55 protein-coding genes, 1 pseudogene and 1 riboswitch are annotated in these 53,928 nt (G+C 53.5%); of the genes and pseudogenes, 48 read left to right on the forward strand and 8 right to left on the reverse strand.

Going from position 1 to position 53,928, the window contains the following annotated elements:
• The first annotated feature begins 200 nt into the window (after positions 1-200).
• Both ACI1P2_RS28230 and ACI1P2_RS28235 read left to right on the forward strand, forming a co-directional pair.
• Complete coding sequence (locus ACI1P2_RS28230) at positions 201-1,481, forward strand: ArsB/NhaD family transporter (protein WP_355326273.1); 1,281 nt, start codon at positions 201-203, stop codon at positions 1,479-1,481.
• A 272-nt stretch (positions 1,482-1,753) separates the two neighbouring features.
• Positions 1,754-3,142: pseudogene (locus tag ACI1P2_RS28235) on the forward strand (PTS fructose transporter subunit IIC); the annotation flags it as partial.
• A 130-nt stretch (positions 3,143-3,272) separates the two neighbouring features.
• Here the strand turns inward: ACI1P2_RS28235 and ACI1P2_RS28240 are convergent.
• A complete protein-coding gene (locus ACI1P2_RS28240) occupies positions 3,273-4,451 on the reverse strand; it encodes an MFS transporter (protein WP_355326278.1) in 1,179 nt (392 codons plus the stop codon).
• Positions 4,452-4,753: 302 nt separating this feature from the next.
• Between ACI1P2_RS28240 and mobA the strand changes: the two genes are divergently transcribed.
• A complete protein-coding gene (gene mobA / locus ACI1P2_RS28245; RefSeq protein ID WP_355326281.1) occupies positions 4,754-5,413 on the forward strand; it encodes a molybdenum cofactor guanylyltransferase in 660 nt (219 codons plus the stop codon).
• On the opposite strand, the gene ACI1P2_RS28250 is transcribed toward mobA, so the two are convergent.
• Positions 5,401-6,873, reverse strand: a complete 1,473-nt coding sequence (locus ACI1P2_RS28250) for an aminotransferase-like domain-containing protein (protein WP_355326283.1) — start codon at positions 6,871-6,873, stop codon at positions 5,401-5,403. The genes mobA and ACI1P2_RS28250 overlap by 13 nt on opposite strands.
• Before the next feature lie 265 nt (positions 6,874-7,138).
• Here ACI1P2_RS28250 and ACI1P2_RS28255 point away from each other — a divergent pair, with 265 nt between their 5' ends.
• Complete coding sequence (locus ACI1P2_RS28255) at positions 7,139-7,747, forward strand: LysE/ArgO family amino acid transporter (protein ID WP_355326286.1); 609 nt, start codon at positions 7,139-7,141, stop codon at positions 7,745-7,747.
• A gap of 64 nt (positions 7,748-7,811) precedes the next feature.
• Here ACI1P2_RS28255 and ACI1P2_RS28260 read toward each other — a convergent pair whose 3' ends face one another.
• Positions 7,812-8,642: a methyl-accepting chemotaxis protein gene (locus ACI1P2_RS28260; protein ID WP_355326289.1), complete on the reverse strand. Its 831-nt coding sequence runs from the start codon at positions 8,640-8,642 to the stop codon at positions 7,812-7,814.
• 237 nt (positions 8,643-8,879) lie between these two features.
• On the opposite strand from ACI1P2_RS28260, the gene ACI1P2_RS28265 reads away from it, so the two are divergent.
• Positions 8,880-9,248 (forward strand): sigma-70 RNA polymerase sigma factor region 4 domain-containing protein, encoded by a 369-nt coding sequence (locus ACI1P2_RS28265; RefSeq protein ID WP_355326292.1) that lies wholly within the window; start codon positions 8,880-8,882, stop codon positions 9,246-9,248.
• Entirely contained in the window at positions 9,200-9,460 is a 261-nt protein-coding gene (locus ACI1P2_RS28270; RefSeq protein ID WP_355326295.1) for a hypothetical protein, read from the forward strand. Before ACI1P2_RS28265 ends, ACI1P2_RS28270 begins: the two co-directional genes overlap by 49 nt.
• A 6-nt stretch (positions 9,461-9,466) precedes the next feature.
• Here the strand turns inward: ACI1P2_RS28270 and ACI1P2_RS28275 are convergent, their stop codons facing one another.
• From ACI1P2_RS28275 to ACI1P2_RS28290, 4 genes are all read right to left on the reverse strand, one after another.
• The gene (locus tag ACI1P2_RS28275) at positions 9,467-10,354 is read right to left on the reverse strand and encodes a 1-phosphofructokinase family hexose kinase (RefSeq protein WP_408976369.1); all 888 of its coding nucleotides are present in this window, start codon (positions 10,352-10,354) and stop codon (positions 9,467-9,469) included.
• Between the two features lie 83 nt (positions 10,355-10,437).
• The gene (locus ACI1P2_RS28280) at positions 10,438-10,752 is read right to left on the reverse strand and encodes a DMT family transporter (protein ID WP_355326301.1); all 315 of its coding nucleotides are present in this window, start codon (positions 10,750-10,752) and stop codon (positions 10,438-10,440) included.
• Entirely contained in the window at positions 10,752-11,093 is a 342-nt protein-coding gene (locus tag ACI1P2_RS28285) for a DMT family transporter (RefSeq protein WP_355326304.1), read from the reverse strand. Before ACI1P2_RS28285 ends, ACI1P2_RS28280 begins: the two co-directional genes overlap by 1 nt.
• Positions 11,090-11,671, reverse strand: a complete 582-nt coding sequence (locus ACI1P2_RS28290; protein ID WP_355326306.1) for a TetR/AcrR family transcriptional regulator — start codon at positions 11,669-11,671, stop codon at positions 11,090-11,092. Before ACI1P2_RS28290 ends, ACI1P2_RS28285 begins: the two co-directional genes overlap by 4 nt.
• 243 nt (positions 11,672-11,914) lie before the next feature.
• Here ACI1P2_RS28290 and fni point away from each other — a divergent pair, with 243 nt between their 5' ends.
• Positions 11,915-13,006, forward strand: coding sequence for a type 2 isopentenyl-diphosphate Delta-isomerase (gene fni / locus ACI1P2_RS28295; protein ID WP_355326309.1), 1,092 nt, complete (start codon positions 11,915-11,917; stop codon positions 13,004-13,006).
• Positions 13,007-13,137: 131 nt separating this feature from the next.
• Here fni and ACI1P2_RS28300 read toward each other — a convergent pair whose 3' ends face one another.
• Positions 13,138-13,488: a DUF2512 family protein gene (locus tag ACI1P2_RS28300; RefSeq protein WP_355326312.1), complete on the reverse strand. Its 351-nt coding sequence runs from the start codon at positions 13,486-13,488 to the stop codon at positions 13,138-13,140.
• Positions 13,489-13,651: 163 nt separating this feature from the next.
• Between ACI1P2_RS28300 and ACI1P2_RS28305 the strand changes: the two genes are divergently transcribed.
• The 41 genes from ACI1P2_RS28305 (at position 13,652) to ACI1P2_RS28505 (ending at position 53,719) form a co-directional block, all read left to right on the forward strand.
• The gene (locus ACI1P2_RS28305) at positions 13,652-14,128 is read left to right on the forward strand and encodes a GNAT family N-acetyltransferase (RefSeq protein ID WP_408976368.1); all 477 of its coding nucleotides are present in this window, start codon (positions 13,652-13,654) and stop codon (positions 14,126-14,128) included.
• A gap of 121 nt (positions 14,129-14,249) precedes the next feature.
• Positions 14,250-15,350 carry a redox-regulated ATPase YchF gene (gene ychF / locus ACI1P2_RS28310; protein ID WP_355326318.1) on the forward strand — a complete coding sequence of 367 codons (1,101 nt, stop codon included), beginning with the start codon at positions 14,250-14,252 and terminating at the stop codon, positions 15,348-15,350.
• Positions 15,351-15,608: 258 nt separating this feature from the next.
• The gene (gene prfA / locus ACI1P2_RS28315) at positions 15,609-16,676 is read left to right on the forward strand and encodes a peptide chain release factor 1 (RefSeq protein ID WP_355326321.1); all 1,068 of its coding nucleotides are present in this window, start codon (positions 15,609-15,611) and stop codon (positions 16,674-16,676) included.
• Between the two features lie 25 nt (positions 16,677-16,701).
• Positions 16,702-17,565: a peptide chain release factor N(5)-glutamine methyltransferase gene (prmC, locus tag ACI1P2_RS28320; protein ID WP_355326427.1), complete on the forward strand. Its 864-nt coding sequence runs from the start codon at positions 16,702-16,704 to the stop codon at positions 17,563-17,565.
• Positions 17,566-17,664: 99 nt separating this feature from the next.
• Positions 17,665-18,852, forward strand: coding sequence for an FtsW/RodA/SpoVE family cell cycle protein (locus ACI1P2_RS28325; protein WP_355326324.1), 1,188 nt, complete (start codon positions 17,665-17,667; stop codon positions 18,850-18,852).
• A 137-nt stretch (positions 18,853-18,989) separates the two neighbouring features.
• On the forward strand, positions 18,990-19,646 hold the full coding sequence (gene spoIIR, locus ACI1P2_RS28330) for a stage II sporulation protein R (protein ID WP_355326326.1): 657 nt from the start codon (positions 18,990-18,992) through the stop codon (positions 19,644-19,646).
• 112 nt (positions 19,647-19,758) lie between these two features.
• Positions 19,759-20,961, forward strand: a complete 1,203-nt coding sequence (locus ACI1P2_RS28335) for an L-threonylcarbamoyladenylate synthase (RefSeq protein ID WP_355326329.1) — start codon at positions 19,759-19,761, stop codon at positions 20,959-20,961.
• Between the two features lie 128 nt (positions 20,962-21,089).
• The gene (locus ACI1P2_RS28340; protein ID WP_355326332.1) at positions 21,090-21,650 is read left to right on the forward strand and encodes a manganese efflux pump MntP; all 561 of its coding nucleotides are present in this window, start codon (positions 21,090-21,092) and stop codon (positions 21,648-21,650) included.
• A gap of 39 nt (positions 21,651-21,689) precedes the next feature.
• A complete protein-coding gene (locus ACI1P2_RS28345; RefSeq protein ID WP_355326335.1) occupies positions 21,690-22,271 on the forward strand; it encodes a low molecular weight protein arginine phosphatase in 582 nt (193 codons plus the stop codon).
• A 79-nt stretch (positions 22,272-22,350) separates the two neighbouring features.
• Positions 22,351-22,433: riboswitch (ZMP/ZTP riboswitch) on the forward strand.
• 158 nt (positions 22,434-22,591) lie between these two features.
• Positions 22,592-23,167: a TIGR01440 family protein gene (locus tag ACI1P2_RS28350; protein WP_355326338.1), complete on the forward strand. Its 576-nt coding sequence runs from the start codon at positions 22,592-22,594 to the stop codon at positions 23,165-23,167.
• 77 nt (positions 23,168-23,244) lie between these two features.
• A complete protein-coding gene (locus ACI1P2_RS28355) occupies positions 23,245-24,495 on the forward strand; it encodes a serine hydroxymethyltransferase (protein ID WP_355326341.1) in 1,251 nt (416 codons plus the stop codon).
• A gap of 184 nt (positions 24,496-24,679) precedes the next feature.
• A complete protein-coding gene (locus ACI1P2_RS28360) occupies positions 24,680-25,561 on the forward strand; it encodes a carbohydrate ABC transporter permease (RefSeq protein WP_355326344.1) in 882 nt (293 codons plus the stop codon).
• Positions 25,561-26,397: a carbohydrate ABC transporter permease gene (locus tag ACI1P2_RS28365; protein ID WP_355326347.1), complete on the forward strand. Its 837-nt coding sequence runs from the start codon at positions 25,561-25,563 to the stop codon at positions 26,395-26,397. Before ACI1P2_RS28360 ends, ACI1P2_RS28365 begins: the two co-directional genes overlap by 1 nt.
• Positions 26,398-26,416: 19 nt before the next feature.
• Positions 26,417-27,682, forward strand: a complete 1,266-nt coding sequence (locus tag ACI1P2_RS28370; protein WP_355326350.1) for an ABC transporter substrate-binding protein — start codon at positions 26,417-26,419, stop codon at positions 27,680-27,682.
• Positions 27,683-27,891: 209 nt separating this feature from the next.
• On the forward strand, positions 27,892-28,521 hold the full coding sequence (gene upp / locus ACI1P2_RS28375) for a uracil phosphoribosyltransferase (protein WP_355326353.1): 630 nt from the start codon (positions 27,892-27,894) through the stop codon (positions 28,519-28,521).
• Positions 28,522-28,555: 34 nt separating this feature from the next.
• Entirely contained in the window at positions 28,556-29,710 is a 1,155-nt protein-coding gene (gene wecB, locus ACI1P2_RS28380) for a non-hydrolyzing UDP-N-acetylglucosamine 2-epimerase (protein ID WP_355326355.1), read from the forward strand.
• A gap of 187 nt (positions 29,711-29,897) precedes the next feature.
• Positions 29,898-30,152: an AtpZ/AtpI family protein gene (locus tag ACI1P2_RS28385; RefSeq protein ID WP_355326358.1), complete on the forward strand. Its 255-nt coding sequence runs from the start codon at positions 29,898-29,900 to the stop codon at positions 30,150-30,152.
• Entirely contained in the window at positions 30,145-30,537 is a 393-nt protein-coding gene (locus ACI1P2_RS28390; RefSeq protein WP_355326361.1) for an ATP synthase subunit I, read from the forward strand. Before ACI1P2_RS28385 ends, ACI1P2_RS28390 begins: the two co-directional genes overlap by 8 nt.
• Before the next feature lie 17 nt (positions 30,538-30,554).
• Complete coding sequence (atpB, locus tag ACI1P2_RS28395) at positions 30,555-31,373, forward strand: F0F1 ATP synthase subunit A (RefSeq protein ID WP_355326364.1); 819 nt, start codon at positions 30,555-30,557, stop codon at positions 31,371-31,373.
• A 91-nt stretch (positions 31,374-31,464) separates the two neighbouring features.
• A complete protein-coding gene (atpE, locus tag ACI1P2_RS28400; RefSeq protein WP_355326366.1) occupies positions 31,465-31,689 on the forward strand; it encodes a F0F1 ATP synthase subunit C in 225 nt (74 codons plus the stop codon).
• A 111-nt stretch (positions 31,690-31,800) separates the two neighbouring features.
• Positions 31,801-32,289 carry a F0F1 ATP synthase subunit B gene (atpF, locus tag ACI1P2_RS28405; protein WP_355326371.1) on the forward strand — a complete coding sequence of 163 codons (489 nt, stop codon included), beginning with the start codon at positions 31,801-31,803 and terminating at the stop codon, positions 32,287-32,289.
• The gene (locus ACI1P2_RS28410; RefSeq protein ID WP_355326376.1) at positions 32,286-32,831 is read left to right on the forward strand and encodes a F0F1 ATP synthase subunit delta; all 546 of its coding nucleotides are present in this window, start codon (positions 32,286-32,288) and stop codon (positions 32,829-32,831) included. Before atpF ends, ACI1P2_RS28410 begins: the two co-directional genes overlap by 4 nt.
• A 19-nt stretch (positions 32,832-32,850) precedes the next feature.
• Positions 32,851-34,365 (forward strand): F0F1 ATP synthase subunit alpha, encoded by a 1,515-nt coding sequence (gene atpA, locus ACI1P2_RS28415; RefSeq protein WP_355326379.1) that lies wholly within the window; start codon positions 32,851-32,853, stop codon positions 34,363-34,365.
• A 175-nt stretch (positions 34,366-34,540) separates the two neighbouring features.
• A complete protein-coding gene (gene atpG / locus ACI1P2_RS28420; RefSeq protein ID WP_355326382.1) occupies positions 34,541-35,407 on the forward strand; it encodes an ATP synthase F1 subunit gamma in 867 nt (288 codons plus the stop codon).
• 93 nt (positions 35,408-35,500) lie between these two features.
• Positions 35,501-36,901 (forward strand): F0F1 ATP synthase subunit beta, encoded by a 1,401-nt coding sequence (gene atpD / locus ACI1P2_RS28425; protein ID WP_355326384.1) that lies wholly within the window; start codon positions 35,501-35,503, stop codon positions 36,899-36,901.
• Positions 36,902-36,969: 68 nt separating this feature from the next.
• Positions 36,970-37,368: a F0F1 ATP synthase subunit epsilon gene (locus ACI1P2_RS28430; RefSeq protein WP_355326387.1), complete on the forward strand. Its 399-nt coding sequence runs from the start codon at positions 36,970-36,972 to the stop codon at positions 37,366-37,368.
• A gap of 445 nt (positions 37,369-37,813) precedes the next feature.
• A complete protein-coding gene (locus ACI1P2_RS28435; protein WP_355326430.1) occupies positions 37,814-38,029 on the forward strand; it encodes a DUF1146 family protein in 216 nt (71 codons plus the stop codon).
• Between the two features lie 381 nt (positions 38,030-38,410).
• Complete coding sequence (gene murA / locus ACI1P2_RS28440; protein WP_355326390.1) at positions 38,411-39,757, forward strand: UDP-N-acetylglucosamine 1-carboxyvinyltransferase; 1,347 nt, start codon at positions 38,411-38,413, stop codon at positions 39,755-39,757.
• A 214-nt stretch (positions 39,758-39,971) separates the two neighbouring features.
• Positions 39,972-41,231: a stage II sporulation protein D gene (spoIID, locus tag ACI1P2_RS28445; RefSeq protein WP_355326393.1), complete on the forward strand. Its 1,260-nt coding sequence runs from the start codon at positions 39,972-39,974 to the stop codon at positions 41,229-41,231.
• 90 nt (positions 41,232-41,321) lie between these two features.
• Complete coding sequence (locus tag ACI1P2_RS28450; RefSeq protein WP_355326396.1) at positions 41,322-42,053, forward strand: M23 family metallopeptidase; 732 nt, start codon at positions 41,322-41,324, stop codon at positions 42,051-42,053.
• Between the two features lie 184 nt (positions 42,054-42,237).
• The gene (gene spoIIID / locus ACI1P2_RS28455) at positions 42,238-42,525 is read left to right on the forward strand and encodes a sporulation transcriptional regulator SpoIIID (protein WP_355326399.1); all 288 of its coding nucleotides are present in this window, start codon (positions 42,238-42,240) and stop codon (positions 42,523-42,525) included.
• Positions 42,526-42,690: 165 nt separating this feature from the next.
• Positions 42,691-43,689: a rod shape-determining protein gene (mreB, locus tag ACI1P2_RS28460; RefSeq protein WP_355326402.1), complete on the forward strand. Its 999-nt coding sequence runs from the start codon at positions 42,691-42,693 to the stop codon at positions 43,687-43,689.
• Between the two features lie 100 nt (positions 43,690-43,789).
• Entirely contained in the window at positions 43,790-44,671 is an 882-nt protein-coding gene (locus ACI1P2_RS28465; protein WP_355326433.1) for a flagellar hook-basal body protein, read from the forward strand.
• Positions 44,672-44,684: 13 nt separating this feature from the next.
• On the forward strand, positions 44,685-45,506 hold the full coding sequence (locus ACI1P2_RS28470; protein WP_355326405.1) for a flagellar hook-basal body protein: 822 nt from the start codon (positions 44,685-44,687) through the stop codon (positions 45,504-45,506).
• 11 nt (positions 45,507-45,517) lie between these two features.
• The gene (locus ACI1P2_RS28475) at positions 45,518-45,718 is read left to right on the forward strand and encodes a DNA-directed RNA polymerase subunit beta (RefSeq protein ID WP_355326409.1); all 201 of its coding nucleotides are present in this window, start codon (positions 45,518-45,520) and stop codon (positions 45,716-45,718) included.
• Positions 45,719-46,076: 358 nt separating this feature from the next.
• Positions 46,077-46,511, forward strand: coding sequence for a 3-hydroxyacyl-ACP dehydratase FabZ (fabZ, locus tag ACI1P2_RS28480; protein WP_355326412.1), 435 nt, complete (start codon positions 46,077-46,079; stop codon positions 46,509-46,511).
• A 102-nt stretch (positions 46,512-46,613) separates the two neighbouring features.
• On the forward strand, positions 46,614-48,332 hold the full coding sequence (locus tag ACI1P2_RS28485; protein ID WP_355326415.1) for a phospho-sugar mutase: 1,719 nt from the start codon (positions 46,614-46,616) through the stop codon (positions 48,330-48,332).
• A gap of 203 nt (positions 48,333-48,535) precedes the next feature.
• Positions 48,536-50,554, forward strand: a complete 2,019-nt coding sequence (locus ACI1P2_RS28490) for a DUF5693 family protein (protein WP_355326418.1) — start codon at positions 48,536-48,538, stop codon at positions 50,552-50,554.
• Positions 50,527-51,657 (forward strand): polysaccharide pyruvyl transferase CsaB, encoded by a 1,131-nt coding sequence (gene csaB, locus ACI1P2_RS28495; protein WP_355326421.1) that lies wholly within the window; start codon positions 50,527-50,529, stop codon positions 51,655-51,657. The genes ACI1P2_RS28490 and csaB overlap by 28 nt, the downstream gene beginning before the upstream one ends.
• 9 nt (positions 51,658-51,666) lie before the next feature.
• Complete coding sequence (locus ACI1P2_RS28500) at positions 51,667-52,425, forward strand: WecB/TagA/CpsF family glycosyltransferase (protein ID WP_355326436.1); 759 nt, start codon at positions 51,667-51,669, stop codon at positions 52,423-52,425.
• Positions 52,426-52,591: 166 nt separating this feature from the next.
• Positions 52,592-53,719, forward strand: coding sequence for a glycosyltransferase family 4 protein (locus ACI1P2_RS28505; RefSeq protein ID WP_355326424.1), 1,128 nt, complete (start codon positions 52,592-52,594; stop codon positions 53,717-53,719).
• The last annotated feature ends 209 nt before the right edge of the window (positions 53,720-53,928 follow it).

Consider the following 53,928-nt stretch of genomic DNA (forward strand, 5'->3'; position numbering starts at 1 on the left):
AATTCGAGTAGACTTCATAGTAAGCGCCTCCTGATAGGTTTTCTAAGGGCTTTTGACCCGTCACACCCCTATCATACGAGGCGCTCCTGTTTTTTTCAAAGACGAAATCTTAGCATACACAGGAATGTTTAGAATCGTTTGTGGTTAGAAATGTATCTTTGTCAGATTTGTTGCAACGCTATTGGTTCGAAGGAGGAACTATGGATCAGCAAGCTGTGTGGGCCATTATTATTTTTCTGGTTGTATACGCATTAATTATCTCGGAAAAGGTTCATCGTACGATTCTCGCCATGCTGGGCGCCATCCTGCTCATTGCCACAGGCATTACGGACCAGGAAACGGCGCTTGAGCATATCGATTTCAACACCTTGGGGCTGCTTGTCGGCATGATGATCATCGTCAGCGTAACGGCAGAAACGGGGCTGTTTAATTATTTGGCAGTAAAGGCGGCTAAACTGGCCAAAGGGGAACCGCTGCGCATTCTGGCGGTGCTCGCTGTCTTGACTGCTTTCGGTTCGGCTTTTCTGGATAATGTGACCACAGTGCTGCTGACCGTACCCGTTACATTCAGTATAACAAGGCAGCTGCGGGTAAACCCGATGCCGTATCTGATTACGCAAATTTTCGCCTCCAATATAGGGGGCACTGCGACGCTGATCGGCGACCCGCCGAACATTATGATCGGCAGTGCGGTCAAGGAGCTGACGTTCATGGCTTTTATCCAGAACCTGACCCCTGTTGTGGTGATCATTATGGTTGTGCTGATCCCCTTGTTCATGCTTATCTTCCGCAAGCAGCTTCGTACAACGGATGAGTTGAAGCGGGGAATTATGGAGATGAACGAAGCCGAAATGCTGGGTGACCGCCGGATGCTGGTTAAAAGCACAAGCATGCTGCTGCTGACGGTGGCGGGCTTCTTCCTTCACCAGCCGCTTCATCTGGAGACGGCGACGGTCGCGCTGGCCGGGGCGTTCATCCTGCTGCTCCTTACCGGTGAGTCCATGATGGAGCAGGCTTTTACGCGTGTGGAATGGACAACCCTCTTTTTTTTCATCGGACTTTTCGTGCTGGTCTCGGGGCTGGTGGAAACCGGGGTGATTTCGGCATTGGCCTCCAAGGCCGTTGAGCTTACAGGCGGAGACCTTACGGCGGCCTCCATGCTGATTCTGTGGATGAGCGCGATAGCTTCCGCTTTTCTGGATAACATTCCGTTTGTGGCCACCATGATCCCGCTCATTCAGGACATGGGGACGATGGGGGTCACCAATCTTGAGCCGTTATGGTGGAGCCTGGCTCTGGGCGCCTGTCTGGGCGGCAACGGCACGTTGATCGGCGCGAGCGCCAATCTGATCGTGGCGGGTCTTGCGGGAAAAGAGGGCCACCCGATTACTTTTCTGAAATACTTGAAATATGGCCTGCCGCTCATGCTACTGACTATAGTCATATCGACCATATATATTTATGTGCGTTATCTCCTGTAGCTGCCGTGTGATGCGAGCAACGATCACCTGCAGCCTGAACGCGACGAAGGGGGGTGTCCCAAAAGTCATTAAAAATGGCTTAGGGACTGCCATCTTTAAAATTTGCTGTATAAAAGTTCCGGAAATTCCGGAACTTTTTGTGCATATTGGGGACTCTGTGGGCTGTAAGATACAAGTATACAGATTGAATACCAGATGACTTGCCGGATGAAAGCAACAATAGACCTCGTGTATGTTAGTGTCCATGAATGTTGATAGGGGAGGAAGGATCGATGAAATTGGTAGCGGTTACATCGTGTCCGACGGGGATTGCCCACACCTACATTGCCGCGGAAAAGCTCATGAAAGCGGGACAGGAAACCGGTGTGGAGGTCAAGGTGGAGACCCAGGGCTCTGCAGGCACGGAAAATGAGTTGACAGAACAGAATATTATCGATGCGGACGGTGTTATTATTGCGGCTGATAAAGGAGTGGATAAGTCCCGGTTCGCAGGCAAGCCGTTGTATGAATGCGGAACGATGGAAGCGATCAAAGACCCGGCGGCGATCATCCGTTTGTTCCAGGAAGGCAAGGTGGCGGCTGCCCGGCCGGCCGCAGGCGGGCTGAAGAGGATTGAGGAGGCCAAGAGCGAGCAAAAAGCGAGACAGACCCCTGTTTACCGTCATCTGATGAGCGGTGTATCATTCATGATTCCCTTTGTGGTCATCGGCGGTCTGCTGATTGCCGTTTCGCTGGCGATCGGAGGCGTGCCGACCCCATCTGGCCTAGCGATTCCAGAAGGCTCATTCTGGCAGAGAATCAGTGATATCGGTGCGACCGGTTTTATGTTCATGGTGCCGATTCTGGCGGCCTACATTGCATTCAGCATCGCAGATCGTCCGGGAATTGCGCCTGGAATGATTGCGGGATATATTGCGGCAAACGGCAGCTTCTACGACAGTGAAGCAGGCGCCGGATTTATCGGGGGAATCATTGCCGGCTTCCTGGCCGGTTATGTGGCTTTATGGGTGAAAAAGTGGAAGGTGCCACGTATGATTCAGCCGATTATGCCGATTCTGGTTATTCCGATTGTCGCGTCGCTGGTGACGGCGAGCGCGTTCATTTGGCTGCTGGGCCGTCCGATCGCCGTCATGATGGGCGGGCTTACCGGGATGCTTAACGGCATGCAGGGCGGCAGCGCGATACTGTTGGCCTTGATTCTGGGGGCGATGATTGCTTTTGACATGGGCGGCCCCTTCAACAAAGTGGCATTTCTCTTCGGGGCGTCGCTGATCGGAGAAGGCAACACAGCCATTATGGGGGCGATTGCGGCCGCGATTTGTACGCCTCCGCTGGGCATGGGCATTGCTTCTCTGGTCGCGAAGAAGCTGTACAGCAAGGAGGAGCAGGAGGCCGGAAAGGCAGCCCTGGCTATGGGACTGTTCGGCATCACGGAGGGAGCCATCCCGTTTGCAGCCAGTGACCCGCTGCGGGTGATCCCAAGCCTGATCATCGGCTCCATGGCTGCTTCCGCCCTGGCCATGATGGGCGGGGTCGGCGACAGTGTGCCGCACGGCGGGCCTATTGTAGCGGTGGTGGGAGCGATTGATAACATCGGCATGTTTGCCCTGGCGATCATCGTCGGAACGGGAGTTACCGCGCTGCTGGTCAATTTGCTGAAGGCGCGCCGCTCCGCAAAGCTGAACCGGCAGAAGCAGACTTCTTCGGAAACGGCGAAATATTGAGGCTTCCGGAACTGAATGACAGCACCGGAGATCCTGCGCGGAATCTCCGGTGCCTCATTTTTCCGCGTTAAATGCCATTCTGTGGAACCTGTTTTTTTTCAGCCAGCGGCGGACGATAACCGTACTTGTACAGCATATACCACATTACTCCAAACCCAGCCGCTCCAAGCAAGGTCAGCATTACCCCCGCTTTATACATCATTTCACCGCCGAAGCTCTGGAAGAGCCAACCCCCGGCAAAGCCAGCCACAATCCCGGAGATGCCGCTCCAAGTAAGCGTGTACAACGCCTGGCCGGAGGAACGGTATTCCGCGGGAATGAACAGCATGGTCAGCTGTGTACCAACGTAGAAATAACCGCCGAATGTAATGCAGTGCAGCGCCTGTATGAGCACGACATCGAGCGGACTCGAGGCGGCCGCCATAAGCTGCCAGCGCAGGGCGAACAACAGGCTGACAAGGGCGAGACAGGCCGTAAGGACCGTCATTTTCCGTTTGAGCCAGCGGTCGAACAGGAGAAAAACGATGACCTCAAAAATGGAGGACATGAATACCGAGAAGCCGACCATGCTTTTCGAGCCGCCAAGCTCCGTGATATAAAGGGAGACGAAGGCGCTGTTCATGGCGTTGGGGGTCGACACCAGCACACCGAGAATGATAAAGCTCATAAAATATCCGTTATTAATGACCCTGCCGAAGCCGCCCAGGCTGATCGGAGGGGAGTCCGGCGCACTGTGGAGCGACGGCAGAACCGCGGCTGCGCCTGCGGCAGCCAGCAGCAGAATGCTGAAAACGGCCGCAATGCTGCCTGTGCCAAAATAATCGATGACCGAGCCGGAGGCTGCGGCGATCAGCGCCCAGCCGAGCGAGCCCCATAACCGGAAGGACCCGAATTTTCGGTCGGTGCCTTCGATGTAGCTGAGAATCATGCTATTGGTCTGGGCAAAGAGCGGGCTTTGGAAAAAGAAAAACAAAACCATGGCTATGTAAATCATGGTGTACGTGTTCACAAGAAATACAGCTTGCAGCAGGAGCAGCGTTCCTGCCATCATTAGAAACAGGGTGCGCCGGATGTTCTGCGTCCGGTCGCTCATATATCCCCAAAAAGGATTGGCAAACACGGATACAAATGGGCCAATGGCCATCAGGCTGCCGATTTCGATCTTATCCATCCCGACTTCCTGCAAATATAACGGGAAGAAGCTTGAGAAAATCGCGATGGCCCCGTAAATGAAAAAATTGTACATTTTCAGGGAGTAGAGTGGAGGACTGCTTTTCCTCAAGCGCATACATTCCTTTCTTCAACAGCTGTTAAGGACTCAAGCAGTTTATCGGAAAAAAGAAAGAGAATCTTTAAACAATGTAGCATTGATTGAAAGGGTTAACAATTACTCATTAAGCATATTTCATGAGAAAAATAAGAAAAACGTCTATCGACGTACATTCAAAGAAGACAGACCGCGTTTAGCGGTAGTTTTTCTTGCGATTTCAGGAAGCTTATACCAAGAAGTCTATACTTTCTGAAATCTTCAGAAAAGGGGCGAAGAAGTTGGAGGTAACGGGCATTGTATTGGCGGGAGGAAAATCGTCGCGTATGGGAACGGACAAGTCGCGGCTGGAACTGGAGGGAATGACTGTCCTTGAAAAAATCGCCGGGGAGCTGCAGCAGGCTGCCGGACGGGTGGTTGCGGCAGGCTGCAAAAACGGCGGCGTACCGGCAGGCCTGGAAACAGTTCCCGATCATTATCCCGGTCAGGGGCCTCTCGCGGGTCTGCATGCGGGACTTCAGGCATCGGAAACCGAGTGGAACATCGTATGCGCCTGTGATATGCCGCTTGTGAACGCGGAGACGCTGCTGGCTCTGCGGGCGGAGGTGGCGAAGCGATGGATTAAAGAGCGGCAGCTGACGGCAAGGGATGAGGCCTGCGACGCGGTGATTCCGGTTATTGGCGGCAGAAGGCAGCCGCTGCTGGCCGCCTATCACCGCCGGGTGCTTCCCGGTCTGGAGGAACGGCTGCAGACCGGCCGGCTGCGGATGCAGGATTGGCTGGATACGATCAATGCAGCGTATGTGGAAGGGAAAGCCCTGGCCGCCCCTGGCCCCCTGTCAGCGGACAAGGTGTTCTTCAATATGAACGAGCCGGACGATTACCGCCGTGTGTGCGAATGGATCCGGCAGGAAAAAGGCATCGGGGGTCAGGACTCCTGACGTTCAGCCTTTGCCAGCCTGCGCACGATCGCGGATAGGGCTGGTACAGCGCCGTTCATCTCGGCAGCGGAAGCGTAAGCATAGGATAAACGCAGATGCTTCCGGTCGTGCCGGTCATAGATATCCCCCGGATTCAGCAAAATCCCCTTGGCAAGGGCGGCATCGAACAAAGCCCGCAGCGGAACGGTTACGGTAAGCTTGATCCATATATAAAAACCCCCGGAAGGCTTGTCCCATTCCGCGATATCGCGGAAGAAGCGGTGCAGCAGCTCAAGCAGATGATCGCGGCGTTCGCGCAGCCTGGAACGGACATGCACCATATGGGCCTCATGGCGGCCGGAAGATAGCCATAATGCGGCGGCTTCCTGGGACAGCATGCTGGAGCCGTAATCCATCTGCATTTTGATATCGGCAAGCCGCCCAATCACCGGCTCCGGCCCGATCACCCAACCAATCCGCAGCCCTGGGCTGAAGGATTTGGACAACGTGCCAGTGTAAAGGACCCTTCCTTCCGAATCGAGGGATTTCAGAGCTGAAGGAGGCTCAAGGTCAATCCAGAGCTCGTTGTAGGCTCCATCCTCAATGATGGACAGTCCGGATGCGCGTGCCTGCTCAAGCAGCTGCATGCGTCTTTCCAGGCTCATAGTCCGGCCTGTCGGATTGTGAAAGGTCGGATTTGTGTAGAGAAGGCTTGCGGAATAAGCCGCTGCTGCATCGGCCAGCTTGCCTGTCTGCAGTCCTTCATTGTCCATAGGCAGCCCGATGAGCTTCATGCCCGCAGATTGAAAGGCGTGAATGGAGTAGAGATAGGACGGCTTTTCCGTCAGGATGGCCGCTCCCCGGGGCAGCAGGCCCACGGAGATTAGGTGCAGAGCCTGCAGCGAACCAGACACAATCAGTACGGAAGCCGCGCTCGCCCGAATCCCGTCTGCGGCCGCATGACGGGCAATTGCCTCCCGGAGCTGGGGCCAGCCCTGCGGCTCGGGATAGCTCAGCCTGCGGCGACAGCTTGACAGCTCGGCAAGCAACTGATTGTAGCTGTCATGGGGCAGCAGATCGGGAGATAGCTCCCCGGTTCCGAGCCTGATGACGCCAGAAGCGGCTTCCATGCGGTTAATCGTCTGAATGACAGGCAGGTTGGGATAGTGGATGCCCTCGTCAGCCGCATTCATCCAAATTGGAGCCTTCGCGGCGGATGTTGATGGCTCCAGCGGCCCGGAACGTATCATGGTTCCCCCGCCGCGGTTGCCTTCCAGCAGGCCGGATGCGGACAGCAGATTGAGGGCGGCCGTCACTGTGCTGCGGTTGACCCCGAACAGCATGGACAATGCCCGTTGTGATGGGAGGCGGGTTCCAGGCGGCCATTCGCCATGCAGAACCTTTTCACGGATATATTGTTCAATCTGTTTATATACCGGGAGCGGGGATGAAGCATCAGGCTTCCAGTCTGGAATCAGCATGATGGGATTTCCTTTCACCGAGAGTGCTCTAACCAGTTAGTCATAACTGATGACTAAGTTCAATATTACTCCCTCTTGAGTAAGGATGCGAATAGAGCCTTTGATCGTAGTAAGTATTTAGGCGGCGATAGTTTTATAACAAACTGGAAGGAGTCCAAATGATTTGGCTGGCTCCGCTGCGGGAATTTGGTTGGTGACAAGCTAACATTAACGCATTAGAGTAATGTACATAAATCAGTTTGACACCAGAGAGGATTTTAATCGGATGGAAGCTGCTGTACATGCGTTCCTGCTCGCCATCGGGCTCATTTTGCCCCTTGGGGTTCAGAACGTATTCATATTCAATCAGGGGGCCAGCCAGACCAGCCTCAGAAAGGCACTCCCAGCGGTAATTACGGCCGGTGTCTGCGATACGCTGCTCATCTTCCTTGCGGTTGGGGGCGTTTCGCTGCTCATGCTGCAGTGGAGCTGGCTGACGGATATTTTATATGGGGCAGGCTGTCTGTTTCTGCTGTATATGGCCTGGAGTATCTGGCGTTCGGGACCGTCGCGGGCCGGGACGTCTTCTCCCCTTTCTGCCACGCGTCAGGCGGCTTTCGCCGCCTCGGTGTCCTTGCTGAACCCGCATGCCATTCTGGATACAGTGGGGGTTATCGGCACAAGCTCGCTGCAGTATGAAGGAGGGGAGCGCTGGGTCTTCGCGTTGACCGCAGCCCTGGTATCCTGGTTATGGTTTGCGGGGCTGGCGGCAGCTGGCCGGGGACTGGGGCGGATCGATCCGGTTGGCGGAATCGGCGGGAAGCTGAACAGGTTGTCTGCGCTCGTGATTTTCGGATTAGCTGTATATATGGCGGTTAATCTGTTGATGAAGTAATGTCCATTGTGCCACCAAAAAATAGCCGTCTTCCGTTAAGAGCATGGAAGACGGCTGTTTTTGTTTATTTGTCGGTGCCGACAAGCGACCTTATAAATACGGACAGCTCTCCGCTGACCGAATTCAACTGGTCAACGACTCTGCTGAATTCGGTAACCAGCTCTGCCTGGGCGTTGGCGGAAGCTGCAATGGATTCGATTTCCCCTTCCATCCGTTTGATGGCGTGTTGAACATCCTTCAGGGACACCTCGATATGTTCCGTTGCCTCTTTGGTATGAGCCGAGAGCTTGCGGACCTCGGAGGCCACGACTCCGAATCCGGCCCCCAGTTCACCGACCCGGGCAGCTTCGATGGCGGCATTGAGGCCGAGCAGATTGGTCTGATCGGAAATTTCACGGATAAGACCGGCCACTTTGTTAACCTCCCGGGAATCTGTGACAGCTTGGCGGCTGTTATCAAGAATCTGGGTCGAGGCGGCGGACAGCTGCTGCGCCTGAGCGGCTACGCTCTGGATCATATCGACCAGTTGGTTCGTGATCCCATCAATGCTGGAGGTAAGCTGCTCCATTTTTTCTTCATCTTTCAGTGTGTAGGCTACTGCCAGGGCTCCGGCAATACTGCCGTCCGTATCATAGACGGGAACAGCTGCGGAAATAATCGGGAAGCCGTACAGCTCAGCGGGCAGCCGGTTTACGGTAGCACGGCCTTTCAGCGCGTTGGAGAGTGACGGGTCTTCCGGAGGCACAGGATCACCTTTTTTTAGCTTGAAATCAATGTCCTGAGATCCTGTGTAATAATGAAAAACTTGGTGATCCGTAATTCCTACCATGATGTCTTCCTTGGTCAGACTCTTGAAATATGGCGCGGCAAGCACCAGCGCGTCGATGATGTTCATGGATTCAGCCTCCAGTGATGTCTTGCTAGGGGTTATGTATCTATCATCGTCAGGACGCAGTGTGGAATGAATGGCACCTTGGAGGCTTTGCAAAATATTTTTTCATGGAGCTTATTCCGGCGATAGAACTCCGCATCTTCTTCTTTTTGCCGACGCTGCCCGCAGGGAAATCGTTTATTTTTTATATAAGAACATGTGTTTCTGTATGAAAATGGAGATTTGCGAGGAGGGAATCCAATGTGCAGAACGTCTTATGATATGCCGGACGAACAAATGCCAATCGTCAATCTGTACAGAGCCGAGCTGCGGAAAATCGTCTGGCGGCTCCAGTATCGGGCGCGGGTGGAGCGGAAGAGGGAGATGGCTGTGGCAGTGGAACGCTTGCCGTCAGGCAATTGTCCACATGCTGAGGTGGAAGAACGCATCTGGTTGGATCAGGTGCTTGATGGACTGCCATCGTCCACCGGTAAAAGAATCATGTGCGGTATCTATGTGGAGGGACAGACCGAAAGACAGATTGCAGCCGAGCTGCATATGTCACAGCAGGGGGTGAGCCGATGGAAGCAGCGGATGTTGGACCATTTGCGTCGGACCGGGAATTTCTAGAGCTGCTGCATCGTGCCAGACAGAAGGAAACGGGGGCAATGCTGGAGCTGCTGCGCCGGTTCGAGCCGGAAGCCGCAGACCTGGTCCGGCACATCCCGATGGCGAGGGAGGATGCGATGCAGAGCCTGCGGCTGGCCATGCTGGAGCTGTTTACACGAGCGGAGCAGCCCTCGGCTGCGGCTGATCTCAAGTCCGGAGTCGTGAAGCCGTGACGCGGGCTACAGCCGCTCCACACGGATGTCCCGCTCCAGGCGCAGGACATCCGCGGGTGTGACACGGCCGGCCATCGCATGCAGCGCGGCCGCCGTGCCGCAGGCCGCCCCCCGCCGCAGCATGGCGGGCAGGCCGAGGCCCGCCAGGTCGCCGGTCACCAGCCCGGCGACCATGGCGTCTCCGCTGCCGAGCGGGCTGACGATGTCAGCCGCGGGCAGCGTCACGCGGTAGCTGGCGGCGGCGGTGGCCGCCAGCGCGCCGTCCGCGCCAAGCGAGACGACGGCCAGGCCGGCTCCGGCCTGCACGAGCTTGGCGGCAGCCCCGTGCATCGCGTCCGGTCCACCGCCGGGTGCGATGCCCGCGAAGCGGGCGGCTTCCTCCTCGTTCGGCTTCACCAGGTCGGGCCGCCCGCGCAGCCCTTCCCGGAGCGCATCGCCGCTAGCGTCGAGCGCCACCCGGGCCCCTTGCGCCTTCGCCAGCTCGCAGAGCTCGGCGTACAGCCCCTGCGGGCAGCCGGCAGGCAGGCTGCCGGACAATACGACCCAGGCGGAATCCGCCGCCAGAAGCCGTACCTTGTCCCGGATCGCAGCCAGCTCGTCCTGCCCGATATTTGGGCCGCCCTCGATAAGCTCCGTCTGTGTGCCGGCAGCCGGGTCCAGCACCGTGATGGCCACCCGGGTTTCGCCGTGGGCTGCGGTCACGAAATCGGCCGTTACCCCTTCCTGCCGCAGCCCCTCGATGAGCATACGGCCGGTATGGCCTGCCGCAAAGCCGGTCGCCCTTACTGGTACGCCCAGCGTATGTATAACCCGGGCGGCATTGACTCCTTTGCCCCCGGGTACGGTCACACTTTCCGTAATCCGGTGCACCTGGTCAGGGCGGAAGCCGGGCACAGTGTAGATTTTATCAACGGCAGCATTCAGTGTTACGGTTGTGATCAAGGTTTCTTTCCCCCTGTTTCTGCGGCTGCCGGAGGTTAGGATATCAGCTTCAATCCGGCGGCGGCAGCCAAAATCATCGCGATAAACAGTATTCTCTTCCAGTCTCTGTCCTCTCCATACAGAAGCATGCCGACTACGGTGCTGCCGACGGTGCCGATCCCTGTCCATACGGCGTAAGCCGTACCCATCGGAAGATACTGCATCGCATAGCTGAGCAGCGAAAAGCTGAACAGGAACGAGAGGCCCATCAAGGCGAAGGAGCGCCACCCTTTGCCCATGGTAATGCCCTTCATGCCGATAACGCCCAGTACTTCAGAGCTGCCGGCAAGGATTAATGCGAACCAGGCCATCAGGCGTTCCCCCTTTCCCGTGCCCCTGAGTCGGTCACAAGCTTCAGGCCGACCACCCCGGCAAGCAACACTGCAGTCAGGAGCACCTTCAACCAGTTAAAGGGCTCGCCGAACACCAGCATTTCGGCTGCAACCGTTCCGGCGGTGCCGAGTCCCGTAAAGACGGCATATACCGTGCCTACTGGCAGGCGTCTGGCCGCCTGTATAATCAGATAAAAGCTGGCTCCAATAGCCAGTACGGTGATGATCCATTCTATCGGTGTGGCGGCATGCTTGAGACCGGACACCCATACGACCTCTATGATACCTCCCAAAATAACGTACAACCAGCTGCGGTTCATTTTGTCTCCTTCTCCTTTAAGCAATTCATGCCCTGCCAGAATATAGGCCAGGCGGCATTGACACGTCTGCGGTATTTATCCGGGCCGACGAATAGCAGCTCCACGGCCGTGCCGTCAACGAGCGTAATGTAAGCCAGTGCAGCGTTGTCCGCCTCTGCGGTGCCACGATGCTCCGTCCGGCGCAGCATCCGTGCCAGCATCCGCTCCAGCCGCTCCAGAAATGGGCATACGATATCCATCACTTCATCACACAGCGCCGGCGGCGGGAAAAAGCACATCCGCAGCACCAGCTTCGCCGTGCTGCTGCTCTCGTACTCCTTCTCCAACCAGTCAAAAAAATCTCTAAGCAGCGCCTCGGTGCCTGCATTACGGCAGTCGGCAAAATAGCCAAAAATTCTGCGCGACTCCAGATGGAACGCGTGGACAACCACCTTCAGAAACAGATCCTCCTTGCTCTTGAAATGCGCATACAGCGAAGGCTTACGGATGCCTACCTCTTCAGCGATGCTGCCGAGAGAGGCGCCTTCGTAGCCATACTTTGCAAAATGGGACAGGGCTACATCCCTTATATGTTCCATACGCACTGCATTTATTCACCTACCTAACGGTCGTTAGTTTATATTCTCACAGCTCATGTTATATGTCAAAGGGCGGAAGCAGCCTGCTATTTTTTTCTCGAAGGATAGGAAGCGGCGGCATGTTCATATAAATCCAGTCGGTATATTTTGGTTTGTAAATACGGTCCGATGTTATACTATCTAAATAGGGAAATTCAAAATAGAGAAAAATGAGTACCGATAAATGAGACAAGGGAGCTTTACATGAGTGATCAAACCAATGAAAACCGGCGCGAAGATAAGGAAGGCGACTCGCTGCTGCCCGCAGGGCGGACCGGGGAACGCAAAATTGAGCATGTGCGCCTCTGTCTGGAAGAGGACGTGGCTGGACGGGGTATCACAAGCGGCCTGGAACGGTATGCGTTCAAGCATAACCCGCTGCCTGAGCTTGATTTTGCGTCCATTCATCTGGGTAGCACCTTCCTTGGCCGGGCTGTGCGGACACCGCTGCTGATCAGCTCGATGACAGGGGGCAGCACGGAAACGGGGAGAATTAATGAGCGGCTTGCGTCCGCCGCTGAAGCCAGAGGCTGGACACTCGGCGTCGGATCGGTGCGTGCGGCCGTGGAAAAAGAGGAACTGGCCGCAACCTTTAATGTCCGCCGCTACGCCCCCAATATCACGGTGATCGCCAACCTTGGGGCTGTGCAGCTCAATTATGGATACGATGAAGAAGTATGCCGCCGCGCAGTGGACATTGCGGGGGCAGATATGCTTGTTCTTCATCTGAACGGAATCCAGGAAGTGTTTCAGCCTGAGGGGGATACGAATTTCTCCGGGCTGCTGAAGCGGATAGAGCGCGTATGCCGCAATCTCTCCGTGCCTGTGGGGGTTAAAGAAGTCGGCTGGGGAATTGACGGCGAGACGGCTTCGAGGCTGTACTCGGCCGGTGCGGCGTTCATCGACGTGGCCGGCTCGGGCGGGACAAGCTGGAGCCAGGTCGAGAAATACCGCAATCCCGATCCGGTCAAACGGGCGGCGGCCGAGGCCTTCGCGGACTGGGGCAACCCGACTGCGGAATGTATTGCTGAGGTAAGCGCGCTTGAAAGCAAGGGAGCCATCATCGGCAGCGGCGGGCTGCAGAGCGGTGTGGATGCCGCCAAGGCGATTGCGCTGGGAGCGGATTTGGCGGGCTTTGGGCGCTCCTTGCTCGGGGCGGCCGTTGCGTCTGAGCAGGCGCTTCACGGCAGGCTGGCCCAGGTGGAGCTGGAGCTGCGGACGGTCATGTTCGGAATTGGAGCAGGTGATGTAAAGGCGCTGCGGAACACTACGCGGCTGCGCAGAAAATCATTTTGACGCTTGAGCGCTCCCTCACTTTATGTTTAGCTTCAAATGAAATAGAGGATAAAAAAACAGCGGCATCCTGATTATGCGGGTTGCCGCTGTTTCTGCGCCGGGCTTCAGGTTCGCTGTTTTTGCGCCAAGCTTCAAGCTCGCTGTTTTTTAACCGAACGATCATCACGCAGCAGCCAGATGTGAAAGAAGTACTCAAAAATGGCTGCCAGCACCGTAATCAACAGCATATCGGTGAATGACAGGGTCCAACCCGCAGCGCCGCTGATCAGCCACAGCATCAGAAATACCAGACCGGCATCGGCAACGGTCGCTACTGTATTACCCAAACTCGGCAAAATCAGCAAGTCACCGATCGCATAAGCGGTAATCCAGATTCCGAGCGCGGTAAACAGGGCTCCGACCAAAGAAGCATTAGACAGCAATACAAGCAGTGAGGTAATCATGATACCGTGCACTGCCAATTTGGCGAGCAGCTTGTCCATTCTTTTCCCTCCTTTCCTATATTGTGTATGTTAATGTCAGGAGTATGCACTTCAGGTGGTGTATTTGAGTGGCATTCGTATTATACTCAAAGGTATACTCAAAGGATTCGAGAAGGGCGTCCATGTGGCCTTCATAAATCCGATACTGAAGGGGATGGGGCCAATGATCTCGCTTAAGCCAATGAATGCTGAACAATACGGGCGTTTTGAACAACGAACAATTAAAGATTTCGCGGAGGATAAGATAAAGTCAGGGGACTGGACGGCAGAAGAAGCGCTGCAGCGTTCCCAAGAGAGTGTGCGTAAATTTTTGCCTACGGGACTGGATACGCCGGATGCTTATTTGTATGCCATCGTACTTGATGAAGACGGACAAGAACTGGAGATCGGGGACATCTGGTTTAATATAATGCAGCACCCCTGGGGCACCGAGGCGTTCCTGCTGGACATTCTCATCTATGAGGAATACCAGGGGAAGAGCTACGGCAGGCTGACCATGGCGGCATTGCAAGAAGAGGCACGCAAGGCGGGGGCAACCCGAATCGGTCTGCACGTGTTCGGACACAATGATAGGGCGCTGCACCTGTACAAAAGCGTTGGGTACACCGTTACGGATATCCAGATGAGCAAAGAGATTTAACGGCCTGAACAGTCCGCTTCTCCGGTTGCCGCCTGCACAGGTTGTCATATATAATGTAGGTTGGTGTATCCAAAATGGTGTTTACATTTTTTATTTCATATAAACGGGAGTTGTTCTTACTATGGCTTTAAAAGCTGGAATTGTCGGGCTGCCGAACGTCGGGAAATCGACGCTGTTCAACGCGATCACACAGGCTGGCGCCGAGTCCGCCAATTATCCTTTCTGCACGATTGATCCGAATGTCGGCGTAGTTGAGGTTCCGGACGAGCGTCTTGATAAATTGACGGAGATGGTTGTGCCGAATAAAACGGTGCCGACCGCCTTCGAATTCGTGGATATTGCCGGTCTGGTGCGCGGCGCGAGCAAGGGCGAAGGCCTTGGCAACAAGTTTCTGGCCCATATTCGCGAGGTGGACGCCATTGTGCATGTCGTCCGCTGCTTCGAGGATGAGAATATTACGCATGTCGACGGCAAAGTGGACCCGGTCAGCGATATTCAGACGATTAATCTGGAGCTGATTCTTGCCGACCTGGAGAGCGTGGACAAGCGGATTGAACGTGCCCGCAAGAACACGAAGGGCGGCAACAAGGCTGCCCTGCAGGAAGTGGAACTACTGGAGCGTCTCAAGGAGACGCTGTACAACGACAAGCCCGCGCGCAGCCTGGAGCTGACGGATGACGAGAAGCTGCTGATCCGCGATCTGCACCTGCTCACCATGAAGCCGGTACTGTATGCGGCGAATGTCAGCGAGGACGGCGTGACGGATGCGGACAGCAATCCATATGTTCAGCAGGTTCGCGAGTTTGCGGCAGGAGAGAACGCCGAGGTCGTGCCGATCAGCGCCAAAGTGGAAGCTGAAATCGCTGAGCTGGAGGGCGAGGACAAGGCCATGTTCCTGGAGGAGCTGGGACTGGAAGAGTCGGGGCTCAACCGTCTCATCAAGGCGGCATACCGTCTGCTCGGGCTGTACACTTACTTCACGGCCGGGGTGCAGGAGGTTCGTGCGTGGACGATCCGCAAAGGCACGAAGGCTCCGGGTGCGGCAGGTGTAATCCACACCGATTTCGAGCGCGGTTTCATTCGTGCAGAAGTGGTGTCTTATGACGATCTGGTGGCGGCGGGTTCCATGAACGGGGCCAAAGAACGCGGCCAGCTGCGTCTGGAAGGCAAGGATTACGTCGTACAGGACGGCGATATCATGCACTTCCGCTTCAACGTTTAATTTAAACTATACAGGCGGGCGAAGTTCCATGTCCCTTGCCTTCTGGCGGCCGCAGCCGGGCAGTGAGCCCAGGGCGGCCGCTTTTTTGCCGTATGATTCCGATGAGGGGCATGATTGAACCATCCTGCATAATTTTTTGGAAACGCGGATTTGCCAGTAGTTATTCACTTGTTAAGATGGTATAATAAAGTGTTGAAAAGATAGTAATTGTATAAAAACATAGATATGAAACTTTGATGAATAAAGAGGTGAATTCCCTTGTTGGATCGACTGCAATCTTTAGTGGACCGCTATGAGAAGTTGAGCGAGCTGCTTTGTGATCCGGATGTGGCTAACGACAGCAAGAAGCTGAGGGATTATTCCAAAGAACAATCTGATCTGCAGCCCGCCTACGAGGCTTATACCGAATATAAAAGTGTGACGGAAGAGCTGGATGCCGCCAAAGCGATGCTGGCCGAAAAGCTTGATGACGACATGCGCGATATGGTCAAAATGGAAATCGAGGAGCTTTCCGCCCGCAAGCAGGAGCTGGAAGAGAAAATCCGCGTGCTGCTGCTGCCCAAGGACCCGAATGACGACAAGAACGTGATCGTGGAAATCCGCGGCGCTGCCGGCGGGGATGAAGCGGCCCTGTTCGCGGCTGATCTCTATCGCATGTATACCCGTTACGCGGATACCCAGGGCTGGCGCGTGGAACTGATGGATGCGAACATGAACGATCTCGGCGGCTTCAAAGAGGTCACGTTCATGGTCAACGGCCGTGGCGCATACAGCAAGCTTAAATTCGAAAGCGGCGCACACCGGGTGCAGCGGATTCCGGCTACGGAGTCGGGCGGCCGCATCCACACGTCCACGTCTACGGTAGCGGTAATGCCGGAGGCGGAAGAAGTGGATATTGAAATTCTTGACAAGGATATCCGTGTCGACACCTTCTGCTCCAGCGGTGCCGGCGGCCAGTCGGTTAACACAACCAAATCCGCCGTGCGTGTAACCCATGTTCCTACCGGCATTGTGGCGACCTGCCAGGACGGCAAATCACAGAACTCGAACAAAGAGAAGGCGTTGCAGGTGCTGCGCGCCCGTATCTACGACATGATGCGCCAGGAAGAGGAAGCCAAGTATGCCGGTGAACGCAAGAGCAAGGTAGGGACGGGCGACCGCAGTGAACGGATTCGCACATATAACTTCCCGCAGAGCCGTGTAACCGACCACCGGATTGGTCTGACGCTGCATAAGCTTGACCATGTCATGAACGGCGAAATCGAAGAGATCGTATCGGCGCTGACCATTGCGGAGCAGTCCGATTTGATGGCACAAGAGGTATAAAGCTTTGGAACGCGCGACTTATCGGATGTCACCGGGCCGAAGCATCAGAGAAGCCTTATCTGGGGCTTCTTCTTTTTTGGCGGCTGCCGGGGTGATGGAGCCGCAGCATAACGCGCGGCTGTTGCTGGAGCATGTGCTTGGACTGGAGGGGACGGCTTTCTACGCAGAGCTGGGCCAGCCTTTTCCGGCGGAGCGTGCGGCTGATTGGGAGGCTGTGGTGAACCGCAAAGCGGCGGGAGAGCCCGCGCAGTACATTATCGGCTCCCAGGAATTTTACGGCCGTCCCTTCAGCGTAACTCCGGCGGTGCTGATTCCCCGTCCGGAGACGGAGCTGCTTGTGGAGGCCATCATGCAGCACGGAGACCGGCTGTGGCCGGGAGGCACGCCGCATGTGCTGGACATTGGCGCCGGCAGCGGCGCAATCTCCGTGACGCTGGCGGCTGAAAGACCCCGCTGGCGGGTGTCGGCAGGGGATATTTCAGCGGCTGCGCTGACGGTGGCAGCACGGAACGCGGAGACGAATGGTGCCTCCGTGGAGCTGCGCCAAGGCGATCTGTTAATGCCCTTCGCCGGGGAGACGGTGGACATTCTGGTGTCCAACCCGCCATATATTCCCGCTGCCGACATTAAAGGCTTGCAGCCGGAGGTGCGCGATCATGAGCCGCACACGGCGCTGGATGGCGGACTGGATGGCCTTGATCCGTTCCGGTCAATGGTGAGCCAGCTGCCAGTGCTGGCTGCACCGCCTCGCCTGATCGGCTTCGAGCTGGGCATGGGGCAGGCGCGTGAGGTGGCTCGTCTACTGCAAGAGGCAGGCCATTGGAGCCGCATTGTCATTGTGCCTGATCTGGCGGGCATTGAACGGCATGTCCTGGGAATAGCGGACTGAGCCCGCATTTTATTTTTGACGGCCGATCCTTTACAATGAAGAAAGCTGAATGGTTGGAGTTGTTGGATCAATGTTCAGAATTCGCTTCAGGGGGAAACTATGCTTCAGAAATTTAAAAGAATCGACGGCCCCATAATTACCATTTTGCTCTTGTTGATGGGGATCAGTGTTGTTGCCGTATATAGTGCAGGCCGCTATTGGGCTGGGCATCAGAACGATTATATCAGTATTATTGCCAACTATGCGATTGGTTTTGTGGCGTTGGCCGGTATGACACTGCTTGATTTCCGCATCTTTATCAAATATGCGAGATATATCTATCTGGGTGGCCTGCTGGTGCTGATGCTGGTGTTCTTTTTCGGGGAAAACCTGAACAACGCGCAAGGATGGCTGAAGATTGGTCGCCTCAGTATCCAGCCAGCCGAGCTTTTCAAGCTTGCGCTGATCATCAGTCTGGCCTACATGCTGATGATCAGACGGCAGAGCGAGCTTCGTTTTGTCCGTGATGTGCTTCTGATCGGTCTGATAACGTTCGTCCCTTTTGCTATCGTAATGGCTCAGAATGATTTGGGGAATGCGCTCGCTTATATTGTCATTCTTATAGGTATGCTGTGGATCGGTAACGTGAAAGCATCTCATGCGCTTATTGGTCTTATTATATTCTCGGTAGCGGTAGTTGGCGGAATCAAGGCCTATACTACCTTTCACGAAGAGATATACACCTTTATGAAAGATATAGGCCGGCAGCATTGGACAGACCGCCTCGATCCATGGCTAATGCCGGATGAAGCCAGCGCAGCAGCCAAGTGGCATACGGAGAACGCCAAGCTGGCGATCGCGTCCGGCGGTATGACCGGCGAAGGCTTTTTACAGGGTTCTTCGGTCCAATCCGGCCGTGTGCCGTACACATACTCGGACTCCATATTTGTAGTGATTGCTGAGGAATTCGGCTTTGTGGGTTCATCAGCACTGCTGCTGCTCTATTTTATCCTGATTCACCGCATGATTTTGATCGCGCTGGAATGCAGGGACAGGACAGGACCGTATATTGTGGTCGGCATTGTGTCCATGCTGCTGTACCAGATATTTGAGAATATTGGCGCCTTTATCGGCATCATGCCGTTGACAGGCATTACGCTGCCGTTTATCAGCTATGGCGGCACCTCGCTCCTGATTAACATGGCGAGCATGGGGTTGATCATGAGCATCCGTGTCCATGGGCAGGAAATAGACGATGATCTGCCTGATCCGGCCCGGTCCCGGACGATCAAGCAGGCGCAGCTTTAATACAGGTATGTTCGCGGGGGTTCTTTCTCTTGAGGGAGAGGGGCCCCTGTTTTTTGTAAATTTGATAGATTGCTAGGTTTATCCCCCCGGCAGGTGGACATACTGGTAGACATAAAGACGACCGGGGGGAAACGGGAATGAAGACGGTATTCAAACAAACGGTAATTATTCTAGTATGTTTATTTATATTAGTGATGTCCTGGGAGGGGCAAAAAGTAGATGCAGCCGTACCTGGTTGGGTGCAGCAGGCCGCGGTAATTCCACATGATTCGATCCGGCTCCGTATTCTTGCCAATTCCGATCTGCCGGCGGATCAGCTAGTTAAATTACAAGTCCGGGATGCAGTGGTAGCCGAGATGAATACCTGGATTGATGAAATGGAGCAGCCGCGGAGTCTGGAGGATGCACGAAGCATCGTACGGACACGGCTGCCGGAAATCCGGGAAACGGTAGGCCATGAGCTTGCCCGCCAAGGACTGACGTATACGTATAACGTAGAGCTGGGACAGGTTCCATTTCCGACTAAAATTTACGGCAGCAGGGTGTACCCGGCCGGACAATACGAGGCCGTCCGCATTACGCTGGGAGAGGGCGCGGGCAAGAACTGGTGGTGTGTGCTGTTTCCTCCCCTGTGCTTCGTCGGGGCGGACAACTCCCCGGGAGCCGACAAGGCCGCTGCAGCCGGTGAAAATGACGGACAAGGTGAGAATAAAGAAGAACAGGTTGAGGTACGCTTCTATCTGGTGGATAAAGCGGTTGATTTTTGGAATTGGGTCAGCGGACTGTTTTCTTAGCAAGTGCGTCGATAAACGTTTTTCTTACTATGTTATAATGGAGAAACGAAAGCAATTTTCTGAACAATATGGACAGTTTGAACCCAATCAAGAAAGTATAGGATGAACAATTATGAATGATGATGAAAAGCTGCAGACTGAAGCTGCTGGTGGCGGGCCGCAAGCCGGGCGGCGTCCAACGTACTGGTGGAACGTGAAAAATCTGGAGGAAACCGTGACAGACGGTACTATTGAACTGGGAGGGAGCTCGTATACAGGGCATCCCTCCCAGTTTGCGGCGTTAGCCTTGCGGGAAGCTGCTGCGTTGCTGCGCGCGGGTGATACGGTCGCATTCCCGACGGAAACCGTATACGGCCTCGGTGCCGATGCCCGCAATACCGCTGCTGTGGAGGCGGTTTTTGCCGCGAAGGGCAGGCCTTCGGACAATCCGCTCATCGTGCATATTGCGCGGCGCGGCCAGCTCGATGAGCTGGTGCAGCAGGTGAACGGCACGGCCGAAGCCCTGATCAAGGCGTTCTGGCCGGGGCCGCTCACGCTGGTGCTTCCGGTCAAGCCGGGCGTGCTGTCTCCACGCGTAACGGCCGGGCTGGACACGGTCGCCGTCCGGATGCCTGACCACCCGGTGGCGCTGCGGCTGATTGCCGAGGCGGGCTGCCCTGTGGCGGGGCCAAGCGCAAACCGCTCCGGCCGCCCGAGTCCGACGACTGCCGAGCATGTGCGCGAGGACCTGCAGGGCCGGATCGGCGGCATCGTCGATGGCGGCCCTACTGGCGTGGGGCTGGAGTCGACCGTGGTGCAGGCCGGCGACGACGGCACCGTGACGATCCTGCGCCCCGGCGGCATCACTGCGGAGCAGCTCGCCGCCGTCTGCCCGGCCGTCACGACCGACCCGGGCCTGGCGGGCGACGCAGGCCCCGACACCCCGGCTCCGCGCTCGCCGGGGGTAAAGTACACGCATTACGCGCCCCTCGGGCGCTTAAGCGTGGTGGAAGGCCCGTCCCCGGCAGCGGTAACGGGCCTGATCCGGCGCGAGCTGGCCGTGGCGGAGGCCAGCGGAGAGCGTACGGCCGTGCTCGCTTTCGACGAGCATGCGGCCGATTATATCGGGCAGCGTGTATACTCGCTTGGCAGTCTCGCCACGCTGCAGGAGGCGGGGCAGCGCCTGTACGGGGTGCTGCGCCGCTGTGACGAGGATGGCATTACCTTCATCCTCGCGGAGGCTTGCCCTCCGCACGGGCTGGGCGCGGCCGTCATGAACCGGCTGTTGAAGGCGGCCGGACACCGGGTGATCCGCGCAGAAGAAGCCCGCGGGTAGCCGGCAGCGTCCGGGATTGTTCCGGGCTTCCATGCGACCCAGAGCCTTTTCCATGAACACAGCATGTACTAGTTTCCTCCTTGTCCGCATATCGTGTACAGATTGAAAATGTACATGGAGGAATGAACATGCTTGAAGCCACTTCCCATATGGGACAACTTCTGACCGTTCTGATCATGGCCTTTGCGCTCGGGATGGATGCCTTTTCGCTCGGAATCGGTGTAGGGATGAAGGGCATTCGGCTGAACGATATCCTCCGAATCAGTGCGGTCGTTGCCTTGTTCCACATGGTGATGCCGCTGCTGGGCATATTAACGGGGCAATTCATGAGTGAAGTGCTCGGGCATGTAGCGACATTTGCGGCTGGTGGCCTGCTCATTTTGCTTGGCTGTCATATGATTTATAATTCGATATATGGGGGAAGCGTTCCGATGCTGGATTACCGCTCTTCCGTCGGAGTGATCCTGTACTCGCTTGGCGTGAGCATGGACTCCTTTTCGGTGGGGGTTTCCCTTGGTATGTTCCGGAGTAATCTGCTGCTGACGGTTGCCGCCTTCGGCGGCGCCGGCGGTTTGATGTCAGTCCTTGGTCTTCTGTTGGGAAGACGCGTCAGCCGCAATCTGGGTGAATACGGAGAGGCGATCGGCGGGGCCATTTTATTTGCCTTTGGAATGATGTTTATTTTTTAATTTACAATTAGCAGCATGGAGAGCTGGAGGTGGGAATTCATGAAAAATATTATGTTTGTATGCACAGGCAATACATGCCGGAGCCCCATGGCTGCAGCGATGCTGCGCAAGCTGGCCGTTGAACGGCAGCTTGGGCTGGAGGTGCGTTCGGCAGGAGTAGCCGCAATGGATGGCACGTCCCTTTCCCGCCATGCCGAGGCCGTGCTGCGCGATCACGGAATCAGCGAGCCTTTCCGTTCCACATCGCTGCACCGGGAGCTGGTGGAATGGTCGGATCTGATCCTGACTCTTACGCAGAGCCATAAGCGGCAGGTGATTCAGCGTTTTCCTGCAGCAGCCGGGAAGACGTACACACTGAAGGAATACGTGGAGAATGACCCTGCTGTGCTGAACGATCTGCAGGAGCTGGACAGTCTGTACGCCTCCCAGGAAATAATGGCCTCCCTCGGCCAGGAGCTTTCTGGAGAAGAAAGGGAGCGCATGATTGAAATCCGGCAGCGGATTCCGAGCTTTGATATCTCCGATCCTTTCGGCGGATCGAGGGAGGATTATGATATCGCAGCGGCGGAAATCCGTACTGCGCTGCACCGCCTGGCGGATAAGCTGGAAAACCGGAAATAATAACGCCGGCGGGCGATTTTTGGTGCAGATTGCTGTTGATTTCCCTGCTTTGATAAATTAAGATAAGGGTACATGAACGAGAATCCGGTGTGACTGGCGACGAGAGTGGGTTAAACCACGGTGGAGCATCGGATCATACGGCCGGTCGCCTGGGCAAAAGAGCAATTCCGCGAGCAGTCGCGGACTGCTCTTTTTTCGTTTAGCAGGGCTTCTTCTGTTTCAATTCGGCAGCGGCCCGTTTTTGTCGAATCAAAGGCGGGCATAATCAGCTATAATGAAAGCTGAAACTATGCTGGACAGCGGAACAAGGGGGGCTTGAGATGGAGCATGCGGAGACGGCAGCCGGCCTGCGCGCCATATTAAGGGAGCTGGCAGCGGCCGCGGATTTGAAGCCGGGCAGGCTGCTGGTGATTGGTGCAAGCACCAGCGAGGTGGCCGGGCGGCGTATCGGCACGTCCGGCGCGCTGGAGGTAGCCGAGCAGCTGCTGGCGGGCGTTAGGGAGGTGCAGCAGGAATACGGCTTTGATGCTGTCTTCCAATGCTGCGAGCATTTGAACAGGGCGCTTGTCCTGGAAAGATCCGTCCTCGAAAGGCTAGGATTGAAGGAAGTGGCAGCCGTGCCGGTGCCGAAGGCTGGCGGTTCCATGGCTGCGGCAGCCTTCAGGTCGATGAAGGAGCCATGCCTGGCCGAAACGATTGAAGCGCATGCCGGTCTCGATATCGGCGAGACGCTGATCGGCATGCATTTGCGCAGGGTGGCCGTTCCTTTCCGGCCGAGCCTCCGTTATATCGGGGAAGCGCGGGTCAATGCGGCCTTTACCCGTCCCCCTCTGATCGGTGGGGAGCGGGCGGTGTATCGGCTGGAGCAGGAGGAAGGCGGGGCCGGCTGCAGTTGAGTCGTCCATGGGCTGCGCCGCACAGAGAGTAAGCATAAGAACACAAACAAGCAATTATCGCGGGGAGGAACTTTATCATGATGGAAAATTTGCGCAAGAATGATCCGGCTGTATTGGAAGCGATGGGGCTTGAACTCAAGCGCCAGCGGAACAACATTGAGCTGATCGCATCCGAGAATATCGTGAGCGAAGCGGTGATCGAGGCGATGGGCTCCGTTCTGACGAACAAATATGCGGAAGGATATCCCGGCAAGCGTTACTATGGCGGCTGCGAGCATGTCGATATTGTGGAAAATATCGCGCGCGACCGGGCAAAGGAGCTGTTCGGGGCTGAGCATGCCAACGTGCAGCCCCACTCCGGAGCACAGGCCAACCTGGCGGTGTACCTGACGGCGTTGAATACCGGCGATACGGTGCTCGGCATGAATCTTGCGCATGGTGGTCACTTGACACATGGCAGCCCTGTGAATGCATCCGGCCTGTTGTACAATTTTGTGGCTTACGGTGTGCGTGAAGATAACTTTCTGATCGATTATGACGAAGTGCGCAAAGCGGCCTTCAAGCACCGCCCGCGCCTCATTGTAGCCGGCGCCAGCGCATATCCCCGCACGATCGATTTCGAAGCCTTCGCTTCCATTGCGAACGATGTAGGCGCGCTGTTCATGGTGGACATGGCGCATATCGCAGGTCTGGTCGCTGCAGGCATCCATCCGAATCCGGTGCCTCACGCCCATTTTGTGACCACCACGACGCACAAAACGCTGCGCGGACCGCGCGGCGGCATGATCCTGACACGCAAGGCCTGGGCGCAGGCTATCGATAAAGCGGTATTCCCGGGCACGCAGGGCGGACCGCTCATGCACGTCATTGCTTCCAAAGCCGTAGCTTTGGGAGAGGCGCTTCAGCCTTCCTTTACCGAATATGCGAAGCAGGTGGTGCGCAACGCCCAGGTGCTGGCGGAAACGCTCATCAGCGAAGGTGTCAATATCGTGTCCGGCGGTACGGACAATCACCTCATGCTGATTGATACGCGCAATCTGAACATTACGGGGAAAGACGCGGAGCATGTGCTTGACTCCATCGGCATCACGGTGAACAAGAATGCCATTCCGTTTGATCCGACCAGCCCGTTTGTGACCAGCGGTATACGTATCGGCACGCCTGCGGCTACTTCACGCGGCATGGATGAGAACGCCATGACCGAAATCGGTCAGATTATTGCCAAAACACTGAAAAATCCGAAGGATGAAACGATTCTCTCGGAGCTGCGCGGCCGTGTTACCCAATTGACCGACCAATTCCCGATTTACCCTGAGATTCAATATTAAGCGTCTGCCCGGGCGATAGCCTGGTATAAGAAACCGTCCGTATCCTAAGGGATGCGGGCGGTTTCTTTGTGTTGATATGCGCATTTTCGGGTAATAGCAAATTAGACAGCGGCGGAAAGCCTGAATTAGAAAACGGAAACTGTCCTGACAGAGAAAATTCAGATCACAGCAAAGGAGCGAAAATATGAACTCAAGCAAATCCGCACGCCTTGTGCAGCAGCTTATATTTGTCGGACCGTTGACTCTGTTTTTCGTCCTGATTATGATTGTTCCGTTTTTCCTGGGGCTGTACTATTCCATGACGAACTGGGACGGGGTTACCGCCCATGTGGCCTGGATCGGTCTGGACAATTATTTGCATATTTTCCGGCAGGACCCCGATTTCCGCAATGCCTTCTGGTTTACCGTCAAGTTTACCGTCTGTGGTGTGCTGTTTACGAACCTCCTGGGCTTTTTCCTCGCTTATTTTCTGACCAGGCCGCTGCGTACGAGGAGTATTCTGCGGACGGTGTTTTTCATGCCGAACATGATCGGCGGTCTGCTGCTCGGTTTTATTTGGCAGTTCATTTTTGTAAGGGGGTTCGCTGCTGTCGGTGAAGCGACGGGTCTTTCTTTTTTTACGATGCCCTGGCTGGGTAACGGGCCGACCGCCTTCTGGGGCACGGTCATTGTATTTGTCTGGCAGTATGCCGGATATCTGATGGTGATCTACATATCCTCCCTGAGCAATGTTCCCAAATCGCTGCTGGAATCCGCGCAGATCGACGGTGCCGACCGGTGGCAGATTTTGCGCAGTATTGTTTTTCCGCTCATTATGCCTGCGGTGACTGTATGCCTGTTTCTGGCGATTTCCTGGTCGTTCAAGGTGTTTGAGCTCAATCTGGCGCTAACGCAGGGCGGGCCGTTCAAATCCACGGAATCCGTGGCGCTGGACATTTATAACGAGGCGTTCACGAACAACCGGCTGGGTCTCGGCACGGCGAAAGCGATGATATTCTTTGTAATCGTGGCCATCATTACGGGCATCCAGGTTCGTCTGACGAAGAAGAGGGAGGTCGAAATGTAATGCCAAAAACATCCGGTTACAGAACAGGCACGCTGCTCGTTGAAGCCCTTCTCATTGTGATCGGTCTTTTTTTTCTCGTACCGTTCTATTTTCTGCTGGTGAATTCAGTCAAGCCCTTCGGCGAGATTTTGACCCATTCGGCGGCTCTGCCGTCGGCGCTTCATTTCTCCAACTATGCTGAGGCCTGGAAATCCATCGATTTTCCTTCAGCCTTTGGCAATTCGCTGCTTGTCACCATCGCCAGCAACGTGCTGCTGCTGATGATCAACTCGATGGCGGCTTACCAGATGGTCCGGAACAACTCGCTGTTTAACCGCGTTTTGTTCGGCCTGCTTGTGTCGGCCATGGTCATTCCGTTCCAGTCCATTATGCTGCCGCTGATGGAGATTTCGAACATGCTCAGCCTGAACAACAGCATTCCTGGGCTCATTTTGTGTTATCTGGGGTTTGGCGCGCCGCTGTCCGTCTTCCTGTTTCATGGCTTTATCAAAACGGTGCCGATTGAGATCGAACAGGCGGCCCGTGTGGACGGCTCGAACCGTTACGGCGTATTTTTTCGGGTAGTGCTGCCTTTGCTTCAGCCGATGATTATTACGGTGCTCATTCTGAATACGCTCTGGATCTGGAACGATTATTTGCTGCCGTCGCTGATCCTGACCGATCCGGACAAGCGTACGATTCCGATTGCGACCTATACGCTGTTCGGCCAGTACACCAAGCAATGGGATCTGGCCTTGCCCGCGCTGGTGCTCGGCATTCTGCCGATCGTGATCTTTTTTCTGGCACTGCAGAAATACGTCGTATCCGGGATCGCGGCCGGTGCGGTAAAAGGTTGAACAGGGAGGGGATGAACCGATGAGGAGACCGCTGCTGCTTGTCCTTGCACTGTGTACGGCCATGACGATGATTTTATCCGGCTGCGGAAACGCCGCGCGGATGGATGGCAATGTGAAGACGATTCATATTTTCCAGTTCAAGGTGGAGCTGCTGGAGCCGATGCAGGAGCTGAAGGCGGAGTATGAACGGACGCATCCCGGTATTAAGCTGGACATTCAGTCCGTGGGCGGCGGGGCCGATTATGCTTCTGCGTTGAAAGCGAGATTCGCGTCCGGCGATCAGCCTGATATTTTTACGAACGAGGGTTATGAGGACCGGGAAACGTGGTTTGAATATATGGAGGACCTGTCAGACCAGCCGTGGGTGAAGGATCTCGACGATTTTGCCCGTGAGCCGATGACCGTGAACGGGAAAATCTACGGTCAGCCCATGAATCTGGAAGGCTTCGGAATTATCTATAATAAAGATCTGTTTAATAAAGCGGGGATTACCAAGCTTCCGCGCACATTGAATGAACTGGAGGAGACGGCCGGACGTCTCAAGAAAGCCGGAATTACGCCTTTCGCCAACGGCTTTGCGGAGTTTTGGATTCTCGGCAACCATCTGGGCAACATTCCTTTCGCCCAACAGGACGATCCGGCGGGCTTTATCGCAGGCCTTAATGACGGAGCCATGCAGATCCCCGGCAACCCTGTTTTTGAAAAATGGCTTGATTTGCTCGATCTGATGGTGAAATACGGAAACCCTTATCCTTTGACCACGGATTATAACGCACAGGTTACCATGTTCGCGGACGGGCAGGCCGCCATGATGCATCAGGGCAACTGGACGCAGCCGCAGATCGACGGGATCAATCCGGATCTGAATTTGGGCATTCTGCCTGCCCCGATCGATAATGATCCTTCACATGGCGATAAAATCGCTGTCGGGGTGGCCGCCAATTGGGTGGTGAACAAAAACTCGCCGGTGAAAGAGGAAGCGAAGGAGTTTCTGAACTGGCTTGCTACTTCGGAAACAGGCAAGAAATTTATTACGGAGAAATTCCAGTTCGTCCCTGCATTCAAGACGATGGAGGCCAATCCGGAGGTCACAGGCGATCTTGGCATGGTTGTATCCGAGCATGCAAAATCAGGCAGGATTTGGACATGGAACTTTCCGAGGTTTCCGAAGGGGTACAACCATGATAACAGCAGCAGTATGCAGGCCTATATTGCCGGCGTTATTACGAGGAAGGAATTGCTGCAGCAATTACAGGACAGCTGGGATAACCTGAAGTTCAGATGAGTGGAAAATGGATGTTATCCTCTGAGTCACGGGCTCCGTCAGGCGTAGATGCCTGGCGGAGTTCTTGCGTTTTCAGAGATTTGGATGGAAACAAGGAAAACCGGGTCGCGACAGGTGTTAAATCATGCTTGGGAATGATATAATAGACGGGATTTGTGGCAGGATGTATGTACAGGTATTTTATTGAGTGAACACCGGAGGGACTTTTTATGGGCAAATTGGTGATATGCGATCACCCTTTAATTCAGCACAAGTTGACTTTTATTCGAGATGTACGTACCAATACTAAAGACTTTCGTGAATTGGTGGATGAAGTGGCCACTTTGATGGCTTATGAGATTACGCGTGATATACCGCTTGAAGGCATCCGGGTACAAACGCCGGTAGCCGAAACGGAAGGCAAGGTAATCTCTGGCAGGATGCTGGGATTGATCCCGATTCTGCGGGCGGGGCTGGGCATGCTGGACGGCGTGGTCAAGCTGCTCCCGGCTGCGAAGGTAGGGCATGTAGGACTGTTCCGTGACCCGGAAACGCTGCAGCCTGTGGAATATTACACCAAGCTTCCTACGGATGTAACGGAGCGCGAACTGATTGTGATCGATCCGATGCTGGCTACCGGCGGTTCGGCGATTGCGGCGATCGATGTGCTCAAGAAGCGCGGCTGCACGCAGATCAAGATGATGAACCTGATTGCTGCTCCGGAAGGCGTGAAAGCGGTACAGGACGCTCATCCGGATGTTGATATTTATGTAGCTGCGCTGGACGAGCGTCTCGACGATCACGGCTATATTGTGCCGGGGCTTGGCGATGCCGGTGACCGGCTGTATGGCACGAAGTGAGTGAAGCCGTAAAACCCGTTAAAAGGAGTCTGAAATGTCTAAAATTAAAGTAATGACCATTTTCGGTGTGCGTCCCGAAGCGATCAAAATGGCGCCGCTTATTCTCGAGCTTCAGCGTCACCCTGAGCATATCGAATCGATTGTGTGTGTAACAGCACAGCATCGCGAGATGCTGGATCAGGTGCTTGAGGTGTTCAACATCAGTCCTGATTACGATCTCGACGTGATGAAGGACCGGCAGACCCTGAACGAAATTACGCTGCGCGTTCTGGCGGGACTGGAGCCCGTCCTTCGGGAAGCGAAGCCGGATATTGTGCTGGTGCACGGAGATACGCTGACGACCTTCCTCGCCAGCTATGCCGCCTTCATGCAGCAGATTCAGGTTGGCCATGTTGAAGCAGGGCTGCGGACGTGGAACAAGCTGTCCCCTTACCCTGAGGAGATGAACCGGCAGCTGACCGGCGTGCTGGCCGATCTTCATTTCTCCCCGACGGATTGGTCGGCTGGCAACCTGCGCAGGGAGAACAAGCCGGAAGACCGCATTTACGTAACAGGCAATACGGTAACGGATGTCTTCCAATATACGGTGCGCGAGGATTATGAGCATCCGGTCCTGAAATGGGCGGCAGGCAAGCGCCTGATCTTGATGACCGCGCACCGCCGCGAGTCGCAGGGAGAGCCGCACCGCAACATTTTCCGGGCGGTCAAGCGCATCGCGGACGAATTCGAGGATGTGGTGATCGTGTATCCGGTGCACCCGAGCCCGGCGGTGAAAGAGCCGGCATTTGAAATTTTGGGCGACCATCCGCGCATCCGGCTGATCGATCCGCTGGACGTAGTGGATCTCCATAATTTCTTCGGCCATACCCACCTGATTTTGACCGATTCGGGCGGAATTCAGGAGGAGGCGCCGTCCTTCGGCGTGCCGGTACTGGTGCTCAGAGATACCACGGAACGGCCTGAGGGCATCGAAGCGGGGACGCTTGAGCTTGTCGGTACGGATGAAGAAAAGGTATATGAACGTACCAAAGCGCTGCTGACCGATTCTGCAACCTATGAAACGATGAGCAGGGCGGCGAATCCGTACGGTGACGGGCACGCTTCGGAAAGAATTGTCAATGCTATACTTCACCATTTTGGCATCCTGGAGCAGCGTCCAGAACAGTTTCACAGAATGTTCACAAAATAACTTTGAATCAAGTTCTTACAAACCGGCAGTTGAACATACAGTTCAACTGTACGGTTTGCAAGGGGTTGAACCGCTTTAATACCTTGTTTTTGGCTGATTTTCCCGCTTTAGGGCGCTAAAATCTGTTCATTGACAAAAAGTCTGGTCATTCAGTAAAATGGACTGGAATTGCAGGGGTGACGTGGAAATGGCCGAGCCGAAAAAGCCGGATCGCAACCGGAATAACGGGGGAAATCCCTGGAAGGCAATTGGTCTTGTCAGCGCTCTCGGCATTGATTTGGCTGTATGCGCTTTTGCTGGGTTTTATGTGGGCAGATGGCTGGATGAGAAGCTGGGGGGGACAGGTATATGGATTGCCGTAAGCGTTCTCGCGGGATTGGCTGCCGGCGGAGTCAGCGTTGCCATGGTCATCAGAAAGGTATTGAGGAACAGCAATGAGTGAAATGGCCAGATTTCAAAGAGTACTGTGGATTGTCGCGCTTTTTTTTATGGCTCTTTGCTTCCTGGTGGCGGGTTTGATGCCGCATCACCGTGATGTAGCTCACGGTTTGGTTCTGGGAACCGTAGTAAGCTGTCTAAATGTGCTCTATATGTCCTATAAAGTCGGGAAGGTGGCATCTGCCGCGGCTGGCGAAAGTGGCAAGAGGGTTGTAGGGATAGGTTTCGGCGTAAGAGTTGCTACCTCTATCCTCGCTATGGTTCTTGCTCTGGAGTTTCCGTCTTATTTTCATGAAATCGCGGTGGCGGCAAGTCTTGTCTTCGGACAACTCCTTCTTTTAGTGATAGGTATCATATTTGCACTTCTGGAAGATAAACAGCGAGATTGAGAAAGGGGTGAGAAAAAATGCATGAATCACCGATTATCGAACTTGGCGGATTGCGTTTTGACCTGTCGATCATATTGATGCTGATTGTGACCTGTACCATTGTGTTTGTTCTTGCCCGATTGGCTACCAGAAATTTATCAGTCGAAAATCCGGGAAAGCTGCAGAATTTTATGGAATGGGTCGTGGAATTCATTCAAAATATGATTTCCAGCACAATGGATTTGAAGAAGGGCAAGCCTTTTCTGTCTCTCGGCATGACGCTTATCATGTTCATTTTTGTAAGCAACCTGCTGGGTTTGCCGTTCGGTATCGTTACCAATTATGAAGATCCCGCTGAGGCGACATTCTTCGGTAAACCGCTCGTTTCAGTGCAGGATCTGTTTGCGGAGGCACATGAGAAAAATCCTGAGGAACACCCACACGCGGCCGTACAATGGTGGAAATCACCTACGGCGGATGCAGGGGTTGCCATGTCTTTGGCCGGCATGATCTTCTTGCTGGTACATATCCTTGGCATGTTCCGGAACACTAAAGCTTACTTTAAGCATTATGTGCAGCCGTTCCCTTTCTTCCTGCCGATCAACCTGATCGAGCAGTTCTCCAAGCTGCTGACACACGGAATGCGTTTGTTTGGTAACATTTTCGCAGGCGAGGTTCTGATTTCCGTGCTGCTCAAGCTGGCGGCCCTGGGTGTGGCAGGCTCGATTGCTTCCGTACTCGGATTGATTGTATGGCAGGGCTTCAGTATATTTGTCGGGGCGATCCAGGCGTTCGTCTTTACAATCCTGACGTTCGTTTATATCTCTCAGGCAACAGAATCGCATGATGAACACTAGGTTTCAAAGTTAAGTTCAGGAGTATCGCTTCGCGCTTAACTGTAAATATATGAATAACACAATTTCACATCTCTAAGGAGGATTATTAACAATGGGAGTTTGGGCATTTGTAGCAGCAGCTATCGCTGTAGGTTTGGGCGCGCTTGGCGCAGGTATCGGTAACGGTCTGATCGTAAGTAAAACAGTTGAAGGTATCGCTCGTCAGCCAGAAGCGAAATCCACGCTGCAAACGGTAATGTTTATCGGTGTAGGTCTGGTAGAGGCCCTGCCGATCATCGGTGTCGTTTTGGCATTCATTTTCTACGCAGCAGCTTAATTGAATGGAACAAGGTTTGGCGGGGAAGGCACAGCCATCCGCGCCTTCTTTGTTGAATTGAATATGATCATGTTAATAGAACCGACGTTTACCGGAAAGGAGTGACTTCAATTGCATTTGGAATGGACATCTATCGTTCTTACGTTAATCGCGTTTTTGATTCTGTACTGGCTGTTGAACCGTTATGCTTTCGGTCCCCTCTTTTCCGTCATGGAGAAGCGGCGTGAGCTTGTCACACAGCAAATGAACGAAGCGAAACAAACCCGCGAGCAGGCAGCGGCCTACGTGGAGGAGCAAAAACAGGCTCTGCAGCAGGCACGCAAGGAAGCCTACGATATCATTGAGCAATCGAAGCAAACCGGCAGCAAGCAGGCTGAGCAAATTATCGGCGAGGCGCGCAGCGAAGCGGAGCGTCTCAAGGACGAAGCCGTGCGCGAGATCGCAAGCGAGCGCAATAAAGCGATTGCCGCCCTGCGCAGCGAAGTGGGCAAAGCATCCGTGCAGATTGCTTCCAAGCTGATTCAGAAAGAAATCAAGGATGATCAAGTCCAGGAAGAGCTCGTTGACCAGTACCTGAAAGAGGTAGGGGGCAGAGCATGAGCCAGGACACTGTAGTTGCCAAACGGTATGCGAAGGCCCTGTTCGAAGTAGCCGAGCAGCAGCAGAAGGTAACGGAGACGGAACAGGAGCTCAGGGCCTTCGTGGAGGCTGTTTCAGGAGATTCGGATATCCGGGGGTTCATCAATTCCCCGAATGTGCCGGAGCCGGTGAAGCTGCAGGTGTTGGCCGGAAGCTTTGAGGGCAAACTGTCCGCTCCTGTCCTCAATACGATCAAGCTGCTCGTTCAGCGGGGCAGAGCGGATCTGTTCGGAGCGCTGCTGGACGGTTATCTGGCAATTCAGGAGGATAAGCTTGGCCTTGCCGATGCCAAAGTGTACTCAGCATATGCGCTTGATGATGAGGAAAAAGCGGCGGTCGCCGAACAATTCGGCGCGCGTGTAAATAAAACGATTCGGGTGGAAAATATCGTGGACCCGGAACTGCTCGGCGGATTGAAGGTGGTCATCGGTGACACGATGTTCGACGGCAGTGTGGCCGGCAAGCTGGAGCGGCTCGAGAAGTCTTTCAATAGACGAGTATAGAAGATAGGGGTGAACACACTTGAGTATCAGACCTGAAGAAATCAGCACATTGATTAAAAGTCAAATAGAGCAGTATAAAACGGACATTGAGGTTGTTGAGGTCGGTTCCGTTGTAGAAGTCGGTGACGGGATCGCCCGTGTCTACGGTCTTGAGAAAGTTATGGCAGGCGAGCTGGTTGAATTCGAGAACGGCGTTTTGGGCTTGGCACTCAACGTGGAAGAAAGCAATGTCGGTGTCGTTATTTTGGGTGAATACTCCGATATACGCGAAGGCGGACAAGTAAAGCGTACGGGACAAATTATGCAGGTGCCTGTGGGTGATGCTATGATCGGGCGTGTCGTGAATCCGCTGGGTATGCCGGTAGACGGTAAAGGTCCGATTGCCACTACGGAATTCCGTCCCGTGGAATACAAAGCCCCTGGCGTTATGGCGCGTAAATCCGTCCATGAACCGATGCAAACAGGCATCAAGGCGATTGATGCGATGATACCAATTGGCCGCGGCCAGCGGGAATTGATTATCGGTGACCGTCAGACTGGTAAAACTTCCATTGCTATCGACGCTATTTTGAACCAAAAAGGCAGCGGTATGAAGTGTATCTATGTTGCCATCGGCCAGAAGCAGTCCACTGTGGCACAGGTTGTTGAAACACTGCGCCGCAATGGAGCATTGGAATATACAATCGTTGTAACGGCATCGGCTTCCGAGCCTTCGCCATTGCTGTACATCGCACCATATGCAGGCGCTGCGATGGGCGAGTACTTCATGTTCAAAGGCGAGCACGTCCTGATCGTATACGATGACCTGACCAAACAGGCAGCGGCATACCGTGAATTGTCCCTGCTGCTCCGCCGTCCTCCGGGCCGGGAAGCTTATCCAGGCGACGTATTCTATCTGCACTCCCGCTTGCTGGAACGCGCGGCCAAGCTGAACGACGAGCTGGGCGGCGGCTCCATGACGGCACTGCCTTTCATCGAAACTCAGGCTTCCGACGTGTCGGCCTATATTCCTACGAATGTAATCTCGATTACGGACGGACAGATCTTCCTGGAGGCAGACCTGTTCTATGCAGGCCAGCGGCCGGCGATCAACGTGGGTATCTCCGTATCCCGTGTCGGCAGCTCCGCGCAGATCAAGGCCATGAAGAAGGTTGCAGGCACCCTGCGTCTGGATCTGGCTCAATACCGCGAGCTTCAGGCGTTCGCACAGTTCGGTTCCGATCTGGATAGATCGACCAAGGCCCGTCTTGACCGCGGTGCCCGTATGATGGAAATCCTGAAGCAGGACGTGAACCAGCCACTGGCTGTTGAGATGCAGGTTGTAAGCTTGTATACAGCGGTTAAAGGTTACCTTGACGATATTCCGGTGGGCGATGTTCAACGTTTCGAAAAGGAATTCCTGCTGTATATGCAATCTAACCATGACAGCATCCTGCAATCGATCCGCGATACGAAGGATCTTGTTGCAGATAACGAAACAGCGCTGAAAGCGGCCATCGAGCAGTTCAAGAAAACCTTTGCCGCCTCGGCTTAAGCTGTATTTTGCAAATAAGTGATTTTCAGCCAAGTCCGCTCTGCCAGCCGGGCTTGGCTCATCCATAGGATCGTACGTTGTTTTGCTTGCAGCAAGCTTTGACTCGGTCAAAGCTTTAAATTAGCGGCTTTCGAAGAAAACTTTGACTTCGTCAAAGCTTTAAGGTGGTGAAATCATGGCAAAAGGCATGCGCGAGATTAAACGCCAAATTAAAAGTGTGCAGAACACGAAGCAGATCACCAAAGCGATGGAAATGGTAGCGGCATCCAAGCTGAGAAGAGCACAGGAGAAAGCCAGCGCCGCCCGTCCTTATGCGGAGAAGCTTAAGGAAGTGGTCGCCAGCATCGCTGCCGGGACCAAAGGCATTAAGCATCCGATGCTGGAATCCCGTCCGGTGAAGAAAACGGCATATCTGATCATCACTTCTGACCGCGGTCTTGCCGGCGGCTACAACTCGAACATTTTACGCGCCGTCACTGCAACCATTGCTGAACGCCACAGCTCGCAGGATGAGTTTGTGCTGTTCGTCATCGGGCGCAAAGGACGCGACTTCTTTACCCGCCGGGGATATGCTTTGGCGGATACGGTAACGGATCTGTCCGATTCGCCTGCATTTGCGGATATCAAGTCCATCGCCTACAATGCGGTCCAAGGATTTGAAAAGGGCGAATTTGATGAGCTGTATATATGTTATAACCGGTTCGTGAATGCTTTGACCCAGATTCCTACGGTGGACTGTCTGCTGCCGATGGCGGCTCCAACAGCTTCTGAAGCGTCTCTGTCCGCCAGCTACGAATATGAGCCGTCAGCGGAGGGTGTGCTTGAAGTGCTGCTTCCCCGTTATGCGGAAACCCTTATTTACGGAGCTTTGCTTGACGGCAAGGCAAGTGAGCTGGGGGCGAAGATGACAGCGATGGGCGCAGCGACGAAGAATGCAACGAAGATGATTAACGAGCTGACGCTTACTTATAACCGCGCTCGCCAGGCGGCAATCACTCAGGAAATCACGGAGATTGTAGCGGGAGCAAATGCGCAAGTGTGACCGGAGTATCATTAATATCATAGCCTAGCGGAGCAAGCAACAGGCAACGTATCGGAATTTGCTATGCAAAGCTTGTAGGAGGGAAACAGGAATATGAACAAAGGACGCGTTGTGAGCATTATGGGTCCGGTAGTCGACGTTGAATTTGAACGCGGCCAGCTTCCGGAAATTCTCAATGCGATTGCAATCCAAGGCGAAACGGAAGGCGGCAACAAAATCGACCTGACGCTGGAAGCTTCCAAGCATCTGGGAGACAACCGTGTACGGTGTATCGCGATGTCTTCCACCGACGGTCTTGTACGCGGTATGGACGCGGTAGATATGGGAGCGCCGATCTCGGTGCCGGTAGGTGAAGCTACACTCGGACGTGTATTCAACGTTTTGGGTCAACCGATTGACGATGCAGGCTCTGTGGACAGTGCTGTCATCAATCCAATTCACCGCCAGGCGCCAGCGTTTGATGAGCTTACAACACAGGCGGAAATGCTGGAAACAGGCATCAAGGTAATCGACCTGCTCGCGCCTTATGCCAAGGGCGGTAAAGTCGGCTTGTTCGGCGGTGCGGGTGTAGGTAAAACCGTAACAATCCAGGAATTGATCAATAACATCGCTCAGGAGCACGGCGGTATTTCCGTATTTGCAGGTGTAGGCGAACGTACCCGTGAAGGTAATGACCTGTACCATGAAATGAAGGATTCCGGCGTTATCAGCAAAACAGCGATGGTGTTCGGACAAATGAACGAGCCGCCAGGTGCCCGCCTGCGTGTAGCCCTGACAGGTCTGACCATGGCGGAATACTTCCGTGATCAGGAAGGCCGCGACGTGCTGCTGTTCGTTGATAACATCTTCCGCTTTACCCAGGCGGGTTCGGAAGTATCGGCCCTGCTGGGACGGATGCCGTCCGCAGTAGGTTACCAGCCGACACTGGCAACAGAAATGGGCCAATTGCAGGAGCGTATTACATCCACAAAAAAAGGTTCGGTTACCTCGATTCAGGCTATCTATGTGCCTGCGGACGACTATACGGACCCGGCTCCGGCGACTACGTTCGCGCACTTGGATGCTACGACGAACCTGGAGCGTAAAATCTCCGAGATGGGCATTTATCCGGCGGTGGACCCGCTGGCATCCAGCTCGCGTATTCTTACTCCTGAAGTTGTAGGTGAAGAGCACTACCAGGTAGCCCAAGGCGTTAAACGAATTCTGGCCCGTTATAATGAGCTTCAGGATATTATTGCGATTCTTGGTATGGATGAGCTCAGCGAGGAAGACAAGATGCTGGTTGCGCGGGCGCGCAAAATCCAGCGCTTCCTGTCTCAGCCGTTCCACGTAGCCGAAGCCTTCAACGGCATTCCGGGCAAATATGTGCCTGTTAAAGAAACGGTGCGCAGCTTTAAAGAAATTCTGGAAGGCAAGCACGACAATCTTCCGGAAGCGGCTTTCCTGTTTGTAGGCACAATTGAAGAAGCGGTTGAAAAGGCCAAAAATCTGTAATTGCGCATGATAGCAGGTAAGCCTTATGAAGTGGGCTGTCAATGGACAGCCTGTCAGGAGGGATGGAAGTGAGCACCTTTTTATTGGAAATTGTGACCCCTGAGCGCCAGGTTTATTCGGAGCAAGTGGAGAGTCTGAACGTTCGGGGCGTGGAAGGGGAACTCGGCATTTTGGCCGGGCACATTCCGATGGTCACTCCTTTGCAGATTGCTCCGGTCAGTATCAAAACCAGCGGTAGGACTGAAATCCTGGCGGTCAACGGCGGTTTTGTGGAAATCCGGAAAGATAAAGTCGTCATTCTCGCTGAAAGCGCGGAACGTCCGTCTGATATTGATGTGGAACGCGCCAAAGCGGCTCGGGAACGTGCCGAGGTCCGTTTGCAGAGCAAGCAGGATGAGTATGACCACCGCAGAGCGGAGCTGGCGATGCAAAAAGCCATGAACCGCTTGAAAGTGGCCGGAAAATAATTTGTGTTTGCAGGACTAAAGAATCAATAGTATATAGGTCGAAAGCCCGGCGGCTTAAACCGCGCGGGCTTTTTTTTTGTAGAGACGGGCAGCTAACGGACAAATAAAGGGAGTGCAAAAACCTTCAGTTACATGAAGTTTGCTCGGAATTTCAAGCATATTAGGATAACAAATATTGAAAAATGTCGAAACTTATTGAAAATAACGTAAATGGGACTGGATTGTTATGCTTTCGGCAAGTATTATAGAATAGTCCGAGCCGGCAAGCAGGCATGAAAGAATCCTGATTTCATCGTTTGCATTTTGAGCGCTGACGCATATGATGCATATATAGGCTGTTCACGGTCCGAACAGTCGGGCGGCTATCAATGTACAGCGCTCAGTGATTCGGAGGTGCTAAATCGTGACGGATGAATTAACTCGGCAGATCGGCCAGACAGCAGGCATGAGCAGCATGGTATCCATGATGGTATCTCTCATATGCATTGCCTTTGCCTGGTGGGCGCTGCAGAGTGTTAAGTTCGACTTGTGGATCAGAAATCCAAAAGGTCCGCAAGGAAGGCTTCTGCATTTGTTTTTGGCCGTAGTGCTTGGACGGCTTGTGGCCGGTTTTCTGCTCGATTATATTTCCTGGAGCCAGCTGCTAAGGTATATGTTTTGATATTAAAACATTTGGTTATATCTCTGTATGCCTTTAAGAGCATGAATTGTCGAATAGGATCGACATCAGTGGTTAACAATGTGTTTACATGGCTTTGGCTCACAGTCGGCATCAGCGTAAACAGGCGCTGCAGACATGCGAAATGAAAAAATGCTTGTATAAGCGCTTTGAACGATGATATGATGGAATTTAGTGAGTTACCAAGTCTATACGATTTATTTCGAATTTTAATCATTTTTTTACACTACATTTACAGAAAATGAACCTCGTTTGCCGCGGGACTCCGACCTTGGAACTGCCGGGCTGCGAGACACGAAAATAGCGGATACCGTTCTTTTTTTCCACACCGGAAAAGGAAAGTGACGCGCGGAGGGAAGCATGATGAGCAAATTTATCGTCCGCGGCGGCAATAGACTGGTCGGAAGCGTGAAAGTTAGCGGAGCCAAAAACTCCGTTCTTCCGATTATCGCTGCCTCTCTTTTAGGGGAAGAAGGAGAAAGCGTCATTGTTGACGCGCCTCCTCTAGACGATGTAATGACGATTAATAAAGTATTGGAATCGCTGGGAGCAAGCGTTACATATCAAGACGAAATTATTCGTGTTGACGCACGGGCGATCACATCCTGCGAAGCGCCGTATGAATGGGTACGGAAAATGCGCGCATCTTTTCTGGTCATGGGGCCGTTGCTGGCGCGGATGGGGCATACAAGAATTTCCCTTCCGGGAGGCTGTGCTATCGGTACACGCCCAATCGATCAGCATCTGAAGGGCTTCGAGGCGCTGGGGGCTGAAATCAGCCTGGGCCAGGGCTATGTGGAAGCGAGAAGCCAGGGCCGCCTGCGTGGCGCCAAAATTTATTTGGACGTTGCCAGTGTTGGAGCGACCGAGAATATTATGATGGCGGCTTCGCTGGCCGAGGGGACTACGATTATCGATAATGCGGCAAGAGAACCGGAAATCGTGGACCTGGCCAACTACCTGAACGGGATGGGAGCCAAGGTGCGCGGCGCCGGCACCGGAGTAATTCGCATCGAGGGTGTTGAGAAGCTGCACGGTGTCCGTCATACGGTCATTCCTGACCGGATCGAGGCCGGTACTTATATGGCAGCCGCCGCCATAACAGGTGGAGACGTCTATGTAGAAGGCGCCATCTCCGACCATCTGGGGCCAGTTATTGCGAAGATGGAGGAAATGGGCGTTACAATCCAGCCGGATGAAAATGGTATTCGTGTCATTGCCAGCAAACCTCTTAAAGCGGTTGATGTCAAAACTTTGCCATATCCAGGCTTTCCGACAGATATGCAATCCCAGATGATGGCGCTGCAGCTTGCTGCGGAAGGCACGAGCGTCATTACCGAAACGGTGTTTGAGAACCGCTTCATGCATGTGGATGAATTTCAGTTGATGAACGCGGAAATCAAGGTGGAAGGACGCTCGGCGATCGTTACCGGCAATGCCAAGCTGACAGGCGCAAAAGTATGTGCTACCGATTTGCGGGCAGGTGCCGCCCTGATTCTGGCCGGTCTCGTTGCTGAAGGATCTACAGAGGTTAGCGGTGTTCATCATATAGACCGCGGATATGTGCATCTGGCTGAGAAGCTCACAGCTCTTGGCGCCGACATCTATCGCGTTTCGGTAGAAGAAAGCGTGCTGGAAGCCGCTTCTGCCGAAAAGGTTGTCAAGGAAGAAAAGAAGGGTACTTTTAAAATACAGCCGACCCTTGCATAACCGGTTTATTTCAATAGTATACCCGCACATCAGAGCTGCTCGCCCCGGGCCAAAACCGGCGGCTGGGCGGCTTTTTTTGTGCTGCAACCAGGCATAGCGGCTTTCTGCATTTCTCTCAAATCCGGTTCTATCAAGCGGGAACCTCTCATATGATTGACTATCCGGTCCGGTCAAGCACCCCGGTCTCACTTCATAGAACGGAGGTTTCTCCAAAATGAAAGATTCTCGTGCCAGGATCCGCATTCCAGTCGTTCCGCCAACAGATGAAGCGGCAGGCCGCGGCAGCGAGCCCGGGAAGCTTCTTTCCGCGCAGGAGCAGGACACTTCAGAATCCCGTCCCTTATACGCTGTACCGGCCCAAATAAAAGTTAAGTCCGGCAGTAGTAGAAGAGCCACCCGCCCGAAGAGCTTTCGCACTCGGGGACGGCGTCTGCCGCCGGGTCCGATTGTTGCTTTAACCAGCCTGATTCTGATGGCGCTTATTTTACCAGCCGTATTGGTATGGCCCCGCGGGACACACCCGCAGCCTGCGCCTACAGGAAAAATTCAGCCGGATACAGCAGCACAGTCAAAACCCGCGGACTCAAAGAAACCGGCCCAGACCAAGGCTGTTAAGGTCAGTGTCTTCTTAAGCTCAACTGGCACAATCGAGACGCTTCCTCTTGAGGACTACATAACAGGCGTGGTTGCAGCCGAAATGCCGCCTGAATTTGGGCATGAGGCTCTTAAAGCGCAGGCAATTGCGGCCAGGACCTTCATCGTCCGCCGTTTGCTGGCCAATGATAGCAGCGGCGCTCCTAAAGGGGCCGATGTCACGGACACCGTCGATCATCAAGTATATTTGCCGCTGTCAGCAATTCGGCAGCAGGAGAAGGAGCCGCAGCGGGCCGCAGAACTGGCTTCCATCCGGAAGGCTGTCAAAGAAACGAATGATATTATAATGACGTATAAAGGGAAGCCGATCACTGCGTCTTTTTTCTCAACAAGCAATGGATATACGGAAAATTCCGAGGATGTATGGACGGCTTCCGTCCCTTATCTCCGCAGTGTTCCAAGCCCCTGGGATCAGAAGATTGCGCCAGGCTATAAAGAATCGATAACCATGAAGACCGCGGAAGTTTTGGACAAACTCGGTCTGAGAGGGGAAGCTGTACAGGCTGCTTCAGGCTCGGGGGCTTTCCCGGAAACTAAAATTCTTTCTACTACCGAAGGCCACCGGATTAAGAGCATCCGAATCGGAGATACCGTTTTTAAAGGAACCGACCTGCGCCAGCGGCTTGGACTGCGTTCCAGCGAATTCACGTGGGCAATCCGGGGAGACCAAATGGTCATCACTACTTATGGCAATGGCCACGGAGTCGGCATGAGCCAATGGGGGGCCAACGGGATGGCCAAGGAAGGTTATACGGCAACCCAAATTCTCAAACACTACTACACGGGAATAAATTTCTCCAAGGCCTCGCAGCTGCTTTAAATGGATACTATAGAAAATTTTCAAATTTTCTGAGAATACGAGTATAAAAGAGTAGCACCCGGTAACACTTGTTACTGAGGTGATGAAACCATGAATGAACAAAACAAAAACCAAAATCATGAAGAATCTTCCAAAAATACAATGGGAGAAAGAGCTTCACAGCCGTCTTCGTGGAAAAAGCTGTTGTCCAAAAGGTGGGTATATCCTGCAGCCTACATTGCCGCAGCAGCCATCATACTAACTCTTGTGTGGGTCTATCAGGATACCAGCACAAAACCATTGGAGCAGGATCCAACCGCTCAAGAGACAGCGAACAGTGTAACGGATGATGTCGGTCTTAACGGTCAGCAGGAAAGTGTGGAAGTGGTCGCCCAATCCGAGAATATGGTTTGGCCAGTGGCGAACGCTGCCGAAGTAAATATTGTAAAGCCGTTTTTTGATGAAACCGCATCGGAAGATGAGCAGGCTGCCGCGATGGTGGAATATGACCAAACCTTCACGGCCAATACAGGTATTGATGTGGCCCGCTCTGATGACGCGGCATTTGATGTAAAGGCTGCGCTGAGCGGAAAGGTAACCCGTGTGGAGCAGCACCCTCTGATGGGCAACATCGTTGAAATTACACATGATGATAATCTCAAAACCGTGTATCAAAGCCTTGACCAGGTAAAAGTTAAAGAGGGCGATGAAGTGAAACAGGAGCAAGTTATTGCTGCATCCGGCCGCAATGAAATGGAGAAGGACCTGAACAACCATCTTCATTTCGAAGTGATCCAGGAAGGCAAACCGGTAAATCCGGCAACGCTGCTTCCGCAAAAATAATATTGCTCGTCCGAAGGCAGGGGGAACCGTCCCTCTGCCTTTTTTTGTGCCTTCCAGGGGCTTTGTCCACATCCCGCAAGGAAATAATTAGGGCCTCGGAAGCTTGTCACAGCGCCAAACCGAGCATATCTATCCCTGCCACTCATATAATGTACCAAACTATCCACAGTGGGGAGGCGGGAGTGTGCACGATTACATCAAGGAACGGACCATCAAAATCGGCCGCTGCATCGTAGAAACCAGACATACGGTCCGTACGATCGCCAAGGAGTTCGGTGTATCCAAGAGCACGGTGCATAAGGATTTGACCGAACGGCTGCCTGAAATCAATCCGGACCTTGCGGATCAGGTAAAGCATATTTTGGAATACCATAAATCCATCCGCCATCTGCGGGGAGGGGAAGCGACAAAAATTAAATACAAAAAAACGAACGACAGCACGCAGGATGTTATGGTCTCCGGAAAACCCTGAATTTTTATAGAAATTACATGCACTTATCCATTGAATCCTTCCCCTGAAGTATGATATGTTAAAAGATGGTACAAGATCGAATTATGTCACGAAACACTCCAATATTGCACATACATTTGCCGGTTCTTGTCACTTTTTAAAATATGACTTTGGGGGCTCTTTTATATGATTAGCAAGGATATCGGAATCGATCTGGGCACGGCGAACGTGCTGATACACGTGAAAGGAAGGGGGGTCGTATTAGACGAACCTTCTGTCGTTGCCATAGAGGGGGATACGAAGAGAGTCCTTGCTGTCGGAGAGGAAGCGCGCCGCATGGTCGGACGGACACCTGGCAACATTACGGCTATCCGCCCGCTGCGTGACGGGGTTATTGCAGACTTCGAAATTACGGAGTCCATGCTGAAATATTTTATCAGCCGGGTAGGGGGTAAAAGCTGGTACAGCCGTCCCCGGATTTTGATCTGTGCGCCTACCAACATCACTTCGGTGGAGCAAAAGGCAATTCGTGAAGCGGCTGAACGAAGCGGAGCCCGGGAGGTTTTCCTGGAGGAAGAGCCCAAGGCGGCGGCGATCGGTGCGGGCATGGATATTTTCGAGCCTAGCGGAAATATGGTTGTGGACATCGGAGGCGGAACGACGGATGTGGCCGTGCTGTCGATGGGGGATATCGTTACGGCTTCATCGATCAAAATGGCGGGGGACAAGTTCGACGAGACCATTTCCAAGTTTGTTAAAGCAAAGTACAAGCTCCTGATCGGGGAACGTACCGCCGAGGATATCAAAATTGCCATTGGAACCGTGCATCCGGACGGTCGCCAGGCTGAAATGGACATTCGCGGACGGGATATGGTGTCAGGTCTTCCTAAGACGATCTCCATTTCCGCCAGTGAAGTGCAGGAGGCCTTGGAAGATCCGGTAACCAGCATTGTAGCTGCAGCGAAGTCGGTGCTTGAGCGGACGCCGCCGGAATTGTCGGCGGATATCATTGACCGCGGCGTCATTCTCACTGGAGGCGGAGCGCTGCTCAGCGGATTGGACGAGCTGCTCTCGCAGCAGCTGCGGGTGCCTGTGCTGGTGGCCGAAGATCCTATGCACTGTGTAGTTAAGGGAACGGGAATTATGCTGAATAATTTGGATCAGGTCGTTAAGAAAAGATTCTGATCTGCCGATATAGATAGTTAGACAAGTTCAATGGATGAAGAATGCAGCACGCTGTGCTGCATTTTTAAAATAGATGAACCGAGGAGCTGAACCGCCAGTTATGCTGAGAGGACTTTATACTGCCGCCGCAGGTTTGATTACCCAGCAGCGCCGTCATGATACGGTCACACAAAACATCGCCAACCTCAACACACCGGGATACAAGCAGGAAACGGCTGTGCAGCGTTCTTTTCCGGAGATGCTTATCGCCATGACAGGAGGCTATGCGGATAATCCTAACCGTACCGTAGGCCGTCTGAATACGGGAGTGTTTGCGGAGGAGAGCCTCTCTCCATATGTTCAGGGCCCTCTCAAGCAAAGCGGAGAAACCACTGATTTTGCATTGGTGTCCGATATCATCGTCAATGATCCGGCGACAGGACAGCCTGTGCGCTTTGATCCCTCCGGAAAATATGTGGATGCCAATGGACAAGTCACATACAAACCGGAAGCTTTTTTTACAGTCAGGGATGAGGCGGGAAATGTGCGTTATACACGTGACGGGCATTTCAAGGTGGACGGGCTCGGAACGCTTCGCACATCTACCGGAGTGCAGGTTTTGGATGAAGTTGGAAACCCCATAGCCTTGACCGGAGCCGTGAAAGACCTTAAAGTAAACGGACAAGGGGAGCTTCTGAACGGGGATCATATTCCAACAGGAATTACACTCGGCATAAGCATCATCGACCAGCCTTATCAGCTGGTTCGTGAAGGAAACGGTAATTTCAGACTGGACACGCAAAATGGCACAACCGCCAGAATGTTGCAGGACGGGGATAATGTGGAGATCAGGCAGGGGTATCTTGAAGGCTCCAATGTGGACGCCACCCAGTCCATGGTCGATATGATGGCGGCACAGCGCGCCTATGAGTCCAATCAGAGAGTCGTTCAGTTCTATGATGCAAGCCTTGACAAGGCTGTTAACCAGGTAGGACGGGTATAGGGGGGATCAAGCCATGAATAACTCCATGATCGGCGCTATGGTTACGATGGCCAGCGTGCAGAAACGGCTGGACACGATTGCCGATAACGTGGCGAATGTGAATACCACGGGCTATAAAAGCAAGGATGCTTCCTTTGAGGACGTACTTGCACGGGTTCAACAGCAGCCCGAGACATACCGCCAGGCTGGACGGGCTGCGCCGCTTGGCTTTAATCTTGGTTTCGGTGTCAAGGCGACAGGCATAAGCGCAGACATGAAGCAGGGGTCGCTGCAGGAAACGGGCAATCCAACGGATTTGGCCATTGAGGGGAACGCGCTGTTCGCCGTTGAAGTTAATGGCCAAAAGGCCTGGACACGTGATGGCAGCTTCAGCTTTACCCCGGATCCGCTTGGCACCGGCATGCTGCTGACTACATCGGAGGGCCATGCCGTGCTCGACCGGGACGGCATTCCGGTGACAGCACCGATAGGCTCGAAGGTGGCGATCGATAGGCAAGGCAATCTGCTGGTTCGGGATAATGGAACAGGCACGCCTTACGTTGCCCACCAGCTTCAATTTGTTGAGCCGCAGCGACCCGAGGGTCTTGCACAGGGGCCTGACAATACGTTTGTTTTGTCTGCAGGAGTCACGGAGGATGACGTATTCGGACAGGGGGCAGCCACTGTGGTTCCCGCAACTTCGGCGATTCGTCAGGGCTACCTTGAGCAGTCCAACGTGGATTTGACGGATGAGATGACGGAAATGATGCAAATTCAGCGGATGTTCCAGATGGCTTCACGGGCGCTCACTTCCAGCGATACGATGATGGGTCTGGCCAACTCTCTGCGGGCATAGGCGGTAAAGTGATGACAGAACAGAAACAAACGGCAGTTGTAAGAAAATCCGGATGGCGGATTGCACGTCATTTTGTGATTCCGCTGCTTCTTGTCATTTCCCTGCTCGGGGGGATGATTGTCGGTTATGTCGTTGTGGGCAAGCATAGTCTCGGGGATGTGTTTGACATCGCTACATGGCGGCATGTGTTTGATCTGGTGTTTGCTCCATAGCTTCCAAATGGTACTCATATATAATTTTTTTAAAAACCTAACCGTACGGCGAAAGCTGTACGGTTTTTTCACGTCATTGCAGAGAAACTTAAACCCTTAGCATGAATAGGCTGATTGTAAAGCTTCAGGGGCATGCAAAATGGTACTTGGGCGGAATTTTCTTTTTACCCTCGGAAAATGTATAATGATGGGGGAGTTTTGCGCATATTCGTGTCAAAAGGGCTTTTTCACGCCCTCTTCTGCTGGTTGGCGGAAAAAGCCCCTTATCTTAACCTTCACTTCTGCAGCAAGTGTAAGGATATCAATATTTATTACCGCTTTGAACTGCTTTTATGCAAAGGATATGGAGATGATCGTTATGGAAAATGTACAGTTGGATATCAATCAGATTCAGGAAGTTATTCCGCATCGCCCGCCGTTTCTGCTGGTAGACCGGATTGTTGAACTGGAAGAAGGCAAGAGGGCGGTAGGCATCAAGAATGTCACCATGAATGAACCGTTCTTCACAGGACATTTTCCCGGTTATCCAGTTATGCCGGGTGTGCTGATTACAGAAGCGCTTGCGCAGGTCGGTGCGGTGGCGATCCTTAAGGTTGAAGCCAATCGCGGCAAAATCGGCTTTTTGGCCGGACTGGACAACTTCCGGTTCAGGGGGCAAGTCGTGCCGGGAGACACTTTGCGTCTTGAGGTGGAAATTATTCGTCTGAAAGGCTCCATCGGTAAAGGGAAAGCAACCGCCAGCGTTGGCGATAAAATCGTTGCCGAGGGAGAGATCATGTTTGCCCTTTCTTGATTCATAGGAGCCAAACAGATCATTCCACGAAACGGTTATTTTCACTGAGCTTACATAGGCAATCCCAATTCTAATAATAATAGTAGGAAGGGGAATCACTATATGTCACAATTGAGTACACAAGCCATGGAAAGCATTAAGCACTGGCTCCAGGATCCTGCGATCGATGAGGAGACGAAGCAGGAGCTGCGGGCTTTGGAAGGCAACGATAAGGAGCTTGAGGACCGTTTTTATAAAGAACTGGAATTTGGCACCGGCGGACTGCGGGGAGTTATTGGCGCGGGCAGCAATCGGATGAACCGCTATGTGGTTGGTCGTGCTACCCAGGGACTTGCACGGTATATTTTGGAGGAGCATGGCGACCGGGAAGGCAAGCCTTCCGTCGTTATTGCCCATGATTCCCGTCACTTTTCGCCGGAATTCGCGCTGGAAGCCGCACTGGTCCTTGCAGGCAACGGCATTGCAGCGAAGCTGTTCCCGTCGCTGCGTCCAACGCCGCAGCTTTCCTTTGCGGTCCGTCATTTGCAGGCGACCGGAGGCATTGTCATTACGGCCAGTCATAACCCGCCTGAATATAACGGGTATAAGGTGTATAACCATGAGGGCGGCCAGCTGGTGCCGGACCAGGCCGAGAAGGTGATCGGTTACATACGGGAGGTTCCTTCCTTCTCCGAGGTGCGCCGCATTTCACGCGAAGAAGCGGAGGCGCAGGGGCTTCTTGTATGGCTTGGCGCTGATGAGGATGAAGCCTTCATTAACACAGTCGCCGAGGTCAGCGTCAATCGTGAGCTGATTACGAGTGGTCCGGGCAAGGACTTTAAGCTGGTATTTACCCCGCTGCACGGCACAGGCAATCTGCCTGTACGTGAGGTGCTGAAGAAGCTCGGATTCCAGCAGGTGCATATTGTGCCTGAACAAGAACAGCCTGACGCCGAATTCTCTACCGTGAAGTCACCGAATCCGGAGGAGCGTGATGCCTTCAAGCTGGCTATTGAGCTCGGCAGTCAAATCGGGGCGGATCTTCTGCTCGGAACAGACCCGGATGCCGACCGCATGGGGGCGGTTGTGAAAAACAAGAGCGGCGAATATGTGGTGCTTTCCGGCAACCAGTCCGGTGCAATTATGGTATACTATTTGCTGGACCAGCTTAAAGAAGCAGGCAAGCTGCCGAAGAATGGTGCAGTGGTCAAAACGATTGTGACAAGCGAGATGGGGGCAGTCATTGCCGAGCATTTTGGCGCAACCGTATTTAACACACTCACAGGCTTCAAATATATCGGCGAGCTGATGAACGAGTTCGATAAAACCGGAAGCCATACCTATTTGTTTGGCTACGAGGAGAGCTATGGCTATCTCGCCGGCAACTATGCGCGTGACAAGGATGCCATTCTGGCTGCGATGCTGATCGCTGAAGCTGCTGCTTATTACAGCACACAAGGAAAAACACTGTATGATGTCCTGGAGGAATTGTATGAGAAGTTCGGATACTTCCAGGAGAGACTTGAGTCGCGGACCTTGAAGGGGAAAGACGGGGTTGAGAAAATCCAATCTCTGATGACCCAGTGGCGCAATAACCCGGCCGTTGAAATCGCAGGTGTGAAGGTCAAGGAAGTGCTGGATTACTCCAAAGGGCTGGATGGACTTCCGAAAGAGAATGTCCTCAAGTTCATGCTGGAGGACGGTTCATGGTTCTGCCTGCGTCCATCGGGGACTGAGCCGAAGATCAAGGTGTACTTTGCGGTGCGCGGCTCATCCACTCCGGATGCGGAGGGTAAGATAACGCGTCTGGTGGAAGCCGTTATGTCCCGTGTAGACGCTTAAGAACAAAATCAGGAACGCCAACGGTGACCTCTCACGGCAATGGGCAGCAAGCCGGGGGAGGTCATCCGCTTTTGAGCTGGAATTTCATGGTGAATTCGCAGCCGTGGTTTGGCCTGAGCGGAAGTTCGCTTTTAGGGTGTGCGGTACAGCCGTTTGTATCGGAAAGATCTGTATCCCATGCCGAATGATGAGGAGGTACTTTGGTGTATCAGAAATGGCAGTATTGGAATACCCGCGCGCGGAAATGGCTGTGGGCCGTGGTCGTAATCGGTCTGATTGCGGCTATGCCGGTGATCAGCGATCGTCTGCAGACGGAGAAAACATCCAAATCAGTTGAATTTGTATTTGATTACCGTGACTTGACGGATGCCGCATCTTACCAGGCACGTCCCCAGGATTACTTGAACGAACAGCTAGACAAACTGAAGGAAGCGGGCGTCACTTCCATGGCGCTGTATGAGAGCACTTTGAGTGATCTGGAAAAGGCCCGCCGTATCGTTACTTATAATGAAAAAGACGTTTCCCGCATGACAGGACAGCTTGTGCCGGGAAATCAGAATTTTACCTACGTTCAGTTTTTGAACAAGGAAAGTGCGGATGCATATATACCGATGATCAAAGAGACCTTCGCCAGCCTGGGCATTGCGGTTAACCCGTGGAGCTATGAAGGCCAAAGCGGTCTTGTTATTGAAACTTCTCCGGAGGATGCTTCCCTGAAGCCGATGCAGCCGGACCCGGTTGCCATGGCGATGCTCCGTTCCAAAGGCTTTGACATTATGCCGCGGATGACGGACAGCTTGCCATACAACCAGCAGCTGGTGGAAAGCACGCTTGCCAATTTTGAGGCCAATGGGGTAAAGCGCATTCTGTTTGAAGGCGAGTCTGTCAAGGGCTTCCACGATGATGCTGATTTGAACAGCATTACCGCTTTTGCCGAGCTGCTGAACAAGCACGGCATCGGCGTGGCGGCAATCGAAGGCCTGAAAGCTCCCCAGCTTGGGTTTAACAAGCTTGCTTATTTGATAGATTATAACGTGGTCCGTCTGATTTCGCTGAGTGAAGCCGATTCGTCGTTGGATGTTCAGACCATTGCCGACCGATTTGTTCTGGCAACCAAGGACAGAAATATACGGATTATTTATTTAAATACAGTCCCTACCCGCAGTGTTGCCGAAGCGAAGGTGAAAGACTCCGTTGATAATCTGGTGCACTCGCTGGCTGAGCCTGGCAATGCTGTGCAACGTATAGAAAATAACGGCTTTACAATCGGACAAGCCGAGCCTTTCCATGTAAGCGATTCTCCGATGCAGCGGTATTTTAAAATGGTGGCTGTTGCAGGTGCTGTTGCGCTGACCGCCATTATGATTTCCTATTTCCTCCCTGTATTGACTCTGGTTGCTTTTATCCTTGGCCTCATCGGCTGCGCTGGCTTGTATGTGCTGAATTCCAGCCTGATGGAGCAGGCGCTCGCACTGGCTGTTGCGATCAGCGGTCCTACAGTGGCTATGGTGCTGGCTGTGCGGAAAATATCAGCGCTTCACGACCGGAATCCTGAACTTTCTACGGGAGGCCGGCTTGGCAAAACCGTGCTTCTGTATGTGCAGACTTCGATTCTGTCGCTGGCAGCCGTACCTTTTGTCATCGCACTGCTGAACAACATCACTTACAGTCTCGTGCTTGATCAGTTCAGAGGAGTAAGCTTGCTGCACTTTGCTCCCATTTTCCTGATAGCCGTGTATTTGTTCTTCTATAGAGGAATCTCTCTTAAAACGGAAGTTCCGAAGCTGCTGCGGATGCCTATTACGGTATGGATGGTTGTCGCGTTGGTCATTGTGGCGGCGGCCGGTTACTATTATATCTCCCGTACGGGAAATGCCGGTTCTGTTTCTTCTTATGAGATGGCTTTCCGTACGTTTATGGAAAATACGTTTGGAGTCAGACCGCGCACCAAGGAATTCTTGATGGCTCATCCGCTGTTTATTGTCGGGGCATTTGCGGCGCTTAAATACCGCAAAGCGGTTTATGTGATGATTATTGCTGTCATCGGACAGCTGTCGATGGTGGATACGTTTGCTCATATCCACTCTCCGGTTCTGATTTCGCTGATTCGCGGGCTGCTCGGTCTTGGCATGGGCCTCATTATCGGAATGATTGGCGCTGTCGTATGGCGGGTGCTGGAAGGAGTTTGGACAAGATGGTCTCCTCGGCTCCGAAAATTGTAATTTCCGGCTATTACGGCTTCCGCAACAGCGGGGATGAGGCTGTCCTGAAATCGATTTTAACAGCCCTGGAGGAAGCAGGTAAGCAAGCGGGAGTGACCGCCCAGCCCATCGTCCTCTCTTCCGATCCCGCATGGACGGAGAAAATGTATGGCGTGCGCGCGGTACACCGGATGAGCCTGAAGGAGGTCAGGGCTGCTATACGTGAAAGTTCGGGGCTTATCAGTGGAGGTGGAAGCCTGCTGCAGGATGCCACAAGCCCCAAGACCATACCTTATTATTTAGCTATATTAAAGCTGGCACAGTGGGCAGGAAAGCCGACGTTTGTCTATGCACAGGGAATTGGTCCGGTGCAGCGCAAATGGTTTTACCCGCTGATTAAGTCAGTATTCAAACGTTGTAAATATATCTCGGTGCGTGATGAACAGTCGGCGGATCTGCTGGCGGCGATGGGGGTGCAGCGTTCCTCCGTGAACGTCGTCCCGGATCCTGTGATGGGGCTTCCGCTGCCCGCGAATGCGGACTCCGGTCCAAACGGATTGTCTCCTGCCGGCATGCCGGTTATCGGCATATCGGTACGTTATTGGGATAAGGAAAGAAGAGAGCTAAAGGCCATTGCCGACGGATTGCGCAAGCTCAGTGCCGAGCGGCCCGTGCATCTGCGCTTCCTGCCTTTTCACCTGCCTGATGACGTGCAGGCCTCCCAATATGTTCTTGAACAATTGGGCGATGTAGGTGCAAATGGAAGCAGCATCAGCATGGAGCAGGAGATCACGGACCCTCAGCAAATGCTTTTGGAGGTTAGCAGATGTGACCTTATTGTCGGAATGCGGCTCCACAGTCTTATCTATGCCGCTTCCAGAGAGGTTCCGCTGCTCGGCATATCTTATGACCCGAAAATCAATCATTTTCTGAGCAGGATCGGAAGCGAGCCGGTCGGTTCATCGGATACGCTTAGCGGGGACAAGCTTGCGGCAGAGACAGCTGCGTTGCTTGATGGTCGTGAAGCATGGCGGGGCAGCCGGGCAGCTGCCATTCAAGCGCTGCGGCAGGAAGCCCGGCTGCCTGCACGGCAAATAATCGAATATTTGAGTCGTAAAGGATGATTGAAAGTGATGCAGCAGCAAACTGTTCCGACGGTCCCGATCTTTGGAATACCGGTATCAAGGCTCGACATGCAGGACACCGTAGCGTGGCTGACAGAGGCTGTTGATTCCGGGAGGCCTCATCAGATTATTACAGCCAATCCGATTATGGTCATGAAAGCTCTGGAAGAGCCTAATTACTTGAAGGTGATGCTGGATGCGGAGCTGCTTGTGCCTGACGGAACCGGCGTTGTCTGGGCGGCAGAGGTAGCGGGCATGCCCGTGGCTGAGCGGGTGGCCGGATTTGACCTAATGCACGAATTGTTCAAGGTGGGAGAAACCCGCGGCTGGAAAGCGTATCTTCTTGGCACCACCTCGGAAGTGATTCAGGCGACAGCCGCCAGGTTAAAGGAGCTTTATCCCGGAGTTGCGATATGCGGTATAAGGGATGGATTTTTTGGGCCCGATCAGGATGATGAGGTGATCCGGGCCATACGGGAGGCCGCACCCGATCTGCTGTTCGTAGCGCGCGGGGCGGACACGCAGGAACCGTGGATTTCCAGATACAAGGAACGCTTGGGCGTTCCTGTGATGATGGGGGTAGGCGGCAGCTTTGACGTCATATCCGGGAAAACGAAACGGGCTCCTGTTGTCTTTCAAAAGCTGCGGCTCGAATGGTTTTATCGCCTGCTGAAGGAGCCGAGCCGATATAAAAGGATGCTTGCGCTGCCAAAATTCGCAGTGAAAGTGCTGCGTGCAAGAGAAAACGTGACGAAAATGGGCTCATAAGCGGAAATACGGCGTTTAAACAGCCTAAATTGCCATAAAATAAAGGTTGGTATTTATTTTTGATCGGAGTATAATTCAATGCGGTTGGATCATTTTCACCAAATCTTCACATGGTAAAGGTAACGGTGAAAAAGATTCACGTTAAAAATGGGGGTCGAATGATCAAATGTTGCCGATCTATATCATTGGTTTTATCGCAGCACTGGCACTGGCTTTAGCCTTAACGCCGCTTGTAAAAAAGTTCGCTGTCAAGGTGGGGGCCGTTGATGTGCCGAACGCCCGTAAAGTTCATACCAGAATCATGCCTCGCCTGGGAGGGCTGGGAATATTCCTGGCATTTATTTTAACGACGCTGGCGCTGCTGCCGTTCATACCGGAAGGGGTACTGACATCACGGGATACGAACTTCATTGCTGCCTTTTTGATCGGTGGGGCCATGATTGTTATCATCGGCGCTTTGGATGACCGCTTCGATCTGAATGCCAAACTCAAATTTTTGGTGCAAATCGGTATCGCTTGCATCGTTGTTTTCGGATTTAATATTCGTGTTGACTTTGTGGATATTCCGTTTATGGATGCTTACTCCTCGCTGGAAATTTGGATTTCCGTTCCGCTGACCATTTTCTGGATTGTCGGCGTAACGAATGCTATTAACCTGATTGATGGACTGGACGGGCTTGCAGCCGGTGTATCCGGCATCGCTATCGGCACCATTTTTGTGATGTCCATGCTGATGGGCAATGTGCCTGTCGCTTTGCTGTGTCTGGTGCTGCTGGGAAGTATTATAGGATTTCTATTTTTTAACTTTCATCCAGCTAAAATTTTTATGGGAGATACGGGCTCGCTTTTCCTGGGCTTCTGCCTGGCGATGCTGTCACTCCTTGGATATAAGCAGATTGCGGTTGTGTCCTTTATTACGCCGCTGATCATCATCGGTGTTCCACTGTCGGATACCTTCTTCGCCATTGTACGGCGCAAGCTGCAGAAGAAACCGATTTTCTCTCCGGACAAAGGACATCTGCATCACTGTCTGCGTGAACTCGGTTTCAGTCACAGACAGACTGTACTGATTATTTACGGTATTGCCGCCTTCTTTGGCGTACTGGCAGTCATTCAGACGTCGGCCGCGATGGCCGAAGCTAACTGGGTTACTTTTGTTGTCATCTGTATCATGATGTTCTTCCTGCAGATTGGCGCTGAAGTGATCGGGCTTGTCGGCAAAACGAAGAAACCGATTATAAACTTGCTGCTTCGCCTTCGGGTGAAGCCGGATCAATCGCGTTCGAAATTATAATAAAAACCTTTATCGATGCACCTGCAAAGAAGACAGACCACATTTAGCGGAAGTTTTTCTTGTGATATCAGGAAGATCATGCTCTGAAGGATATCCTCTCTTATATCTAAAGATAGCTTCTATAACTAAGTGAAGAGGGTGTCCCAAAAGTCATCATAGATGACTAAGGGACGACCCTCTCTTACATTTCGTCAAACAAAAAGAAACCA

The sequence above is a fragment of the Paenibacillus jiangxiensis genome (assembly GCF_046098255.1).
Classification (GTDB): Bacteria; Bacillota; Bacilli; order Paenibacillales; family Paenibacillaceae; genus Paenibacillus; species Paenibacillus jiagnxiensis.

Coding starts and splice junctions, on each gene's coding strand:
- ACI1P2_RS28435 (WP_355326430.1), top strand. CDS start 37,814: ATGAGCAGCATGGTATCCATGATGGTATCTCTCATATGCATTGCCTTT.
- ACI1P2_RS28250 (WP_355326283.1), bottom strand. CDS start 6,873: ATGCTGATTCCAGACTGGAAGCCTGATGCTTCATCCCCGCTCCCGGTA.
- ACI1P2_RS28255 (WP_355326286.1), top strand. CDS start 7,139: ATGGAAGCTGCTGTACATGCGTTCCTGCTCGCCATCGGGCTCATTTTG.
- ACI1P2_RS28500 (WP_355326436.1), top strand. CDS start 51,667: ATGCAGCAGCAAACTGTTCCGACGGTCCCGATCTTTGGAATACCGGTA.
- ACI1P2_RS28345 (WP_355326335.1), top strand. CDS start 21,690: ATGAAAAATATTATGTTTGTATGCACAGGCAATACATGCCGGAGCCCC.
- ACI1P2_RS28360 (WP_355326344.1), top strand. CDS start 24,680: ATGAACTCAAGCAAATCCGCACGCCTTGTGCAGCAGCTTATATTTGTC.
- ACI1P2_RS28390 (WP_355326361.1), top strand. CDS start 30,145: ATGAGTGAAATGGCCAGATTTCAAAGAGTACTGTGGATTGTCGCGCTT.
- ACI1P2_RS28385 (WP_355326358.1), top strand. CDS start 29,898: ATGGCCGAGCCGAAAAAGCCGGATCGCAACCGGAATAACGGGGGAAAT.
- ACI1P2_RS28370 (WP_355326350.1), top strand. CDS start 26,417: ATGAGGAGACCGCTGCTGCTTGTCCTTGCACTGTGTACGGCCATGACG.
- ACI1P2_RS28325 (WP_355326324.1), top strand. CDS start 17,665: ATGCTTCAGAAATTTAAAAGAATCGACGGCCCCATAATTACCATTTTG.
- ACI1P2_RS28285 (WP_355326304.1), bottom strand. CDS start 11,093: ATGAACCGCAGCTGGTTGTACGTTATTTTGGGAGGTATCATAGAGGTC.
- csaB (WP_355326421.1), top strand. CDS start 50,527: ATGGTCTCCTCGGCTCCGAAAATTGTAATTTCCGGCTATTACGGCTTC.
- ACI1P2_RS28350 (WP_355326338.1), top strand. CDS start 22,592: ATGGAGCATGCGGAGACGGCAGCCGGCCTGCGCGCCATATTAAGGGAG.
- mreB (WP_355326402.1), top strand. CDS start 42,691: ATGATTAGCAAGGATATCGGAATCGATCTGGGCACGGCGAACGTGCTG.
- upp (WP_355326353.1), top strand. CDS start 27,892: ATGGGCAAATTGGTGATATGCGATCACCCTTTAATTCAGCACAAGTTG.
- ACI1P2_RS28260 (WP_355326289.1), bottom strand. CDS start 8,642: ATGAACATCATCGACGCGCTGGTGCTTGCCGCGCCATATTTCAAGAGT.
- ACI1P2_RS28505 (WP_355326424.1), top strand. CDS start 52,592: ATGTTGCCGATCTATATCATTGGTTTTATCGCAGCACTGGCACTGGCT.
- ACI1P2_RS28300 (WP_355326312.1), bottom strand. CDS start 13,488: ATGGACAAGCTGCTCGCCAAATTGGCAGTGCACGGTATCATGATTACC.
- ACI1P2_RS28240 (WP_355326278.1), bottom strand. CDS start 4,451: ATGTACAATTTTTTCATTTACGGGGCCATCGCGATTTTCTCAAGCTTC.
- spoIID (WP_355326393.1), top strand. CDS start 39,972: ATGAAAGATTCTCGTGCCAGGATCCGCATTCCAGTCGTTCCGCCAACA.
- ACI1P2_RS28290 (WP_355326306.1), bottom strand. CDS start 11,671: ATGGAACATATAAGGGATGTAGCCCTGTCCCATTTTGCAAAGTATGGC.
- ACI1P2_RS28335 (WP_355326329.1), top strand. CDS start 19,759: ATGAATGATGATGAAAAGCTGCAGACTGAAGCTGCTGGTGGCGGGCCG.
- ACI1P2_RS28305 (WP_408976368.1), top strand. CDS start 13,652: ATGATCTCGCTTAAGCCAATGAATGCTGAACAATACGGGCGTTTTGAA.
- ACI1P2_RS28340 (WP_355326332.1), top strand. CDS start 21,090: ATGCTTGAAGCCACTTCCCATATGGGACAACTTCTGACCGTTCTGATC.
- ACI1P2_RS28280 (WP_355326301.1), bottom strand. CDS start 10,752: ATGGCCTGGTTCGCATTAATCCTTGCCGGCAGCTCTGAAGTACTGGGC.
- wecB (WP_355326355.1), top strand. CDS start 28,556: ATGTCTAAAATTAAAGTAATGACCATTTTCGGTGTGCGTCCCGAAGCG.
- ACI1P2_RS28465 (WP_355326433.1), top strand. CDS start 43,790: ATGCTGAGAGGACTTTATACTGCCGCCGCAGGTTTGATTACCCAGCAG.
- fni (WP_355326309.1), top strand. CDS start 11,915: ATGAGTGATCAAACCAATGAAAACCGGCGCGAAGATAAGGAAGGCGAC.
- atpB (WP_355326364.1), top strand. CDS start 30,555: ATGCATGAATCACCGATTATCGAACTTGGCGGATTGCGTTTTGACCTG.
- ACI1P2_RS28365 (WP_355326347.1), top strand. CDS start 25,561: ATGCCAAAAACATCCGGTTACAGAACAGGCACGCTGCTCGTTGAAGCC.
- ACI1P2_RS28450 (WP_355326396.1), top strand. CDS start 41,322: ATGAATGAACAAAACAAAAACCAAAATCATGAAGAATCTTCCAAAAAT.
- ACI1P2_RS28355 (WP_355326341.1), top strand. CDS start 23,245: ATGATGGAAAATTTGCGCAAGAATGATCCGGCTGTATTGGAAGCGATG.
- ACI1P2_RS28410 (WP_355326376.1), top strand. CDS start 32,286: ATGAGCCAGGACACTGTAGTTGCCAAACGGTATGCGAAGGCCCTGTTC.
- prmC (WP_355326427.1), top strand. CDS start 16,702: ATGTCACCGGGCCGAAGCATCAGAGAAGCCTTATCTGGGGCTTCTTCT.
- ACI1P2_RS28230 (WP_355326273.1), top strand. CDS start 201: ATGGATCAGCAAGCTGTGTGGGCCATTATTATTTTTCTGGTTGTATAC.
- atpG (WP_355326382.1), top strand. CDS start 34,541: ATGGCAAAAGGCATGCGCGAGATTAAACGCCAAATTAAAAGTGTGCAG.
- ACI1P2_RS28475 (WP_355326409.1), top strand. CDS start 45,518: ATGACAGAACAGAAACAAACGGCAGTTGTAAGAAAATCCGGATGGCGG.
- ychF (WP_355326318.1), top strand. CDS start 14,250: ATGGCTTTAAAAGCTGGAATTGTCGGGCTGCCGAACGTCGGGAAATCG.
- ACI1P2_RS28470 (WP_355326405.1), top strand. CDS start 44,685: ATGAATAACTCCATGATCGGCGCTATGGTTACGATGGCCAGCGTGCAG.
- atpD (WP_355326384.1), top strand. CDS start 35,501: ATGAACAAAGGACGCGTTGTGAGCATTATGGGTCCGGTAGTCGACGTT.
- ACI1P2_RS28270 (WP_355326295.1), top strand. CDS start 9,200: ATGGAAGCAGCGGATGTTGGACCATTTGCGTCGGACCGGGAATTTCTA.
- spoIIR (WP_355326326.1), top strand. CDS start 18,990: ATGAAGACGGTATTCAAACAAACGGTAATTATTCTAGTATGTTTATTT.
- murA (WP_355326390.1), top strand. CDS start 38,411: ATGAGCAAATTTATCGTCCGCGGCGGCAATAGACTGGTCGGAAGCGTG.
- atpE (WP_355326366.1), top strand. CDS start 31,465: ATGGGAGTTTGGGCATTTGTAGCAGCAGCTATCGCTGTAGGTTTGGGC.
- ACI1P2_RS28485 (WP_355326415.1), top strand. CDS start 46,614: ATGTCACAATTGAGTACACAAGCCATGGAAAGCATTAAGCACTGGCTC.
- ACI1P2_RS28265 (WP_355326292.1), top strand. CDS start 8,880: ATGTGCAGAACGTCTTATGATATGCCGGACGAACAAATGCCAATCGTC.
- fabZ (WP_355326412.1), top strand. CDS start 46,077: ATGGAAAATGTACAGTTGGATATCAATCAGATTCAGGAAGTTATTCCG.